At 60.9% G+C, this 56333-nt stretch carries 54 protein-coding genes (2 of these 54 running past the window's edge); 24 read left to right on the top strand and 30 right to left on the bottom strand.

Features of this window, described 5'->3' with window-relative positions:
* Window positions 1-1324 carry the 5' portion of a cytochrome ubiquinol oxidase subunit I gene (locus KGB25_RS07895; RefSeq protein WP_008040295.1) on the bottom strand. The gene continues 119 nt to the left of window position 1, outside the view, so only the first 1324 of its 1443 coding nucleotides appear in the window; it begins with the start codon at window positions 1322-1324; its stop codon lies beyond the left edge, outside the window.
* 481 nt (window positions 1325-1805) lie between these two features.
* Between KGB25_RS07895 and KGB25_RS07890 the strand changes: the two genes are divergently transcribed.
* From KGB25_RS07890 to KGB25_RS07880, 3 genes are all read left to right on the top strand, one after another.
* Window positions 1806-3044, top strand: a complete 1239-nt coding sequence (locus KGB25_RS07890; RefSeq protein ID WP_192228016.1) for an MFS transporter — start codon at window positions 1806-1808, stop codon at window positions 3042-3044.
* Between the two features lie 86 nt (window positions 3045-3130).
* Complete coding sequence (locus KGB25_RS07885; protein WP_192228017.1) at window positions 3131-3409, top strand: type II toxin-antitoxin system RelE/ParE family toxin; 279 nt, start codon at window positions 3131-3133, stop codon at window positions 3407-3409.
* A gap of 13 nt (window positions 3410-3422) precedes the next feature.
* Window positions 3423-3710: a HigA family addiction module antitoxin gene (locus tag KGB25_RS07880; protein WP_192228018.1), complete on the top strand. Its 288-nt coding sequence runs from the start codon at window positions 3423-3425 to the stop codon at window positions 3708-3710.
* 6 nt (window positions 3711-3716) lie between these two features.
* On the opposite strand, the gene KGB25_RS07875 is transcribed toward KGB25_RS07880, so the two are convergent.
* Entirely contained in the window at window positions 3717-4268 is a 552-nt protein-coding gene (locus tag KGB25_RS07875) for a DJ-1 family glyoxalase III (RefSeq protein ID WP_008028906.1), read from the bottom strand.
* 66 nt (window positions 4269-4334) lie between these two features.
* A complete protein-coding gene (locus KGB25_RS07870; protein WP_008040293.1) occupies window positions 4335-4781 on the bottom strand; it encodes a DUF4879 domain-containing protein in 447 nt (148 codons plus the stop codon).
* Window positions 4782-5003: 222 nt separating this feature from the next.
* On the opposite strand from KGB25_RS07870, the gene KGB25_RS07865 reads away from it, so the two are divergent.
* Window positions 5004-6299: an NCS2 family permease gene (locus KGB25_RS07865; RefSeq protein ID WP_008028910.1), complete on the top strand. Its 1296-nt coding sequence runs from the start codon at window positions 5004-5006 to the stop codon at window positions 6297-6299.
* Window positions 6296-7375: a tRNA (uridine(54)-C5)-methyltransferase TrmA gene (trmA, locus tag KGB25_RS07860; protein ID WP_008028912.1), complete on the top strand. Its 1080-nt coding sequence runs from the start codon at window positions 6296-6298 to the stop codon at window positions 7373-7375. Before KGB25_RS07865 ends, trmA begins: the two co-directional genes overlap by 4 nt.
* Before the next feature lie 54 nt (window positions 7376-7429).
* On the opposite strand, the gene KGB25_RS07855 is transcribed toward trmA, so the two are convergent.
* Together KGB25_RS07855 and KGB25_RS07850 are read right to left on the bottom strand one after the other, a co-directional pair.
* Window positions 7430-7876, bottom strand: coding sequence for a DUF2442 domain-containing protein (locus KGB25_RS07855; RefSeq protein ID WP_223434740.1), 447 nt, complete (start codon window positions 7874-7876; stop codon window positions 7430-7432).
* On the bottom strand, window positions 7873-8301 hold the full coding sequence (locus tag KGB25_RS07850; RefSeq protein WP_192418910.1) for a DUF4160 domain-containing protein: 429 nt from the start codon (window positions 8299-8301) through the stop codon (window positions 7873-7875). The genes KGB25_RS07855 and KGB25_RS07850 overlap by 4 nt, the downstream gene beginning before the upstream one ends.
* 215 nt (window positions 8302-8516) lie before the next feature.
* Between KGB25_RS07850 and KGB25_RS07845 the strand changes: the two genes are divergently transcribed.
* The 3 genes from KGB25_RS07845 to KGB25_RS07835 all read left to right on the top strand — a co-directional run bounded on the left by KGB25_RS07845 (window position 8517) and on the right by KGB25_RS07835 (window position 10869).
* Complete coding sequence (locus KGB25_RS07845) at window positions 8517-9428, top strand: LysR family transcriptional regulator (protein WP_223434739.1); 912 nt, start codon at window positions 8517-8519, stop codon at window positions 9426-9428.
* A gap of 140 nt (window positions 9429-9568) precedes the next feature.
* Window positions 9569-10009, top strand: a complete 441-nt coding sequence (aroQ, locus tag KGB25_RS07840) for a type II 3-dehydroquinate dehydratase (RefSeq protein ID WP_008028918.1) — start codon at window positions 9569-9571, stop codon at window positions 10007-10009.
* Between the two features lie 5 nt (window positions 10010-10014).
* A complete protein-coding gene (locus KGB25_RS07835; protein ID WP_008040289.1) occupies window positions 10015-10869 on the top strand; it encodes a shikimate dehydrogenase in 855 nt (284 codons plus the stop codon).
* A 95-nt stretch (window positions 10870-10964) separates the two neighbouring features.
* Here KGB25_RS07835 and KGB25_RS07830 read toward each other — a convergent pair whose 3' ends face one another.
* Together KGB25_RS07830 and quiC are read right to left on the bottom strand one after the other, a co-directional pair.
* On the bottom strand, window positions 10965-11642 hold the full coding sequence (locus KGB25_RS07830; RefSeq protein WP_008028922.1) for a TetR family transcriptional regulator: 678 nt from the start codon (window positions 11640-11642) through the stop codon (window positions 10965-10967).
* 102 nt (window positions 11643-11744) lie between these two features.
* Window positions 11745-13646, bottom strand: a complete 1902-nt coding sequence (gene quiC, locus KGB25_RS07825) for a 3-dehydroshikimate dehydratase QuiC (protein ID WP_223434738.1) — start codon at window positions 13644-13646, stop codon at window positions 11745-11747.
* A gap of 433 nt (window positions 13647-14079) precedes the next feature.
* On the opposite strand from quiC, the gene KGB25_RS07820 reads away from it, so the two are divergent.
* The gene (locus KGB25_RS07820; protein WP_223414472.1) at window positions 14080-15336 is read left to right on the top strand and encodes an MFS transporter; all 1257 of its coding nucleotides are present in this window, start codon (window positions 14080-14082) and stop codon (window positions 15334-15336) included.
* 95 nt (window positions 15337-15431) lie between these two features.
* A complete protein-coding gene (locus tag KGB25_RS07815; protein WP_223434737.1) occupies window positions 15432-17054 on the top strand; it encodes a methyl-accepting chemotaxis protein in 1623 nt (540 codons plus the stop codon).
* Window positions 17055-17060: 6 nt separating this feature from the next.
* Here the strand turns inward: KGB25_RS07815 and KGB25_RS07810 are convergent, their stop codons facing one another.
* The 4 genes from KGB25_RS07810 to KGB25_RS07795 form a co-directional block, all read right to left on the bottom strand.
* A complete protein-coding gene (locus tag KGB25_RS07810; protein WP_192228025.1) occupies window positions 17061-17939 on the bottom strand; it encodes a DMT family transporter in 879 nt (292 codons plus the stop codon).
* Between the two features lie 116 nt (window positions 17940-18055).
* Window positions 18056-18871, bottom strand: a complete 816-nt coding sequence (locus KGB25_RS07805) for a sugar phosphate isomerase/epimerase family protein (protein WP_223434736.1) — start codon at window positions 18869-18871, stop codon at window positions 18056-18058.
* Window positions 18872-18873: 2 nt separating this feature from the next.
* Window positions 18874-19929 carry a Gfo/Idh/MocA family protein gene (locus KGB25_RS07800; RefSeq protein ID WP_223434735.1) on the bottom strand — a complete coding sequence of 352 codons (1056 nt, stop codon included), beginning with the start codon at window positions 19927-19929 and terminating at the stop codon, window positions 18874-18876.
* 237 nt (window positions 19930-20166) lie between these two features.
* Window positions 20167-20943: an IclR family transcriptional regulator gene (locus KGB25_RS07795; RefSeq protein WP_008041922.1), complete on the bottom strand. Its 777-nt coding sequence runs from the start codon at window positions 20941-20943 to the stop codon at window positions 20167-20169.
* Window positions 20944-21116: 173 nt separating this feature from the next.
* Between KGB25_RS07795 and KGB25_RS07790 the strand changes: the two genes are divergently transcribed.
* From KGB25_RS07790 to KGB25_RS07775, 4 genes are all read left to right on the top strand, one after another.
* Window positions 21117-22865 (top strand): FAD-dependent oxidoreductase, encoded by a 1749-nt coding sequence (locus tag KGB25_RS07790; protein WP_223434734.1) that lies wholly within the window; start codon window positions 21117-21119, stop codon window positions 22863-22865.
* Entirely contained in the window at window positions 22849-23682 is an 834-nt protein-coding gene (locus KGB25_RS07785) for an aldo/keto reductase (RefSeq protein WP_223434733.1), read from the top strand. Before KGB25_RS07790 ends, KGB25_RS07785 begins: the two co-directional genes overlap by 17 nt.
* 260 nt (window positions 23683-23942) lie before the next feature.
* Window positions 23943-24839, top strand: coding sequence for a neutral zinc metallopeptidase (locus KGB25_RS07780; RefSeq protein WP_223434732.1), 897 nt, complete (start codon window positions 23943-23945; stop codon window positions 24837-24839).
* The gene (locus KGB25_RS07775; RefSeq protein ID WP_223434731.1) at window positions 24840-25799 is read left to right on the top strand and encodes an alpha/beta hydrolase; all 960 of its coding nucleotides are present in this window, start codon (window positions 24840-24842) and stop codon (window positions 25797-25799) included.
* Window positions 25800-25879: 80 nt separating this feature from the next.
* On the opposite strand, the gene KGB25_RS07770 is transcribed toward KGB25_RS07775, so the two are convergent.
* The 3 genes from KGB25_RS07770 to KGB25_RS07760 all read right to left on the bottom strand — a co-directional run bounded on the left by KGB25_RS07770 (window position 25880) and on the right by KGB25_RS07760 (window position 28015).
* On the bottom strand, window positions 25880-26473 hold the full coding sequence (locus KGB25_RS07770) for an HAD family hydrolase (RefSeq protein ID WP_008041913.1): 594 nt from the start codon (window positions 26471-26473) through the stop codon (window positions 25880-25882).
* Entirely contained in the window at window positions 26470-27339 is an 870-nt protein-coding gene (tesB, locus tag KGB25_RS07765) for an acyl-CoA thioesterase II (RefSeq protein ID WP_008031730.1), read from the bottom strand. Before tesB ends, KGB25_RS07770 begins: the two co-directional genes overlap by 4 nt.
* Window positions 27340-27445: 106 nt before the next feature.
* Entirely contained in the window at window positions 27446-28015 is a 570-nt protein-coding gene (locus tag KGB25_RS07760; RefSeq protein ID WP_008041912.1) for a GNAT family N-acetyltransferase, read from the bottom strand.
* Window positions 28016-28102: 87 nt separating this feature from the next.
* On the opposite strand from KGB25_RS07760, the gene KGB25_RS07755 reads away from it, so the two are divergent.
* Both KGB25_RS07755 and KGB25_RS07750 read left to right on the top strand, forming a co-directional pair.
* Window positions 28103-29023 carry a histone deacetylase gene (locus KGB25_RS07755; RefSeq protein ID WP_223434730.1) on the top strand — a complete coding sequence of 307 codons (921 nt, stop codon included), beginning with the start codon at window positions 28103-28105 and terminating at the stop codon, window positions 29021-29023.
* A gap of 281 nt (window positions 29024-29304) precedes the next feature.
* A complete protein-coding gene (locus tag KGB25_RS07750; RefSeq protein WP_223434729.1) occupies window positions 29305-30546 on the top strand; it encodes a TIGR03862 family flavoprotein in 1242 nt (413 codons plus the stop codon).
* 120 nt (window positions 30547-30666) lie between these two features.
* On the opposite strand, the gene KGB25_RS07745 is transcribed toward KGB25_RS07750, so the two are convergent.
* Both KGB25_RS07745 and yedA read right to left on the bottom strand, forming a co-directional pair.
* A complete protein-coding gene (locus tag KGB25_RS07745) occupies window positions 30667-32001 on the bottom strand; it encodes a DEAD/DEAH box helicase (protein WP_008031738.1) in 1335 nt (444 codons plus the stop codon).
* 65 nt (window positions 32002-32066) lie between these two features.
* Window positions 32067-32993, bottom strand: coding sequence for a drug/metabolite exporter YedA (gene yedA, locus KGB25_RS07740; protein WP_192228035.1), 927 nt, complete (start codon window positions 32991-32993; stop codon window positions 32067-32069).
* A gap of 166 nt (window positions 32994-33159) precedes the next feature.
* On the opposite strand from yedA, the gene KGB25_RS07735 reads away from it, so the two are divergent.
* A complete protein-coding gene (locus tag KGB25_RS07735; RefSeq protein ID WP_192228036.1) occupies window positions 33160-33612 on the top strand; it encodes an Lrp/AsnC family transcriptional regulator in 453 nt (150 codons plus the stop codon).
* Window positions 33613-33739: 127 nt separating this feature from the next.
* On the opposite strand, the gene KGB25_RS07730 is transcribed toward KGB25_RS07735, so the two are convergent.
* From KGB25_RS07730 to KGB25_RS07720, 3 genes are all read right to left on the bottom strand, one after another.
* On the bottom strand, window positions 33740-34351 hold the full coding sequence (locus KGB25_RS07730; RefSeq protein WP_008041272.1) for a PolC-type DNA polymerase III: 612 nt from the start codon (window positions 34349-34351) through the stop codon (window positions 33740-33742).
* Window positions 34352-34373: 22 nt separating this feature from the next.
* The gene (locus KGB25_RS07725; protein WP_008031749.1) at window positions 34374-34853 is read right to left on the bottom strand and encodes an NYN domain-containing protein; all 480 of its coding nucleotides are present in this window, start codon (window positions 34851-34853) and stop codon (window positions 34374-34376) included.
* Window positions 34854-34980: 127 nt separating this feature from the next.
* Window positions 34981-35724: a DUF2076 domain-containing protein gene (locus tag KGB25_RS07720; protein WP_223434728.1), complete on the bottom strand. Its 744-nt coding sequence runs from the start codon at window positions 35722-35724 to the stop codon at window positions 34981-34983.
* A gap of 179 nt (window positions 35725-35903) precedes the next feature.
* On the opposite strand from KGB25_RS07720, the gene KGB25_RS07715 reads away from it, so the two are divergent.
* Window positions 35904-36578 (top strand): YciC family protein, encoded by a 675-nt coding sequence (locus KGB25_RS07715; protein ID WP_032828940.1) that lies wholly within the window; start codon window positions 35904-35906, stop codon window positions 36576-36578.
* A gap of 66 nt (window positions 36579-36644) precedes the next feature.
* On the top strand, window positions 36645-37724 hold the full coding sequence (locus tag KGB25_RS07710) for an endonuclease/exonuclease/phosphatase family protein (RefSeq protein ID WP_223434727.1): 1080 nt from the start codon (window positions 36645-36647) through the stop codon (window positions 37722-37724).
* 125 nt (window positions 37725-37849) lie between these two features.
* On the opposite strand, the gene KGB25_RS07705 is transcribed toward KGB25_RS07710, so the two are convergent.
* The 5 genes from KGB25_RS07705 to KGB25_RS07685 form a co-directional block, all read right to left on the bottom strand.
* Window positions 37850-38686 carry an ABC transporter ATP-binding protein gene (locus KGB25_RS07705; protein WP_192228039.1) on the bottom strand — a complete coding sequence of 279 codons (837 nt, stop codon included), beginning with the start codon at window positions 38684-38686 and terminating at the stop codon, window positions 37850-37852.
* Complete coding sequence (locus KGB25_RS07700) at window positions 38674-39477, bottom strand: ABC transporter permease (RefSeq protein WP_008031757.1); 804 nt, start codon at window positions 39475-39477, stop codon at window positions 38674-38676. The genes KGB25_RS07705 and KGB25_RS07700 overlap by 13 nt, the downstream gene beginning before the upstream one ends.
* Before the next feature lie 9 nt (window positions 39478-39486).
* On the bottom strand, window positions 39487-40473 hold the full coding sequence (locus tag KGB25_RS07695; protein WP_223434726.1) for an ABC transporter substrate-binding protein: 987 nt from the start codon (window positions 40471-40473) through the stop codon (window positions 39487-39489).
* A gap of 398 nt (window positions 40474-40871) precedes the next feature.
* Complete coding sequence (locus tag KGB25_RS07690; protein WP_008041264.1) at window positions 40872-42242, bottom strand: aspartate aminotransferase family protein; 1371 nt, start codon at window positions 42240-42242, stop codon at window positions 40872-40874.
* A 21-nt stretch (window positions 42243-42263) separates the two neighbouring features.
* Window positions 42264-43754, bottom strand: coding sequence for an aldehyde dehydrogenase (locus KGB25_RS07685; protein WP_223434755.1), 1491 nt, complete (start codon window positions 43752-43754; stop codon window positions 42264-42266).
* A 225-nt stretch (window positions 43755-43979) separates the two neighbouring features.
* On the opposite strand from KGB25_RS07685, the gene KGB25_RS07680 reads away from it, so the two are divergent.
* Window positions 43980-44909 (top strand): LysR substrate-binding domain-containing protein, encoded by a 930-nt coding sequence (locus tag KGB25_RS07680; RefSeq protein WP_008041256.1) that lies wholly within the window; start codon window positions 43980-43982, stop codon window positions 44907-44909.
* 237 nt (window positions 44910-45146) lie between these two features.
* On the opposite strand, the gene hrpB is transcribed toward KGB25_RS07680, so the two are convergent.
* A complete protein-coding gene (gene hrpB / locus KGB25_RS07675; protein ID WP_223434725.1) occupies window positions 45147-47663 on the bottom strand; it encodes an ATP-dependent helicase HrpB in 2517 nt (838 codons plus the stop codon).
* A 109-nt stretch (window positions 47664-47772) separates the two neighbouring features.
* Here hrpB and KGB25_RS07670 point away from each other — a divergent pair, with 109 nt between their 5' ends.
* Together KGB25_RS07670 and KGB25_RS07665 are read left to right on the top strand one after the other, a co-directional pair.
* Window positions 47773-48192 carry a hypothetical protein gene (locus KGB25_RS07670; protein ID WP_008035153.1) on the top strand — a complete coding sequence of 140 codons (420 nt, stop codon included), beginning with the start codon at window positions 47773-47775 and terminating at the stop codon, window positions 48190-48192.
* A gap of 29 nt (window positions 48193-48221) precedes the next feature.
* Window positions 48222-49130 carry a cation diffusion facilitator family transporter gene (locus KGB25_RS07665; protein WP_207285489.1) on the top strand — a complete coding sequence of 303 codons (909 nt, stop codon included), beginning with the start codon at window positions 48222-48224 and terminating at the stop codon, window positions 49128-49130.
* Here KGB25_RS07665 and KGB25_RS07660 read toward each other — a convergent pair.
* Window positions 49115-50143 (bottom strand): DUF6515 family protein, encoded by a 1029-nt coding sequence (locus KGB25_RS07660; RefSeq protein WP_223434724.1) that lies wholly within the window; start codon window positions 50141-50143, stop codon window positions 49115-49117. The two genes, KGB25_RS07665 and KGB25_RS07660, sit on opposite strands and share 16 nt — an antisense overlap.
* A gap of 435 nt (window positions 50144-50578) precedes the next feature.
* Between KGB25_RS07660 and KGB25_RS07655 the strand changes: the two genes are divergently transcribed.
* Both KGB25_RS07655 and KGB25_RS07650 read left to right on the top strand, forming a co-directional pair.
* The gene (locus KGB25_RS07655) at window positions 50579-51058 is read left to right on the top strand and encodes an Lrp/AsnC family transcriptional regulator (RefSeq protein WP_007894448.1); all 480 of its coding nucleotides are present in this window, start codon (window positions 50579-50581) and stop codon (window positions 51056-51058) included.
* Window positions 51059-51247: 189 nt separating this feature from the next.
* Window positions 51248-51457 (top strand): DUF2788 domain-containing protein, encoded by a 210-nt coding sequence (locus tag KGB25_RS07650; protein WP_007937369.1) that lies wholly within the window; start codon window positions 51248-51250, stop codon window positions 51455-51457.
* Here KGB25_RS07650 and KGB25_RS07645 read toward each other — a convergent pair.
* The 4 genes from KGB25_RS07645 to KGB25_RS07630 form a co-directional block, all read right to left on the bottom strand.
* Window positions 51452-52087, bottom strand: coding sequence for a pseudouridine synthase (locus KGB25_RS07645; RefSeq protein ID WP_008035145.1), 636 nt, complete (start codon window positions 52085-52087; stop codon window positions 51452-51454). The two genes, KGB25_RS07650 and KGB25_RS07645, sit on opposite strands and share 6 nt — an antisense overlap.
* 75 nt (window positions 52088-52162) lie before the next feature.
* The gene (gene amn / locus KGB25_RS07640) at window positions 52163-53662 is read right to left on the bottom strand and encodes an AMP nucleosidase (protein WP_177318196.1); all 1500 of its coding nucleotides are present in this window, start codon (window positions 53660-53662) and stop codon (window positions 52163-52165) included.
* Window positions 53663-53852: 190 nt separating this feature from the next.
* The gene (locus tag KGB25_RS07635; protein ID WP_223434723.1) at window positions 53853-55502 is read right to left on the bottom strand and encodes an acyl-CoA dehydrogenase family protein; all 1650 of its coding nucleotides are present in this window, start codon (window positions 55500-55502) and stop codon (window positions 53853-53855) included.
* A 73-nt stretch (window positions 55503-55575) separates the two neighbouring features.
* Window positions 55576-56333: the final stretch of a hybrid sensor histidine kinase/response regulator gene (locus tag KGB25_RS07630; protein WP_223434722.1), read on the bottom strand. 1627 nt of this gene lie beyond the right edge of the window; only the last 758 of its 2385 coding nucleotides appear in the window; the start codon falls outside the window, past its right edge; the stop codon is at window positions 55576-55578.

Below are 56333 nucleotides of genomic sequence, written 5' to 3'. Positions count from 1 at the left end.
CTTCGTCGATCTTCGGCCCTTTGCGCACCAGGCGCATCATGTAGCCCAGACCGGCACCGAACAGCGCGAAATAGACCACGACGAACAGGATCAGCGTGATGCTCATCTGCATGAAGCTGTGATTGGAGGACGCATCCGCCGTGCGCATCAGGCCGTAGACGACCCAAGGCTGACGACCGATTTCAGTGGTAAACCAACCGGCGAGGATCGCGATCAGGCCGGACGGCCCCATCCACAATGCCAGGTACAGGAACGGTCGCGAGGTGTACAGCTTGTCGCTTTTGCGCAGCCACAGGCTCCACAGACCGGTAAAGATCATCAGCATGCCCAAGCCGACCATGATCCGGAACGACCAGAACACGATGGTCGAATTCGGCCGGTCTTCCGGCGGGAACTCCTTGAGCGCCGGCACCTGTTTGTCCAGCGAGTGCGTGAGGATCAGGCTGCCCAGGTACGGAATCTCGACGGCGAACTTGGTCCTCTCTTCTTTCATGTCCGGCCAGCCGAACAGGATCAGCGGGGTCGGTTCATCACCGTGGTTTTCCCAGTGGCCTTCGATCGCGGCGATTTTCGCCGGTTGATGCTTCAACGTATTGAGACCGTGGAAGTCACCGATGACCGCCTGAATCGGCGCGACGATCAAGGCCATCCACATGGCCATCGAGAGCATGGTACGGATCGCCGGGTTGTCCTTGCCGCGCAGTAAATGCCAGGCCGCCGAGGAACCGACGAAGAATGCGGTCGCGACAAACGCGGCCGTCGCCATGTGCATCAGGCGGTACGGGAACGACGGGTTGAAGATCACCGCCAGCCAGTCGGTTGGAATGACCTGGCCGTTGACGATTTCGAAGCCCTGCGGGGTCTGCATCCAGCTGTTGGACGCAAGAATCCAGAAAGTCGAGATCAGCGTGCCGATGGCGACCATGACCGTGGCGAAGAAGTGCAGATTGCGCCCGACCTTGTTCCAGCCGAACAGCATGACCCCAAGGAAACCGGCTTCAAGGAAGAACGCGGTCAGTACTTCGTACGTCAGCAACGGCCCGGTGACGGAACCGGCGAAGTCCGAAAAGCGGCTCCAGTTGGTGCCGAACTGATAGGCCATGACCAGCCCGGAGACCACGCCCATGCCGAAGTTGACGGCAAAGATCTTCGACCAGAAGTGGTACAGATCGCGGTAGGTGTCGTTATTGGTTTTCAGCCACAGGCCTTCGAGTACCGCCAGGTAACTCGCCAGACCAATGGTGATGGCCGGGAACAGGATGTGGAACGAGATGGTGAACGCGAACTGAATTCGGGCGAGATCAAGCGCCTCCAAACCGAACATAAGTCTTCCTCTGTCAGGTAATACCGGCTGAAGGCTTGCGGCCTACACCCACGGCCCCCACGAATAGGAGTGTGGCGAATTTGAATTCGTTCTTCTTTTTACAAACATCACACGTAGGGAATTCGGCCATCTGGCCACCAGATCAATTCCGCAAAGGCCTTGATCTGGATCAAGCATGGGTAAAAGAGTAGTCCGGTTTTTGGCGATGGACGGTGTGGTCTTTTGCCGCGTGACAGGTTGCCTCATAGCCACAGTCATAGCTGGCAACACATTCCTGTGGGAGCGGGCTTGCTCGCGAAGGCGGCATACCTGCCGATATCCATGTCGCGTGACACACCGCCTTCGCGAGCAAGCCCGCTCCCACAGGGGATTTCAGGTTTTTCGGGATCGGTGTCTAGCTAACTAAATTTCCCGCCTCTGCAACTTTTGGTTACAGGTTGGTGATAATCTCGGGCCTCCCCTCGCTCAAGATCTGCCTCCGATGCCCAGCCAAGCGCCTTTGCTGTTACGTCATCACCGCCCTTTCATCGCGTTCTGGCTGGCCCGGGTGTTTACCGCCAGCGGCTTTCAGATGCTCACCGTGGCCATCGGCTGGAACCTCTATCAACTGACCGGCAACGTGCTGGATCTGGGCCTGGTCGGTCTGGTGGAGTTTGCCCCGCGCGTGCTGTTCATGTTGCACACCGGGCATGTCGCCGACCGCTACGACCGGCGTAAAGTCGCGGCGATCTGTCAGTCGCTGCAAGCCTTGATTGCCTTGACCCTGGCGATTGGCGGCGCCACCGGCCATGTCACCCGGGAAATGATCTTCATCCTCGCGTTTCTGCTCGGCGCCGCGCGCTCCTTCGAGATGCCGACCACCCAGGCGCTGCTGCCAAGTATCGTTCCCTCCGCGCTGTTCCCCCGCGCCGTAGCCGCTGCACAGTCCGCCCAACAATCGGCGACCATCGTCGCGCCGGCCCTCGGCGGCTTGCTGTATGCCTTTGGCAGCGTCTGGGTCTACGGCCCGACCGTGATTCTCTATGTGATCGCCTGCCTGCTGATGCTCAACCTGCCTGCGCGGCAAACGCCATTGAACAAAGGCAAGGCCACCCTGGATTCGCTGCTGGCGGGTATTCGCTTCATTCGCAGCCGACCGGATATTCTCGGGGCGATTTCTCTGGATCTGTTTGCCGTGCTGCTCGGCGGCGCAACGGCGTTGCTGCCGGTGTTTGCCAAGGACATTCTGCTGACCGGGCCATGGGGCCTGGGCTTGTTGCGTTCGGCTCCGGCAGTGGGCGCGTTGCTGATGTCGCTATGGCTGGCGCGGTTCTCCGTGGATCGCAAGGTCGGTCGGGTGATGTTTACCGCTGTCGGTGTATTCGGCGTCGCGACCATTGCGTTCGGCCTGTCCACTTCATTCTGGTTCTCGCTGGCGGTGCTGGTCGTGTTGGGCGCAGCAGACATGATCAGCATGGTGATCCGCGCGTCCTTCGTGCAACTGGAAACCCCGGATGAAATGCGTGGCCGGGTCAGCGCCGTCAACGGCCTGTTTATCGGCGCTTCGAACCAGCTGGGCGAATTCGAATCCGGTCTCACCGCCCATTGGTTCGGCACCGTGCCGGCGGTGGTCATGGGCGGCATCGGCACGCTGGTGGTGACCGGGGTCTGGATCAAACTGTTTCCGACCCTGGCCAACCGGGATCGCATGCATGTGCCGGCGGAAGAAGCCAAGGTTTGAAATACTGAGGCAGAGCACAAATTTGCCGACCAGGTGCAATACATAGATAGTGCATTGAGTGTAATGTAACGCCTTACACTCAACCCATGATCAAATCCTTTCAGCACAAAGGCCTTCGCGGTTTCTATGAAACAGGTTCGACGCGTGGAATCCGGGCAGACCATGCAAAGCGTCTGTCTCGGATGCTGCAATTCATGGACCGCGCAATGGCACCGGGTGACCTCGATCTACCGGGATGGCGATTACACCCGCTCAGGGGCGAATTGGCCGAGTTCTGGGCACTGAGCGTTTCAGGAAACTGGCGGGTTATTTTTCGTTTTATCGGTTCGGATATCGAGTTGGTCGACTATCTGGACTACCACTGACAGGAGGCAGGACATGCCCTTGCACAACCCGCCACACCCTGGCGAAACACTGTTGATGGACGTCCTGCCCGAACTGGGCATCAGCGTGACGGAACTTGCCCGGCATTTGGGGTTTGCACGCCCTCACCTTTCGCGGGTGCTGCATGGCCATGCGCCGATCAGTCCAGACCTGGCAGTCCGCCTGGAGCGGGCCGGAATTGGTAAGGCGCGAATGTGGCTAGGGGTTCAGACCGACTACGATCTCTGGCAAGCAGAGCAGCGGGAGCAACCGGTCATCAAACCCCTCGCCGTTCACGCCTGACACGTTCTAAACCACCAACTCCCCCGCCACCGTCGCACGCATGGCCTTGCCGCAAAGTTGTTCCACCAGTGTCAGGGCAAACTCCAGTGCGCCCCCGGAACCTTGAGCGGTCACGCAGTTGCCGTCGACCACCACCGGTTGATCGACGAAGTTGCAACCCGACAGTTGATGGCTGGCAGTCGGCAGGCACGTCATCCGCCGTTGACGCAGGACGCCAAAGGCCTGAAGTGCCAGGGCCGGGGCTTCGGCGATGCCGGCGAACAGACGGCCGGCTGCCGCCTGATCCTTGATCAATTGCTGCAAAGGTTGATGGCCGGCCAGATGTTGCGCGCCGACGGCACCGCCAGGCAGCGCGACCAGGTCGAACGGCTGGGCCAGCAAATCCACCAGCATTGCATCGGCCGTCACGCGGGTGCCGCGGGCACAGGTGAGCATGCGCCGGCCCTCGATGCTGGCCACCACCACTTCAACCTTGGCGCGGCGCAGCACATCGATCAGCGTCACGGTTTGCAGGTCATCGATGCCCTCGGCGAGGGTAATCAGGGCTCTAAAGGTCATGGGCGCAATCCACAGAATGATCTTTAAAGCGTAGTCAGCTTTCCTGACCCTTGTTCGAGCCGGCCGTTACTTGATGTAAAGCTGCGTCGACAGCGTGTTGCCCGGCGCATTGATGGACGTGTTGCTGAAGGTGAACGTGCCTTCTTGCTTGCCGGCCAGATCGAAGACATACAGATAGCCCACGGTTTTTCTACCGACGGTGCAATCGGTAAGGTTGCCGTTATCAAAGGCGCAGATCGGGGTCCGGGTGCCGTCCACATCGAAACCGTCCAGCCCGACTTGCGCCTTGCGGCCATAGCCGACTTCCAGCACGTAGATCTTGATGTTCGGCCCGCTGTGATCGCAGCGTGTGGTCTCCTGCCCCTCGCCAATGTCCTCAAACCCACAAGCCGGCGACTCGACCTTGAGCACCTTGACCTGGCTCAACGGTGCCGCCGAGGCAGCCGAAGCGGTTTGCGCCCCCAGCATCAAGGCAATCAATACTCCAAATACGTTAACCAGACGCTTTTTCATGCAATCCCCATGTCCCCCAAAACCAGCGCGCAGTATGGCGCACTTGGCTTTAACGCAAAACATCGACGACGATCACCACCATAAGCAGCCACAACCCCACGCGGCTGGTATGATGCGCGGCTTTTTCCGACCCACAGAAAATTACCAGGCGCCTGCAGCGGTCTGTGCTTTGCTGTTGAGGTCGATACATTCACGGCGCCGGGCGCGCCACGGGGAGCAGACATGCTGGAAAGGCTGTTTCAACTCAAGGCACACAACACCAACGTGCGGACCGAGATTCTTGCGGGCGTCACGACCTTCCTGGCCATGGCCTACATTCTGTTCGTCAACCCGAGCATCCTCGGCGAGACCGGCATGGACAAAGGTGCGGTGTTTGTCGCCACCTGTCTGGCAGCCGCCATCGGCTCCACGACCATGGGCCTGATCGCCAACTACCCGATCGCCCTCGCACCGGGCATGGGCCTGAACGCCTTCTTTACCTACACCGTGGTCCTGCACATGGGCCACACCTGGCAAGTGGCACTGGGCGCGGTGTTCATCTCGGCAGTGTGCTTCTTCCTGCTGTCGATCTTCCGCATCCGGGAATGGATCATCAACAGCATCCCGCTGCCGCTGCGTTCGGCGATTGCTGCCGGTATCGGCCTGTTCCTGGCGCTGATCGCCCTGCACAACGCCGGCATCGTGGTCAGCAATCCGGCGACCATGGTCGGCCTCGGTGACCTGAAACAACCGGCACCGATCCTCGCCACCCTGGGTTTTGCCCTGATCGTTGCCCTTGAAGCCCTCGCCGTGCGCGGTGCGGTGCTGATCGGGATTCTGGTCGTGACCATTGCGTCGATTGCCCTCGGTTTCACCCCGTTCGGCGGCGTGATGTCGATGCCGCCATCGCTGGCGCCGACCTTCCTGCAACTGGACATCAAGGGTGCACTGGACATCGGTCTGGTCAGCGTCATCTTCGCCTTCCTGTTCGTCGACCTGTTCGACAACTCCGGCACTCTGATCGGCGTCGCCAAACGCGCCGGCCTGATGGGCAAGGACGGCCACATGCCGAAAATGGGCCGCGCGCTGATCGCGGACAGCACCGCGGCCATGGCCGGTTCGTTGCTGGGTACGTCGACCACCACCAGCTACATCGAATCCGCAGCGGGCGTGAGCGCCGGCGGCCGCACCGGTCTGACGGCCATTGTGGTGGCGATCCTGTTCCTGCTGGCGCTGTTCTTCTCGCCACTGGCCGCCAGTGTTCCGGCATTTGCCACGGCGCCGGCACTGCTGTTCGTCGCAGTCCTGATGACTTCCGGCCTGGCCGAAATAGACTGGGACGACATCACCGTTGCCGCACCGGTCGTGGTCACTGCGCTGGCCATGCCATTCACTTACTCCATCGCCAACGGCATCGCCTTCGGTTTCATTTCCTGGACCGCCATCAAGCTGCTGTCCGGTCGCGGCCGTGAGCTGAACCCGGCGCTGGTGATTCTGTCGATTCTGTTTGTGATCAAGTTGGGTTGGTTCAACGCATGACTTTTGATTCCCAGGCTTACACCGTTCAGCTCGAAGAAAAGGTCTCGCGCCTGCGCGACCTGCTGGCCCCGTTCGATGCACCGGAGCCGGCAGTGTTCGATTCGCCGCTGAAGAACTTCCGCCTGCGTGCCGAATTCCGCCTGTGGCGCGAAGCCGGCGAGCGTCACTACGCGATGTTTTCCCAGGAAGACAAACGCACGCCGATCCTGATCGAAGAGTTCCCGATTGCCAGCCTGCGCATCAATCAACTGATGCCGCAGCTCAAGGCCGCGTGGAAAGCCAGTGCGGCCCTGAGCCACAAGCTGTTTCAGGTGGAGTTCCTGACCACCCTGGCCGGCGATGCAATGATCACGTTGTGCTACCACCGTCCACTGGACGAACACTGGCACGCGGCGGCATCGAAGCTGGCAGCCGACTTGAACGTCAGCGTGATCGGTCGCTCGAAAGGCAAACGCGAAGTCATCGGCCACGATTACGTCGTCGAAAAACTGGAAGTCGGTGGCCGCACGTTCAGCTACCGCCAGCCGGAAGGCGCGTTCACCCAGCCCAATGGCACCGTGAACCAGAAGATGTTGAACTGGGCTTACGACGCACTCGGCGATCGTCCCGACGATCTGCTGGAACTGTATTGCGGTAACGGCAACTTCACGCTGCCGCTCGCGACCCGCGTACGCAAAGTGCTGGCCACCGAGATCAGCAAGACCTCAGTCAACGCAGCGCTGAGCAACCTCAGCGAAAATGCGGTGGATAACGTCACGCTGGTGCGCCTGTCCGCTGAAGAGCTGACCGAAGCCCTGAACGAAGTTCGCCCGTTCCGTCGCCTGCACGGCATCGACCTCAAGAGCTACGAGTTCGGCAGCGTCTTCGTCGACCCGCCTCGCGCCGGCATGGACCCGGACACCTGCGAGTTGACCCGACGCTTCGACAATATCCTGTACATCTCCTGCAACCCGGAAACCCTCGCGGCCAACATTGCCCAGTTGCACGACACCCACCGCATTACTCAATGCGCAATGTTCGACCAGTTCCCGTGGACTCATCACATGGAATCCGGGGTGTTGTTGACCCGGCGTTGATTGCAGCCGTTCGATACAAAACAGCCGTCATTTCGACGGCTTTTTTGTGCGTGCTCATTCGGTGATTTCTGGTTTGCGCGGACGTCCGCCCTTGCGACCATTGGCTCGCGCCGCCTCCGCTTTGGCGGCGCTGCTTTGGCGACCATTGCGAGAAGCGATGACCGAGGCGGCCATGTCCATCAGCGGCTTGCTCGCCGAGATCATGCCAGCGATGGATACATGCAAATCCTTGCCCTCATGGCAGAGGGCGGCTCCGGAAAAACCGACTTTCAGGTCGGCGAAATCCTCGACCTCGAATCCATCGAACTCCGGATAGTGCTGCACCGGCAGCAGCACGCCACTGCCATCAACGAAACTGACCGCCAGACACGGCTCCACAAAGGTCACGGCCGTCACCTGAAAACCACCTTTGTGACGCGCTTGCCCACGACGGATGGCCGTATCCAGCGCGGCTTCTGTCACAGGCCGATCCGCCAGTGTTTTCGCCTCTATAGATTTCATAACTTGATCTCCACACCCTCCGATACGCCAAACAGCGCCAGCAAGGTCTTGTTCGTCTCGGGCTCATAGCAAGCCGAATAAATCATGTTGGTCGCACTGGCAATCCTTTTCACCACGGCGACTTCGCTGGTCTGCCAGTCCCATATCTGATGATTGAGGCAGACCGTGTGCAGCTTTTCCCACCAGATCTTACGGGCACGACGCAAATGAGCAGGCTGTCGGAGTGCGTGACGCAAGCCTTCCAGCACGGCGGCAGGTGGCCGGTTGGAATGAGGCACCACATCCCACAGCTCTACGCCGTTGTGCCAAAAGCAGAACTTGAAGCGTGCGCTCCAGGCTCCGGCGTCTACATGCGTATGCGGTGGGCAGTGTTCATCGCGCAACATGATCACCATTGAAAGCCCTTTGTAGCTGAACAATTTCATGCTAACCCATCCGTTAGGTTAATGAGCCCAATGACCCGTCATTCCCTTGAAAATCCGATAACCGGTGCAAGCCTTCACGTTATCGCCCGAACTTGAGGCTAGCGTTCCAACTCGCATCGGGCGTGGCGATACGCTGCAAAAATGGTAAGCAATCCTTTCCGCAATTTGATAAACACTGCATCAAGTCCTTCATTTGATCCCCGGTGTAATCAATCATGCAGCGAACATTCGACGATCTTCAGCTCGGCAGCATCGAACTGTTTTGCCTCGCCGCTGAAGCTGGCAGTTTTACCGCCGCCGCGCTGGTCGCTGGCGTGACGCCGGCAGCGGTGAGTCGGTCCGTGTCGCGCATGGAGGAACGCTTGGGTGTGCGGCTGTTCGCGCGCACCACTCGCAGCGTCAAACTGACGGATAGCGGGCGCCGCTATTACGAAGAATGTCGTCAGGCGCTGGCGCAATTGGTCGAGGCCCAACGCGAGGTGATGGGCCAGCAGCAAGAGCCTTCCGGCACCTTGCGCATCAGTATCCCCACGACGTATGCGCATCACCGGATCCTGCCGTTGCTGCCGGCGTTTCGGGAGCGTTTTCCGCAGGTGAAAGTCGAGTCGCACATCAGCAATCGCAACATCGATTTCGTCGCTGAAGGCTATGACCTGGCCATCCGCGTGCGGGCGATTCCGGATTCCGGGCTGATCGCCCGGCAACTGGAGGACGCGCAATTGGTGATGATCGCCAGCCCCGATTACCTGAAGCGCGCGGGCACGCCGCAAACCCTGGACGACCTGAAAAATCATGAATGCATCCAGTACGATTTGCCCAGCAACGGTCGGCGGATTGCCTGGCTGTTCAACGACGATGGCGTGCAGCGCGAAATCCTCGCCGAGGGCGATCTCAGTTGTTCCGACGACGTGCTGGGCGGCGTGACCCTGGCCAAACATGGGGCGGGTCTCTTCCAGACTTATCGTTTTATCGTCGAAAAGGAGTTGGCCGATGGCTCGCTGGTGGAAATCCTCAAACCTTACGGCGGACGGTCACGACCATTCACCCTGCTTTACCCGCAAAGCCGCCATGTGCCTCTGCGATTACGGGCGTTTATTGATTTTCTGATCGAGCATTTGCCGCGTTGAGATGCCGAAACCGTCCGATCACCGCACACAAACCTCCGTCTCGGCGCCTGTTCAATTGACCAAATTAACCATCTAGTACAATTTATCTCCACAGGCTGGAACAACAGCCCATGCCAAAAATAATATGTGGAGAGACCCTGATGAACCCTATCGTTCTGGTGCTCAACGGCCCGAACCTGAACCTGCTCGGCACCCGTGAACCGGCAACTTACGGCCACGAAACCCTGGCGGATATCGCAGCGTTGTGCGGCCGGGCCGCCGAAGAGTTCGGCCTGGCGGTGGAGTTTCGCCAGACCAACCATGAAGGCGAACTGCTCGACTGGATTCACGCCGCCCGCGGTCGTTGCGCCGGGATCGTCATAAACCCCGCCGCCTGGACCCACACCTCGGTCGCCATTCGTGACGCCCTGGTCGCCAGCGAATTGCCGGTGATCGAAGTCCACCTGTCCAACGTCCATGCTCGTGAACCTTTCCGCCACCACTCCTTTGTTTCAGCCATTGCCACCGCAGTAATGGCCGGTTTCGGCAGCCACGGCTATCGCCTGGCGCTGGAGCATTTCAGCCTGCGCTTGAAAGGGTGAACGCCGTGACTCAGAACAACGCGGTACTGGCCGGGCTGATCGGCGCCGGCATTCAGGCGTCCCGTACGCCCGCACTGCATGAACATGAAGGCGACGCCCAGGGTTTGCGTTACCTCTACCGCCTGATCGATCTCGATCAGCTGAAACTCGACAGCAGCGCCCTGCCCGACCTGTTGATGGCGGCGGAACGTATGAACTTCACCGGTCTGAACATCACCTTTCCGTGCAAGCAGTCGATCATCCCCCTGCTCGACGAATTGTCGCCGGAAGCCCGCGGTATCGGCGCGGTGAACACGGTGGTGTTGAAGGACGGTAAACGCATCGGCCATAACACCGATTGCCTGGGTTTTGCCGAAGGTTTTCGCCGTGGCTTGCAGGGCGTTGCCCTTGAGCGTGTCGTCCAGATGGGCGCCGGTGGTGCCGGTGCGGCGGTGGCCCACGCGCTATTGAGCGAAGGCGTACAGCGGTTGAGCATTTTCGATGTGGAAATCAGTCGCGCGCAGAGTCTGGCGGACAATCTCAATCAGCATTTCGGCGCTGGCCGAGCCGTGGCGGGTCATGATTTGCCGAACACGCTGGCTCAGGCTGACGGCCTGGTAAACACCACGCCCATGGGCATGAAAAAACTGCCTGGCATGCCGGTCCCGGTGGAGTTGCTAAGGCCACAGTTGTGGGTGGCAGAGATCGTGTACTTCCCGCTGGAAACCGAACTGCTGCGCAACGCCCGCGCCTTGGGGTGCCGCACGCTGGATGGCGGCAACATGGCGGTGTTTCAGGCGGTGAAGGCGTTTGAATTGTTCAGCGGCGTGGTGCCGGATGCACAGCGAATGCTGGCGCATTTTCAAAGCATGAATGGTTAACGCAAATTGTAGGAGCCGGCTTGCTGCGGGCGGCGTTCCGACGATGGCGCCCTTGAGTACGCCATCGCCGGCAAGCCGGCTCCTACAAATACGCGTCAGGCCTGCAGGTATCGCAACACCGACTCGCAAATCATCTCCCGATGACGCTGCTTGATGCTTTCGTCCGGCAGGTCGATCTGAAAAATCTCACCAAACGTATGGCGGTTCGACACGCGATAGAAGCAGAACGAACTGATCAACAGATGCACATCCAGCGGCTCAAGCCCCGCCCGGAACACACCCTCTTCAGCCCCGCGACGCAATATCACGCCCAGTGAATCAAGAATGGTGTTGTTCATCGCCTTGATCGCATCGGAGCGCTTCACGAATTCGGCATTGTGAATGTTCTCGATGCTGACGATGCGCACGAAATCGACATTGCGATCATGGTGATCGAAGGTGAATTCCACCAACCGCCGAATCGCCTCCACCGGCGCCAATTCGGCCAGGTGCAGGCGGTTTTCGGTGCTGCGGATATCGCCGTAGAGCTTCTCCAGCACCTCGATGTAGAGCTGTTCCTTACTGCCGAAGTAGTAATAGATCATGCGTTTTGAGGTGTGAATGCGCTCGGCGATCGCATCGACGCGAGCGCCGGAAAGCCCCTGCTGGACGAACTCTACAATGGCCTCTTGAAGAATGTTCTCGCGGGTCTTTTCCGGGTTGTTCTTGCGACTCTTGCGTGGCTCGGCCAAGGGTTCGTCGGGCGCTACGGAGAGTTCTGATGTCATTGTCATTGCGGGCTCACGGCCATCACTGCACAGGCTGGCGATTATGAGCCGCACGGCACAGTGAAGGAAGCCGCGCGGCAGCGGTTTAACCTCGCGTTTACGAAATTGCTACAACTTCGCCTGACGAACGGCGCCGCTGCGGGACTTGGCCATCGCCGCCAGCCGCACCGCCACATTCGCCGCACCGTAACCGGCATAGCCGTTTTTACGCTGGATGATTTCAAAGAAGAACCGCCCTTCGAACGGCTCGGTGTAAACGTGGAACAGCTCACCGCCCTGGGCATCACGGTCGTAGAGCACGTTGTAATAAGCCAGTTCGCTGAGGAATTCGTCGTCGAAATCGAACCGCGCCGCCAGGTCATCGTAATAGTTGAGCGGGATATCCAGCAGCGGTACGCCCGCCTCCTTGGCCCGACGGACTTCGGCAAAGATATCGTCGCAGTCAAACGCGATGTGATGCACACCGGAGCCGCGATAACTCGACAGCGCGTGTGAGATCGCGGTGTTGCGGTTCTCGGAAATGTTCAGCGGCAAGCGGATCGAACTGTCGCGGCTGCGCAGCGCCCGGCTCTTCACCAGACCATACGGATCGGGCAGCACCACCTCGTCATCGGCTTCGAAATCCAGCAGGCTTTTGTAGAACAGCACCCAACTGTCGAGGCTGTCGGCCGGCAACGCCATGGCCATGTGGTCGATGCGCTTGAGGCCACCGCTGGCCGTTTCCGTCGGTTGCAGATTGAAGTCGGTGCCGTAGACGTCGGCGTCCTGGTCCACCAGGTAAATCAGGCTGCCATCCGGCGCGCGCACCGCAGCCAGTTCCAGCTCATTGGGGCCGACCAGTCCGCGATAAGGCTGACCTTTGTAAGCCACGGCCCGGGCCAGCGCGCTGGCGCTGTCATTGACCCGCACCGCAGTGGCGCAAAGCGACGGGCCATGCGCTTCGAAAAAGCTGTGGGCAAACGAGTAGGGCTCGGAGTTGAGAATCAGGTTGATGTCGCCCTGACGCATCAGGCTCACGCTTTTTGAACGGTGTTGACCGGCCTTGACGAAGCCCAGCCGCTCCAGCCAATGAGAAAGCCTGGCGCCGAGGCTTTCGTCCACGGCGAACTCAAGAAATTCGATGCCGTTGTATTCACTGGCCTTCGGCGTCTCGAACAGAATGTCCGGGCTGGCCGCAGGTTTGGTTTCCTGCGCCAGTCGCTCGCGGGTCTTCTCTTCCAGGTACAGCAACGAACGCAAACCATCGGCGGCGTTGGCCCGTGGCGGTGCGGCGCGGAAGCCGTCGTTGAAGATCTCGAGCGACAACGGCCCGGTGTAGCCACTTTTGATGATCGGCGCGAGGAACCCTGGCAAATCGAATTCGCCCTGGCCCGGGAAGCAGCGAAAATGCCGGCTCCACTCCAGCACGTCCATGGCCAGGATCGGCGCGTCGGCCATTTGCACGAAGAAGATTTTGTCGCCGGGAATGTCGGCGATGGCACTCGGATCGCCCTTGAGCGACAACGTGTGGAAACTGTCCAGCAACACGCCCAGACTTGGGTGGTCCGCCTGGCGAACGATGTTCCACACCTGCTGCCAGGTATTGACGTGCCGGCCCCAGGCCAACGCCTCGTAACCGATTCGCAGGCCACGCGCACCGGCGTGTTCGGCCAACAGGCGCAAGTCGTCGATGAGGATTTGCTCATCACCCACGGAATCGGCGGAAGCGTTGCTGCACACCAGCACCAGGTCAGTGCCCAGTTCCTGCATCAGGTCGAACTTGCGCTCGGCCCGTTCCAGATTTCGCGGCAGGCGATCGCGGCGGCAGCCTTCGAAATCGCGGAACGGTTGAAACAGCGTGATGGCGATCCCGAGATCGGCGCACATCTGTTTAATTTCCCGAGGACTGCCGTCGTAATAGAGCAGGTCGTTCTCGAAAATCTCCACCCCGTCGAAACCGGCGGCGGCAATGGCTTCGAGTTTTTCCGGCAGGGTACCGCTCAAGGACACGGTGGCAATGGAACGCTGCATGTTTCGACTCCCGGTGGTGGAGACTGTCTTGTTAGAGGTTTTGTAGGAGCCGGCTTGCTGCGGGCGGCGTTCCGGCGATGGCGATTTCGCGGACGCCATCGCCGGCAAGCCGGCTCCTACAGGGACCGCGTTTTTCATGGAGTAAATTATTGGCCGTAGTATCGAGCACAGCAATTCAAAGTGTACTATCCGGTTAGTTTTCCGTGCGATTATCGAACACAATGGCCTTTGGCGAATTGACGATTTTTCGTCCACTGCCCACCATCCACTACACATTGAGTCCGGTCACAACCATCGGTCTCGGTGACCCAAGACTCAGAACACCACATAAAAATAATCGGTGGCCTACATGACTCCTTCTCAAAGCTCTCCCGTGGAGCGTTCCTCCACGACTCCTGCCGTCGGTGGCATCGGCGACAAGATCCGCGGCGCCATGGCCGTCGGCAAGACCCGTTGGGGCATGCTGGCGCTGGTGTTTTTCGCCACCACCCTGAACTACATCGACCGTGCCGCACTGGGCGTGATGCAGCCGATCCTGGCCAAGGAAATGAGCTGGACGGCGATGGATTACGCCAACATCAACTTCTGGTTCCAGGTCGGCTACGCCATCGGTTTCGTGCTGCAAGGCCGGCTGATCGACCGGGTCGGCGTGAAGCGCGTGTTCTTCTGCGCGGTGCTGCTCTGGAGCCTGGCGACCGGCGCCCACGGCCTGGCCACGTCAGCGGTCGGCTTCATGGTTTGCCGCTTTATCCTCGGGCTGACCGAAGCCGCCAACTACCCGGCTTGCGTGAAAACCACGCGGTTGTGGTTCCCGGCCGGCGAACGCGCCGTGGCCACCGGCATCTTCAACGCCGGCACCAACGTCGGTGCGATGTTCACCCCGATGCTGCTGCCGCTGATCCTGCATGTGTGGGGCTGGCAGGCCGCGTTCCTGTGCATGGCGTCGCTGGGCGGTATCTGGCTGCTGTTCTGGGGCCTGAAGTACTTCAACCCGGAAGATCACCCAAGCGTTAAACAATCGGAACTGGACTACATCCAGAAGGAAGTCGAACCGGAACAATCCCGCGTACCGTTCTCCAAAATCCTGCGCATGCGTGGCACCTGGGCCTTCGCCCTCGCCTACTCGATCACCGCGCCGGTGTTCTGGTTCTACCTGTACTGGCTGCCGCCGTTCCTCAATCAGCAATACAACCTGGGGATCAACGTGACCCAGATGGGTATCCCGCTGATCATCATCTACCTCACCGCTGACTTCGGCAGCGTTGGCGGCGGCATCCTGTCCTCGTTCCTGATCGGCCGCGGGATCAACCCGATCAAGGCGCGCCTGATGTCGATGTTCCTGTTCGCCTGCTGCATCATCGGCGTGGTCATGGCCGCCGGTTCGAGCAGCCTGTGGGTGGCGGTGTTTGCGATCTCCCTGGCCATCGGTGCACACCAGGCCTGGACCGCGAACATCTGGAGCCTGGTGATGGACTACACGCCTAAACACATGATGAGTACAGTGTTCGGCTTCGGCGGCATGTGCGCCGCGATCGGCGGGATGTTCATGACCCAGTTGGTCGGCCACATCCTGACCATCACCAACAACAACTACACCGTGCTGTTCACCATCATTCCGGCGATGTACTTCATCGCGCTGACCTGGATGTACTTCATGGCGCCGCGCAAGATTCCTACAGTCGAAAACTGATACACCCCAAACGCAGGCCTGATCCCGGGCCTGCGTTTTTTTATGCGCAGGATTTATGAATGTCCCCTTTTTTCTCAACACCACAGAGACCCACCATGTCCCCAGGTCACTTGAGCATTGCCAAACGCGCCGTGATCAGCTTCGGCGTTATCGCCCTGCTGGTTCTGTTGCAGGGATTGTTCGCCCTCAAACAGGTTGCGCAGGTCCGCGCCACCGGTCAGCACACGGAAAACATCTCCCTGCCGAGCGTTCGCTACCTGGGTGAAATCCGCGACTACGTCCTGAGCATTCGCGTACTCAGCCTGCGCATGGCCCTCAACCGCGACCCCAAAGTGCTCGATGCTACCGTCACACGCCTGCATCAAGTACAAGGCTGGCTGGGCGAGACGCTGGAAAAATTCACCCCGCTGGTCGGTGATTACAACCGGGAGCCGTACGAAAAGTTCGTTGCCACCGTCACCCGTTACCGTCAGGCGTTGGCGCAATACGAAGCGCTGTCGCGGGAGAACCGCAGCGAAGACATGACCGCGCTGCTCAACGGCAAAATCCAGGAATACTCGACCCAGACCGGTGACCAGTTCGCCGAATTGATGGCCCTTGCCGCCAATGAAGTCAGCCTGTCGGCCAACCAGGCCGACTCGCTTTACAACCAGGTGAAGTTCACCGTGATCGGTGCGCTGATCGCCGTTGCGCTCCTGACTTTGTGCCTGGCCTGGCTGCTGATTCGCAGCATCGTCGTCCCGATCCGTCAGGCTGTCGCCGTGGCCGAGCAAGTCGCCGCCGGGGACTTGAGTAAACCGATCCACAGCCACGGCAGCGATGAAACCGCACGTTTGCTCAAGGCCTTGTCGGCCATGCAAACCAGCCTGCGCGAAACCCTGCAACTGATCAGCGGCACCTCGACGCAATTGGCGGCGGCTGCGCTGCAGATGAATCAGAACACTCGGCAGGATTCCGCTCGACTGCAACAGCAACACAATGAAATCGAACAAGCCGCCACGGCCGTCAACGAGATGACGGTCGCGGTGGAAGAAGTCGCACGTAACGCGGTGTCGACTTCCGACAGCACTCGCCTGTCCACGCAGCAAGCCAACCAGGGCCAGACGCGGGTCATTGAGACACTGGATTCGATTCAGGCGATGAGCGGCAATGCCGGCCTCGCTCTGCAACAGGTGCAAACGCTGGCCGAGCAATCCCGGGAAATCGGCAAGGTGCTGGACGTGATCCGCGCCATCGCCGAACAGACCAACCTGCTCGCGCTCAATGCCGCCATCGAGGCCGCCCGCGCCGGGGAAGCCGGGCGTGGGTTTGCAGTGGTGGCCGATGAAGTACGGGCGCTGGCTCATCGCACCCAGCAATCGACCCGCGAAATCGAGCAGATGATTGGCCGGGTGCGGGGCGATACCGACAGCGTGGTGCTGTCGATGCACGACAACAGTCAGCGCGTCGCCGACACCTTGTCGATTGCCGAACAGGCTGGTCTGGCACTGGCAGAAATCACCCGGGCCATGGAGCAGATCCATGAACGTAATCTGGTGATCGCCAGCGCGTCAGAGGAACAGGCGCAAGTGGCCCGCGAGGTGGATCGCAATTTGCTGAACATCCGCGACTTGTCGCTGGAAAGTGCCGACGCCTCGACCCGGACCAGCGCCACCAGCCAGGAACTGTCGCAACTGGCGACCGGCCTGCAAAACCTGGTGGTGCGCTTCAGATTCTGACCCTGTTCAGCGACGGCTTTGCTGCCAGGCCGCCGCCAAACCGCTGCAGCAAATCACCGCGATCCCGACCACCGTGGTCAGGGTCGGCGTGTGGGAAAACAGCAACCAGCCGAGCAAACCAGCGAAGACAATCTGGCAATAGCCGAATGGCGCCAACAGCGCCGGAGCGGCGTAGCGGAATGCCTGAGTCAGAAACAAGTGCGCCGTCATCCCGCACGCACCCAGCGCAACCATCATCAATCCATGCCCAAGGCTCGGTACTTGCCAGAAGAACGGCACCAGCGCGCTCATCACCAGGGTGTTGCACAACCCGGCGAAAAAGTTGCTGGTGGTCGGGCTGTCGACGCTGCTGAGCTTGCGGGTGAGCAATTGATAGAAGCAGAAAAACAGCGCCGAACAGAGCGGCAGCAGCACCGCTGGCGTGAACAGATCACCGCCGGGGTGGACGATGATCAATACGCCGACAAATCCGCAAATCACCGCGATCCATTGGCCACGGGTGACGCGCTCACGCAGCAGCGGCACCGACAGCGCAGTCACCAGGACCGGCGCAAGAAAGTTGACCGCGGTGGCTTCGGCCAACGGGATGTACTGCAAGCCGGTGGTGAAAAACAGACTGGTGCCCAACAGGCACAACGCCCTCAGCAACTGCAGCAACGGCCGTTTGGTGCGTAGGACTCGCAGCCCGGATTGCGGCAGAAAAATCCCTGCCATCAACAAGGTGTGAACCACATACCGGGCCCACACCACCATGACAATCGGGTAGAACCCCGAAAGGTATTTCGACAAGGCGTCATGGCTGGAGAAGAGAAAGGTGGCGAAGACGATCAGCAAAATCCCTTTGAAGGGTTGGTTTACGCCGGAGAGCGGGGTGCTGACGGTCATTGGGGATCCTTTTTTACATCGAAAGTCAAAAGCTTCGCGGGCGAGCCTCGCTCCTACAGGGTTATCCATTTTCCTTGTAGGAGCGTGGCTTGCCCGCGATAGGTGCGTAGCACCGCTTAAAGCCGCGCCAACAATTCCCGGGCCTTATCCAGCGCCATCTGTGCCCGTTGCAACCCACTCACGCCCTGCTCCAACAACTTCACCGTTGGAATCTCCAGGCTTAGCGGAATATCGGCCGGCAAACACTGCAACAACCCCGCCAGATCACAATCGCCATCCCCTGGAAAACGTCGCTCGTTGCGGGCCTGACGCAAAATCTCCGCCATGTCCGTCGGCCGCGGCCCCGCCACATCGCACAACTGCGCATACCGTAACCGTGACGGGGCGACTTTGACCAGATCTTCCAGCCGAGAACCCGAGCGGTCGAAATGGAAAGCATCAACCAATACCGCGCCGTTTTCACGATCAGCGTTTTCGACAATGCGCACCGCTTGTTCAAGATTGCGCGCATCAGTCCAGGGCATGAACTCCAGGTGCGGGTGCAGTCCGTAAGGCGCCGCCAGATCACAGAGCCGGGCGAAGTTTTCCGTCAGCCGCTGCTCGTCAGAATCGTTACCCGCCACCAGCAATTCACTGGCACCAAACTCCGCACCGACTGCCAGAATTTTCTCGAAATCGACGACGACGGTGTCCGGTTTAAGACGCAGGATTTCAACATCCAGCACACGAATACCGGTGTCGCGCAGCCGCGCCAGCGTCTCACGCCGCAAACCGACATCGGCTACCAGCGCAAAGTGATGTTCTTCGGGTGTCGCCGGCTCAAGGCGTAGTCCCACGTGGCTGTACCCGGCACGTGCCGCGACGTCCACCATCTGCGGCGGTGACAACTCCAGTACCGTCAGACTGGCCAGGGAAAAGATCCGTTCATTCATGTTCATTCCTCGATCACCACGGGGGTGCAGGCGCGACCGGTTTCGGCGGCTTCGCGGATGGCTTCGATCAACGCCAGTGTGCGTGCCGCATCGGCAGCGCTGACCAACGGCTCGACTTCCCGACGCACCACGCGCACGAAATGCTGCAACTGCAAACCCAGGGCTTCATCGGCGCTGACGCTTTCCTGCATCGACAACAAGGGTTGATGCCATCCCCCATCAGCGTCGGCGTAATGCCAGCGCTTGAGTTGCGGAATGCTCAACGCACCGCCGGTACCAGCCAACAAGTAACACGGCTGATCCGCCTGACGCGGATACACCGGGTTCTCCCCGGAATCCAGCTCCCAACTCCAGGGCGCCGCCACCGCGTCGGAACCGGTCAGGCTGCCCAGTGCGCCGTTGTCGAATTGCAGCAACACCGCCGCACAATCCTCGTTGGCAAACCCGCGCACGGCATTACTGGTGATCGCTTGAACCTGCCGCACTTCGCCGCACAGATGGCGCAGCAGATCGAGGTCATGGATCAGGTTGGTCAGCAACATTCCCGCGCCTGGCTCGCGGCGCCACGGCGTTTCGAAATAACTGTCGGGTTTGCGCAATTGCCAGAGCGCCGTCACCGTCGTCAGCCGCCCCAAAGCACCGCTTTGCACCAGTTCGCGGGCGCGGACGATCAGTGGATTGTGCCGACGATGATGGCCGACCAGCACCGGGACGCCGGTGGCTTTCGAGGCAGCCACCAACTCGCGCGCCTCATCCAGGTGCACGCCGACCGGTTTTTCCAGCAGGACCGGCACGCCGGCAGCCAGGCAATCGAGCGCGGTGCTGACGTGCAGCATGTTCGGGTTGGCCACGATGACCGCGTCCGGCTTCACCTGCTCCAGCATCTGACGGTGATCGGCGAAATACCCCACGCCCCATTCGGCGGCGAGGACTGCCGCTTGCGGGCCAGGGTCGGCTACCGCGCACAGGGTCGCGTCCTTCAGGGTGTGCAGATGCCGGTAATGCTGCTGGCCCATGTTGCCGGCACCGATCAGAGCGATGCGAACGGGCGAAGTCATGGTGCGGTCCTCTTGTGATTATTGTTGATTGACCCTCAACAATTTAGAACCTGGTTCCAGATTCTTACACAAGCGATTCACGAAAGCGTGCGAACAACGCACAACTTTCCGGCGAACAAAGATCCATGTGGGAGCGGGCTTGCTCGCGAATGCGGTGTGTCAGTCGCAGCATTTATGCGCTGATAGACCGCATTCGCGAGCAAGCCCGCTCCCACAGGGTTTTCTGTGCGGCGGTGGTTAACTGAAGAATTCCGACGCGAGACTCGCCGCCGACAACTCTTCGGCAAATCTCAACAACAGCGGCGCCAACTCATGCAGCCGCACCCCCGGCATCCGCGCGCTCGGCCCGGCAATGCTCAGCACCCCAATCACTCGCCCATCGCTCGGGTGACGAACCACCGCCGCAATCGCCGAAGTGCCCACCGCCGAACTCTCTTCAACCCAGGCGTAGCCCTGCTCCCGCGCCAGACGCAGGCGCTCGAGCAATTCAATGTTGGAGCGCGGCGCATTCGGCCCGAGGTCTTTTGGCCGCTCGCCGCCCTGGCGTTCCACCAGCGACAACGCTTCAGCGTCACTCATGCACGCCAGCCACGCATGGCCCGACGCCGTGTAAAACAGCGGCGCATCACGGCCCATGTCCGGGTCGTAACGCAGACCGGAGCGGGCGCCCTGGGACTTGGCGATCCAGGTTTGACGCTCGCCCTCGATGACCCCGAGGCGCACCAGTTCGCCGGTTTCCTGGGCGAGGCGATCAAGCACTGGCTGCACGATATCGGCGCCGCTTCCCGACAGATAACGGAACCCCATGGCCACCAGTTTGGTCGACAAGTGATAGCGCAGGTTATCCGGATTCTGCCGCACGTAACCCAGCCGAATCAGCTCGGCGAGCAAGCGATGAGTCGCGCTTTTAGGGATGTCCAGTTGCTCTGCCAGCGTCTGCATCGGCAGGCCGCGAGGGTCACTGGTGAGGCTTTCCAGCACGCTGAAAACACGTTCGATCTGACTGCCGGCCATGGAAGGTTCCGCCTGAAATTTGCCCGATTCTAGAAGACAAACCGCCTAATGCGAAATCTGGAACTGCTTGTTCGGTAACCGCCCGTTTTATCGGCTGAGTGGTTGCCGAGCGGATTCACGTCGCTATATTTTCTGGAATTCAATTCTAAAAATACGCACCGGAGTTTTAAACAATGCCTGCCGAATCCCACAGCTCACCAGACATCGACTGCGATGTTTTGGTCGTCGGCTCCGGTGCAGCCGGGTTATCGGCAGCGGTCACCGCTGCATGGCACGGATTGAAAGTCATCGTGGTGGAGAAAGACCCGGTATTCGGCGGAGCCACGGCGTGGTCCGGCGGCTGGGCCTGGGTGCCGTGCAATCCTCTGGCCCGCCGCGCCGGCATCGTCGAAGACGTCGAGTTGCCGCGCACCTATCTCAAGCATGAACTCGGTGAGCGCTACGAACCGGCAATGATCGATGCGTTCCTTGAGGCGGGCCCACGGATGGTCGCCTTTTTCGAACAGCACACCTCCCTGCAATTCGCCGATGGCAATGCCATCGCCGACATACATGGCGATACACCCGGTGCCGGTACGGGCGGACGTTCGGTGATCGCTGCGCCCTATGACGGGCGAAAAGTCGGCAAGCTGCTGAAGCGTCTTCGCAAAACCATGCGGGAAACTTCGTTCATGGGCATGCCGATCATGGCGGGGGCGGATCTGGCCGCATTTCTCAACCTGACCCGTTCGGTGCCCGCCGCGTGGCACGTCACCCGGCGCTTCACCCGGCACCTGCTCGACCTGATTGTGCATGGCCGGGCGATGCAGCTGGTCAACGGCGTGGCGCTGGTCGCTCGCCTGGCAAAATCTGCCGAAGACCTTGGCGTGCAGCTCTGGGAATCAGCGCCTGTCAGCGAGTTGCTTCGCGAAGGCGATCAGGTCCGGGGCGCGCTGGTGAGCACCGCCAAAGGCAAGGTCCGCATCCATGCGCGCAAGGCTGTGGTGCTCGCGGCCGGTGGGTTTGCCAATGACATCGAGCGGCGCAAGGCACTGTTCCCGCGCACACCGACCGGCAACGAACACTGGGCGCTGCCCCCCCTCGGCGTGGCCGGTGACGGTTTGCGCCTGGGCGAAAACGCCGGGGCCCGGGTCAACACCGACATGGCCTCTCCCGTAGCGTGGGCGCCGGTCTCGCAAGTGCCACACAGGGATGGCAGCATCGGTCACTTCCCGCACATCATCGAGCGGGGCAAACCGGGGATCATCGGCGTACTGAGCAACGGCCAGCGCTTCGTCAATGAAGCGAACGGCTACTACGACTATGTAACGGCCATGGTCGCCGCTGCGCCTGCCGGCGAAGAGGTTGCCTCCTGGCTGATTTGCACCCATGGTTTTCAACGCCGATATGGGCTGGGCATCTCTCGGCCGTTTCCGGTTCCGTTGTCATCCTTTATCCGCAGCGGCTATCTGAAAACCGGCAACACGATCGAGGAATTGGCCCACGCCTGCGGCATCGACCCGAACGGCTTGCGCAGCACTGTGGCGGACTACAACCAGCATGCGCGCAACGGTGAAGACCCCTTGTTTGGCCGCGGTTCGACGCCTTACAACCGCAAACAGGGTGACGCCTTGCAGCAACCCAACCCGTGCGTCGCCCCCATCGAGCAAGGGCCGTTTTACGCGGTGAAGGTCCAGCCCGGCTGCTTCGGCACCTTTGCCGGACTCAAGGTCAATCAACACGCCCAGGTCCTCGGCGAATCCGGCCAGGCCATCACCGGGCTGTACGCTGCGGGCGGCGACATGGCCAGCATCATGGGCGGGCATTACCCCGCCGGTGGCATTAATCTCGGCCCGGCGCTGACGTTCGGCTACATCGCCGCGCGACATATCGCCGGCATCACTGCTTACGAACAGGAGATCGACCATGCAGCGCATCGTTAATGCACAGGGTTTGAACATGCCCAAACTCGGCCTCGGCACCTGGCCGATGCTCGGCGAAGAATGCACACGCGCCGTTGAACAGGCGTTGAAGTTGGGTTATCAGCATATCGACACCGCTGCCGCCTACAACAACGAAAAAGCCGTCGGTCAGGCGTTGGTGAACAGTCCTACGCCTCGCGAGCAGATCCACGTCACCACCAAAGTCTGGTGGGATCAACTGCAACCCGATGCCATGCGCCACTCCATGGATCGCAGTCTCAAGGCCTTGCGCAGCGATTACGTTGACCTGTTCATGATCCACTGGCCGACCACCGATTGGGACCTGCCACGCACGATCGAAACCCTGGTGTCATTCAAGGAGCAAGGCCTGGCGCGCAATATCGGCGTGGCGAATTTTCCGCTGCCGCTGCTGCGCAAAGTCGTCGAAGAACTGGGCGCACCGCTGTCAGCCATTCAGGTCGAATACCACGTGTTGCTCGGACAAAACGCGCTGCTGGACTACGCCCGTCAACATGACCTGGCACTGACGGCCTACTCGCCACTGGCCCGCAACAAGGTCTCGGACATCCCGCAAATCCAGCAGATCGCCGCCAGACACGGGGTTCTGCCGACACAAGTGGCGCTCAAATGGCTGCTTGATCAACCGAACGTTGCGGCGATCCCCAAGGCCAGCAGCGAGGCTAATCAACTGGCCAACCTGGCCTCGCTGGACGTCCAGCTCGATGACGAAGACCGGGCGTTGATTGCCGGTTTGTCGAAACGCGAACGACTGGTCAGCCCTGACTTCGCGCCGGTGTGGGATGCGTTCGACCGGTAAGCACCGGACTGCTTTTCGTAGGAGCCGGCTTGCCGGCGATAGCGATCTTACGGGCGCCATCGCCGGCAAGCCGGCTCCTACAAGTCATAGGGCGTTTGCCCTGACGTCATAAAAAACCCATCACCTGACGGAATTCGATGGGCTATCCACGTTCAATACACTCAGTAATGTTCCCGCCCGCATAAAAGCCGGACGACCGGACTGGCGCCGCTCCCACTCACCAGCAACACTCATCCCCACGATAATCAGAGGATTCCCACATGCTATGGAAAAAAGGCCGACGCAGCGACAACGTGGTCGATGCCCGTGGTGATGATGTCGGCGGTGGTGGCGGCGGCGGGATGCGTTTTGGTGGCGGCAAGGGCCTGAGCCTGACCGCGATCATTCTGATTGTCGGGATCGGCTGGATCACCGGCCAGGACCCGTTGCAGATCCTCGGCCAACTCACCGGGCAGATGACCGAGCAATCGGCACCGGCCTCGACACAAACCCGCAAGGCACCGCCAGCCAATGATGAAGGGGCGGAATTCGTCCGTTCGATCCTCGGTGACACCGAAGACACCTGGGGCCAGATTTTCCAGCAGGCCGGCCGGCAGTATAAAGATCCTACGCTGGTGCTGTTCAGCAACCGGGTGAACTCGGCGTGCGGCCTGGCCACCTCGGCGACCGGGCCGTTCTATTGCCCAGCAGACCAGAAGGTTTACCTGGACATGAGTTTCTTCCAGGAAATGTCGCAACGCTTTGCCGCTGCGGGTGATTTCGCTCAGGCCTACGTGATCGCTCACGAAGTCGGACACCATGTTCAGACCTTGCTTGGTGTTTCCGCGAAAATTCAGGCAGCCCGTCAGCAAGGCCGGCAAATGGAAGGTGACGGTGGCTTGTTGGTGCGTCAGGAGCTGCAAGCGGACTGCCTCGCGGGTGTCTGGGCCAACAATGCACAGCAACGCCTGAACTGGCTGGAGCCGGGCGACATCGAAGAAGCCTTGAACGCCGCCAACGCCATCGGCGACGACCGCTTGCAGCAGCAAGGCCAGGGTCGCGTGGTGCCGGACTCGTTTACCCATGGCACGTCGGCGCAAAGGGTGCGCTGGTTCAAAACCGGATTTGCGCAAGGCCAGGTGGGCCAGTGCGATACCTTTGCGGCGAAAAATCTGTAAATGAAAAAGTGGTTGTTGATGTTGTTGTTTACTTGCACCTGTACCCAGGCTGACGAGCATGGGGTCAAGGAGATCAGCCCCGGCCGACTCTTGTTGAAAGAAGGTGAGATGGCGGTGGGCATCGGCCCGGCGCCGGCGAAAATCGAGCGCGTGCTGATCATCATCCATGGTCGGTTGCGCAATGCTGAAACCTACCGCCAGAGTGCCGAGCGGGCGGCAGAGCAAGCCGGGCAAAGCGCCAATACGTTGGTGATCGCTCCGCAATTTCTCAATGAAACTGACGTAGCACTCCATCCAGTCGCCGACACCGTGTTGCGTTGGCAAGGCAATGACTGGATGGCCGGCGGTTTATCCACCGCTCCGTTTGCGCTGAGTTCCTACGCGGCGCTCGACCAGATCATCGCCCGGCTCGGCGATCGTCGACAGTTTCCGGACGTGAAGGATGTCGTCATCGCGGGCCACTCGGGCGGCGCTCAGGTGGTTCAGCGTTATGCGTTGTTGAGTCACGATCAACCGGAGCTCAAGGCGGCTGGCGTGCACGTGCGCTACGTCATCGCCAACCCGTCTTCCTACGCGTATTTCGATGAGCGGCGGCCAGTGGCGTTCAGTCACGCCGGCTGCCCGGCGTTCAATCGCTGGAAGTACGGTCTGTCAGATTTGCCCGCTTACGCCGAAGGACAAACGCCCGCGCAACTGGAGGAAAACTACGTCCAGCGTGACATCGTTTATCTACTGGGGCAGCAGGACATTGATCCGAACCATCCGGCACTGGATAAAAGTTGTGAGGCGAAAGCCCAGGGCGCTAATCGATTGATTCGCGGGCGCAATTATTTTGAGTTTTTGAAGCGTAGCCATCCGCAAGGATTGAACCAGCAATTGATCGAAGTGCCCGGGGTTGGGCATAACGGGGATGGGATGATTACGTCGCCGGAGGGACAGAAGGTTTTGTTCGGACAGTGATGACGCCTTCGCGGGCAAGCCTCGCTCCTACAGGGGAATGCGGTCAACTGTAGGAGCGAGGCTTGCCCGCGAAGGGTCCCTCAAGCCAACAACATTTCCCGCAACGCCACGCAATCCGCCGCATGCCAATCGGTCAGTTCCGGCCACGGGTTATCCGGCAAATTCACCAACACCGTTCGCGCCCCCGCCGCTCTTCCGCAATCCAGATCAAACCGGTAATCACCGACCATCACCATCTCGCTCGCCGGCACGTTCCAGGCCTCGGCCAATTTCAACAAACCACCGGGGTGCGGCTTGGGCGGCGCTTCATCACGCCCCAGCACATCCTCCACCGCGAAGCAGTCCGCCAGGCCAATGGCCTCCAGCGTCACATGCGCCAACTCCCGAGCATTGCGCGTAAGAATGCCCAGGCGATAACCGCGCCCCGCCAACTCGCGCACCAGTTCCACAGCTCCCGGCGCCGGTTTCGAACCCAGCGCCAGATCCCGTTCATGCTCCAGCAACCATGCATGTTTGGCCGCGGCTTCAGCAGCCGGCAGCGCGGCGAGGTGGGTCAGGATGTCGTCTTCGGCCGGGATCGCCAGCGCCACGCGAATCGCCGCGAAGTCATGCACGGCCACCGTCAGGGTGCCGTCCATGTCGAACACCCAGTGCCGCACCTCAGCCAGGCTCATGCCCAATCCTTGCGGTGACGGATCAGGCCTTCCTGAGTGACCGACGCCACCAGTTGCCCGGCGCGATTGAACACGCTGCCACGGCTGAACCCACGGGAATTGCCGGCCCACGGGCTGTCCATCGCGTACAGCAACCAGTCATCGGCGCGCAGGTCCGCATGGAACCACAGCGCGTGATCGAGGCTGGCGACCTGCATGTCTTTCTGCCAGACCGACTTGCCATGGGGCAACATCGAGGTGGTCAGCAGATTGAAGTCCGACGCGTAGGCCAGCAGGTATTTGTGCAGCGCCGGGGAGTCGGCCAACGCGCCGTCGGCGCGAAACCAGACGTACTTGACCGGATCGGATGGCTGCGGGTTGTAGGGATCTTTCTCGGTGACCGGGCGGAATTCGATCGGCTTCGGGCACAGCAGTTTTTCACGCATGTGCTCGGGGATCAGGTGCGCGCGCTGATGGGTCAGCTCCAGTTCCGAGGGCAGGTTTTCCGGCCCGACCACCGTCGGCATCTGGCCCTGATGCTCGAAGCCTTTTTCGTCATATTGGAACGACGCGCTGCACGTGAAGATCGGGTTGCCCTTCTGGATCGCCGTGACCCGACGCGTGCTGAAACTGCCGCCGTCGCGAACCCGATCAACCTGATACACCACGGGCAACGTGGAATCGCCCGGACGCAGGAAATAACCGTGCATCGAATGCACATGACGCGCGACTTCGACCGTCTGGCTGGCCGCCGACAGGGACTGACCGATCACTTGGCCGCCGAACAACTGACGAAAGCCCAGGTCCTGGCTGCGGCCACGGAACAGGTTTTCTTCGATCGGTTCCAGGGTCAGCAAATCGACCAGATCATCCAACACTTGGCTCATTCAGACTCTCCTCACACATCGCAATGCCGCGCAGTCTTGGCTGCGGCGGTCGATTCAGTTTCCGGCCAGGGCCATCATTGGCGCCATTGTAAACGTCCGGGCCGTCTTATCCATGCAAGGTTTGCAGCCATTGTTCACGGGTGATGCGGTACAGCACATGGTGACGCAGAGGATGATCGACCGCGAGTTTCGGGTGGTCGAAGTCACCGGCTGAATCATGGTGCATACCGATGGCCTGCATGACTTTCTGCGATGGCGTGTTGGTTTCCGTGGTGAAGGACACGACCTCTTGCAGCGCCACCCGGTCAAACCCGCAGCGCAGAGCGGTCCACGCCGCCTCACTGGCGTAACCCAAGCCCCAGTGTTCGCGGGCCAGGCGCCAGCCGATCTCGATGGCCGGCGTGAAAGGCGCGTCGAAACCGACCACGCCGAGCCCGGTAAAACCGATGAATGCACCGGTATCCTTGCGCTCCAGCGCCCAGAGACCAAAACCATGCTCGGCGAAATGCCCACGAATCCGCCCGATCAGCGAAGCACTTTCCAGTCGACTCAAGGGCGCCGGGAAATAACGCATCACCTGTGGATCGGCGCACATCGCCGCAAACGCCGGCAAATCCTCGTCACGCCACTGCCGCAACAGCAGTCGCGCGCTCTCGAGTTCCAGTATCGGCTCCATCGTGTCCCTCCGTTTCCATGCCGCAAGTCTACATCGCTGGTAGGATCGTTCACTCATTCCTACACGCCGTACTCATAAAAGCCCGTCATGCCGCTGCCATTGATTTACCACGAAGACTACAGCCCCGAGTTCCCGGCGGAACACCGCTTCCCCATGGACAAGTTTCGCCTGCTGCGCGATCACCTGGTGGACAGCGGGCTGACCCGGGACGCCGACCTGCTGCGCCCGGAACTCTGCCCGCCGGAAATTCTCGCCCTCGCACATGACGCTGCCTATATCGAACGCTACATGAGCGGCGAGTTGTCCCGCGAAGACCAGCGGCGTCTTGGCCTGCCGTGGAACGAAGCCCTGGCCCGGCGCACGGTGCGGGCGGTCGGCGGTTCGCTACTGGCGGCGGAACAGGCGCTGGAACATGGATTGGCCTGTCACTTGGCCGGCGGCACGCATCACGCGCATTACGACTACCCGGCGGGGTTCTGCATCTTTAACGACCTGGCGGTGATCAGCCATTACCTGCTGGAAAGCGGTCGTGTGAATCGGGTGCTGATCTTCGATTGCGACGTGCATCAGGGCGACGGGACTGCACGGATTCTGCACAACACTCCGGACGCGGTGACCGTTTCCCTGCACTGCGAGAAGAACTTTCCTGCACGCAAGGCCGAAAGTGACTGGGACATCCCGCTGCCCAAGGGCATGGGCGATGCCGAATACCTGAAGGTCGTCGACGACGCGCTGAATTATTTGCTGCCGCTCTATCAACCGGACCTGGTGCTGTATGACGCCGGTGTCGATGTGCATAAGGACGACGCGCTCGGTTACCTGAAGCTGACAGACGAAGGCGTGGCCGCTCGGGATGAAAGCGTGATGCGCCATTGCCTCGGGCGAGATATTCCGGTGGTCGGGGTGATTGGCGGCGGCTACAGCAAGGACCGCAAGGCGTTGGCGCGGCGGCACGGCATCCTGCATCACAGCGCGCAGCGGGTGTGGGCGTCATCAGGTTGTCATTGAGGTGTGCGCCTTTACCCACAATGCCTGTGGAACTGCCTGTGGATAACCTGAGCGAAAGGGCCTGCAGGCCATGCTGCATATAGCCTGCAAAGGGGTGGTTGTTTTTTAACCAGATCTTGAGCCCACCACAAATCCCTTGTGGGAGCGGGCTTGCTCGCGAAGGCGATTTAATATTCAACATAGATGTCGACTGGCCCACCGCTTTCGCGAGCAAGCCCGCTCCCACATTGGATCTGTGCGGTAGAATGCCCGGCTTATTCCGCCGAACCGCAGCGCACACCATGACCCAATCTTCCGCCGCCCTCCCCCCTAAAGTCGCCATCATCGGCGGCGGCCCCGCCGGCCTGATGGCGGCCGAAGTGTTGAGCCAGGCAGGGATCAAGGTCGATCTGTACGACGGCATGCCTTCGGTAGGCAGGAAATTTCTCCTCGCTGGCGTGGGCGGCATGAACATCACCCATTCCGAAGCCTATCCGGCATTCCTCTCACGCTACGCCGAGCGCGCACCGCATATCGCACCGCTGCTGCGAGCCTTTGGTGCCGAGGCGCTGTGCCAGTGGATTCATGACCTGGGCATCGAAACCTTTGTCGGCAGCTCCGGCCGGGTCTTTCCGACCGACATGAAAGCCGCACCGCTGTTGCGCGCCTGGCTCAAACGCCTGCGAGAGGCCGGCGTAGTTATCCACACCCGCCATCGTTGGCTCGGCTGGGATAACAACGGTGGATTGCGTGTTGAAAGTCCTGAGGGTGAAAAAAACCTGAAGCCCGAAGCAACGCTGCTCGCCCTCGGTGGCGGCAGTTGGTCGCGCCTGGGTTCGGACGGCACGTGGATGCTGCCACTGGAGCAGCACGGCGTAGGACTGGCGCCGCTGCAGCCGAGTAATTGCGGCTTCGAGGTGCAGGCCTGGAGCGAATTGATGGTCAGCAAATTCGCCGGCGCGCCGCTGAAAAATATCGCGATCGGTCTCAATGACGACATCCCTCGGCTCGGGGAATGTGTAATTACGGCCACCGGGATTGAAGGCAGTTTGATCTACGCCCTGTCGGCGCCCATCCGCGAAGCGATCAATCAGCATGGCTCGGCGACCATTCACCTCGACCTGTTGCCGGGCCGGCCTGTGGATAAAGTTCAGGCGGCGCTGAGCAAACCGCGCGGGTCTCGTTCAATGTCCAAACATCTGCACAGTCAGCTCGGGATAGATGGCGTGAAAGCGGCGCTGCTGCGCGAATTGACGCCGGCAGAATGCTTCACCGATCCGGCGCTGCTGGCTAAAGCGATCAAGGCGTTGCCGCTGACATTGGTGAAAACCCGTCCACTGGACGAAGCCATCAGCACTGCCGGTGGCGTGATGTTCGAGGCGATGGATGAACGTTTGATGCTCAAGCAGTTGCCTGGCGTGTTCTGCGCGGGGGAAATGCTGGATTGGGAAGCGCCGACCGGCGGCTATCTGCTGACCGCGTGTTTCGCCAGTGGGCGAGCGGCGGGGTTGGGGATGGTGGAGTGGCTCAAGCGCAAGGCTTGAGACCGAGTTGCGCCCTTCGCGGGCAAGTCGGGTCGCCGCACCGCTCGCTCCTACAGGACACCACTAATCTGTAGGAGCGAGGCTTGCCCGCGAAGGCGGCCTAACAGCCGCCGCAACCAATCAAGGCTTACGCTTACGCGGCCCAGTATTAAACACCGGCACCTTACGCACAGGCTTGATCGAAGGCTCCGGCGCCGAAGCATCCCCGCTCTCGACCCATTTACCCAAATTGCGCTTACCGCCGCTGGACGTCTTCGGCTTCTTCGGTTTTTTCGGTTTCTTCACCACCTGGCCGCTGGCATCGGTGTCCGGCACGCGGTGCTCAGGTTCGAAATCGTGTTCCATCTGCCGAGGCAACGTCTGACGCGTCAACGTCTCAATGGCCGACAGCAAATTCACTTCATCGGCGCAGACCAACGAAATGGCCTGCCCGGTGGCACCCGCACGGCCGGTACGACCGATGCGGTGGATGTAGTCCTCTGCCACGATCGGCAGGTCGAAATTGACCACCAATGGCAAATCTTCAATGTCCAGACCACGGGCCGCGACATCGGTGGCCACCAGGATCTGTACTTCGCTGGCCTTGAAACGGTCCAGCGCACGTTGACGCGTAGCCTGAGGTTTGTCGCCATGGATGCCGTCGGCGTTGATGCCCAGGCCCTGGAGTTTTTCCACCAGCGCGTCCACGCCATTACGGGTCTTGGCGAATACCAGCACCTGCTTCCACTTGCCCTTGCGCAGCAGGTGGATGAACAGCTCCGGCTTGCGCTTCTTGTCCACCGTCACCACCCACTGTTTAACGGTGTTGGCGGCAACGTTACGCGGGCTGACTTCGATGCTCAGCGGATCATTGAGCATTTGCCCGGCCAGCAGGCGAATCGCATCGGAGAAGGTCGCGGAGAACAGCAGCGTCTGACGTTTCTTCGGCAGCACGCGGTAAATGTTCCCCAGCTCCTCGGAAAAGCCCAGGTCGAGCATGCGGTCGGCTTCGTCCAGGACCAGGGTTTGCAACTGGTTGAACTTCAGCGCGTTCTGGCGGAACAGATCGAGCAGACGGCCCGGTGTTGCCACCAACAGGTCGACACCTTTGCGCAGCTTCATCATTTGCGGGTTGATGCTGACGCCGCCGTACACCGCGTAAGTGCTCAGCGGCAGGTTCTCGGCGTACTGACGCACGGCTTCGTGAACCTGCTCGGCCAGTTCGCGGGTCGGCACCAGAATCAATGCGCGCACCGAGTTGGCGGTGACTTTCGGCCCTTCCATGGCCAGCAATTGCAGCAGCGGCAGCGCGAAACCGGCGGTCTTGCCGGTGCCGGTCTGGGCGGCGGCCATCAGGTCGCGACCGGCCAGCACCGCCGGAATGGCTTGCGCCTGAACCGGCGTCGGGGTCTGGTAGCCGAGCGTCTCGAGAGAGCGCAGCAAGGGTTCGATCAGGCCAAGGGTGGCGAAAGTCATGGGATTACCGTAGGAAAATTCAGCGCGGTTGTGCGAAACAAGTGTGCAATGGCGCGCAGTTTACCCTAATTCACACTCGATTCTGTCTGCACCACCGCAGCAGGTCGTTCCGGCGCCCGGCGCCACTGCGGCAAACCGATCAACACCACGGCACTGATGATCACCAGCATGGCCAGGGCTTCTTCGATACCGATGGTCTCGCCAACAAACACGATCCCCAGCAACACCGCCACCGCCGGGTTGACGTAGGCATAACTGGTGGCCGCTGCCGGACGTACGTTTTTCAACAGGTACATGTAGGCATTGAAGGCGATGATCGAACCGAAGAAGGTCAGGTAGGCCAACGCCGCCCATCCTTCAATCGGTGGCATGGCTTCCAGATGTTCGCCGCTCATCGCACTGCCGATCAGCAGCGCCACGCCGCCCACCAGCATTTCCACGGCACTGGCCATCGCGCCCTGGGGCAACGGCAAGTGTTTGCTCCAGACTGAACCGAACGCCCAGGCCGCCGCCGCAAAGATCAGCAACATCGCACCCAGCGGGCTCGATTGCAGGTTGGAACCGAGGTTGAGCATGGCGATGCCAATCAGCCCGAGCACAATCCCCGCCCATTCAAGACGAGTATTACGCGCGCCCCAGAAATAGCCGCAGAGCAAGGTAAACAACGGCACCGTCGCCACCGCCAATGCCGCGACGCCGGAAGCGACGCCCATGTGTTCCGCCACACTGACCCCGCCGTTACCGCACGCCAACAGCAAAATCCCGATGATCCCCGCCGCTTTCCACTGCGCCCACGTCGGTGCCGGCGCCCCGCGCCAGCGCAGGAAGGCGTACATCAACGTGCCAGCAATGACGAAGCGAATACCGGCGAGCAACAAGGGCGGCCAATACTCCACGCCGATGCGGATCACCAGGTAAGTCGAGCCCCAAATCACGTACAAGGCGAAAAAGGCAGCGATCAACGGCAAGGGAAAACGACGGAGGCCAGGCATGGGGGGCAGCTCGCAGGCAAGGACAAATGAACAGCTATTCTAGAAAGGCGAACAGCAGAAAATAAGTTACAAAACCTGTTTATAGCGCCGGTACACTTTTCAAATCACGGAGATCAGCGCTATATACCGTGTTTTCGAAAGCCAGCCATTTTTCAGGAATTCGCTCATGGACAAATACGACCGCATGCTCCTCAGCGCCCTACTGGAAAACGGTCGTGCGTCCTACGCCGACCTCGCACGCAAGGTCAACCTGTCCGCCCCGGCCGTGGCCGAGCGCGTGGCCAAACTTGAGGCCAGCGGGGTGATTACCGGTTATCAGGCGAAAGTCGACATGGCCAAGCTGGGGCTGCCGATTCAATGCGTGATCGAACTGCGCCTGAACCAACACGGTAATCAGAAAGCCTACGACGACCTGATCAAAATCCCACAGCTGACCGAATGCCACCGGGTGACGGGTGATCCATGCGTGATCATGCAAGCAGCGGTGGGCTCGATGCCGGAGCTGGAAGAGCTGATCAACCGCATTGCCACGTTCGGGTTCAGCAAGACGTCGATTGTGTTGTCGAGCGCGATAGAGAAGCGCGTGCCGTTGGGACAGTTGGAAGGGAAACCGGTCTAAAGTTGCAGGTGATCAAATGTGGGAGCGAGCCTGCTCGCGATGGCGGAGTGTCAGGCAACATAGATGTTGAATGATAAATCGCTATCGCGAGCAGGCTCGCTCCCACAGGGGGTCAGCGGTGTTTCTGTCAGAACCCGCGATGGCGCTTGAGGTGTTCGTTGATTTTGGCCGCCGGGACTTTCTGCAAACTGACCAACAGATCATGGGACAACTCGCGCAACCCGTGCTTCTGCCGCAATTCCTGCGCCAGATGCGCCGTCAGGTTGGCCGCCATCTCGGCGTCAGCCATCGCCCGGTGAGCTTTACCGGTGTCAGGCAGTTGGGCGAAGGTGGTGAGGGTGCCGAGCTTGTGATTCGGCGCAGCCGGCATCAGCCGACGGGCCAGTAGCAGCGAACAAGCAAAGTTCTGCAACCGCGTACGCTTGATCCGCCCCAGTTCAAAGTCCCAGAACTTCTGGTCGAACGCGGCGTTGTGCGCCAGCAGCGGCGTGGTGCCGACAAATTCGTTGACCTCGTTCATCACCTGTTCCGCCGATGGCGCGGTGCGCAGCATGGCGTTGCTGATGCCGGTCAGTTGTTCGATGAAGGCCGGGACGCGTACGCCGGCGTTCATCAGGCTTTGGTAACGCTCGACGATGCGCCCCTGTTCAAGGATCACCACGGCAATTTCCGTGGCCCGGCAGCTGCTGCTCGGGGAGATCCCGGTGGTTTCAAAGTCGATGACTGCTATGCGTTCCAAACCTGTTTCAACTCCGTAAAAATCAATTCTTGAGCAGCAACGCGCCTTCGATCGGCACGTAGCGGCTGGCGGCGCGGATCAGCGAGTTGGCCGTCAGGCCCGGTACGCCGTAGGCCACCGCTTGCACGCCATGCTTGGCGATGATGCGCTCCAGCAACATGTCGAAATCACCGTCGCCGGAGGCCAGCACCACTTCGTCGACATGATCGGCGGCGTCCATGATGTCGAGGGTGATGCCCACGTCCCAGTCGCCCTTGGCCGAGCCGTCGCTGCGCTGGATGTAGGGTTTGAGCTTCACGGTGAAACCGAGGTTGCGCAGGATCTGCTGGAACTGCTGCTGTTTGCTGTCGCCGCGATCGATCGCGTAGGCATAGGCTTCGACGATATCGCCCTGCTTGCTGATGTCAGCCCACAGCGCGGCGTAGTTGAAGTGGCAACCATAGGCCTGACGCACGGTGTAGTAGAGGTTCTGGACATCGGCGAACACTGCAATTTTTTTCACCGTGCATCCTCTTTCGCGCAGGCGGGATCAGGCACCGGGCCCGAAAAGTTGCCCAGTATGCCAGCCTGGAGGATTGTTCCGCGAATAATCGGCCCGGAGCGCCGCAGCGCTCCGGACGAATGGCGTGTCAGACGAAGGAATCGTCGTCGCCGCCGAAGAACGATGAACTGTCATCGTTGTAGTCGGTGTCGGCATAGTCTTGGGAGTTGTCAGCCACGCGCTGGTCATCGCCCCAGCCGTTGTCACCGCTTTGATCGTTGACCTGAGCCGGCTCTTCCTTGATCACTTCCACCACTTCCGGCTGCTGGTTGTGATGGAACAGGCTGCTGATGCCTTGTGCAAGCATCACGCCACCCGCCACACCCGCTGCAGTTTTCAGCGCGCCGCCGAGGAAACCGCTGCCAACCGCTGGCGCCGGCTGTTGCGGCGCGTAGTTCTGCTGCGGTGGCGGCGCAGCGAAATTCTGCTGTGGCGGCTGCGCGTTGAACGACGGCCGTCCCGGCTCACGCCAGCCGCCGCTGGAGGGCGGTGCACTTGGCGCAGGCGTTTCACGGGAACTGCCACCGAAAATGCTCGACAGGAACCCACCGCTGCTCGGCGCCGGAGCAGGTGCCTGGGACTTGGCCGATTGCAGTTCGGCCTGCAATTGCTGGATTTGCTCGGTGAGTTGCTTGTTCTGTGCGTCGAGGCTCTTGATCGCTGCCTCTTGCACCAGAATCGCCTGGGTCATGAAGTAGCCCGCCGCGGGTTGGCGAGCCAGATGTTCCTTGATCCGCGCCTCGGCCAGGGCATCGCGCGGGGCTGCGTCCGTTTCGGCCTGTTGCAGCCGGGAAAACAGTCCATCGATCAGGGTTTGTTCTTCAGTGTTCATGGCGACCTCGTAGATTGCCGGGGAAAATCGTTGACCTTCTCGAAGGAGGATACGGCGCTCGACCTTAATGGAGGCTGAAACAAGTTGTTTCAATGACCTTTACCGAACGTTTACGTTTGCGCCCCGACGCGCTGCATCGGTTAAAGTGGGCCACTGCTTTCAACCTGCGATACCGACTGATGAATCCGTTCGATGTACTGCGTGACTCGTTGTATTTCTTTAAGCGCAATCTGAGCCAGATCGTGCGGCTGTGCCTGCCGCTGGTGATTTTCGAAGCGCTGCTGCAACAAGTGGTCGACCACAACACCGTGCCGGACAGCTTTCCCGGCGTCAGCGTGATCGTCGGCCTGCTGGTGTACCCGCTGTACACCGCCGCGCTGATCCTGTTTCTCGACGCGCGCAGCCGTGGCGAATCGCCGCGCAACCGTGACCTGCTGGCGAGGTCCGCGTACCTGTGGCCGCGCTTCGCCCTGCTCACGGCGCTCAATACATTGATGATCCTGCTCGGCCTGTCGTTGTACTTCCTGCCGGGCATCTGGCTGATGGTGACGTTGGCGTTCAGCGAATACCTGCTGGTGCTGCGCGGTCTGGCGCCGCTGGCGGCAATGAAGGAAAGCCTGCGCCTGACCCGCGGTCATTTCCTGCGCATTCTGGTGTGCATCCTGTGTGTGATGGGCCCGTTGTGGGTGCTCAAGGGTGTGACGCTCAATGTGTATCCGGAACCGCAGAACCCGGTGATTTCCCTGCTGATCGACAGCGCCCACAGCTTCCTGCAACTGTTCACCAGCGTGGTGTTGTTCCGTTTGTTCATGCTGATCAGCGACGTTCCCGAGAAAATCGACCGGCCGCTCTGATCGTGGGCTTCGGCCCGGCTCTCGGTTATGCTCGGATCCATCTTTTGTAACGCTATAAGCCGAGCCATGACCCGACTACTGCGCTACACCCTGCTGGGCCTGTTGATAGCAATCGGCCTGATTGCCTTGCTGATCTACAGCCTGACCTGGCGCCCCGAAGCCAAGGAAGTTTTGCCCGTCAGTTGCAACGCTCAAGCACCGACACTGGTGCCCGGCCAGGCGTTGAAAGTGATGACCTGGAACGTTCAGTACCTGGCGGGTAAGCGCTATGTGTTCTGGAATGACCTGGCCGCCGGCGACGACGAAAAACCGACGCCTGAAGACATGGCCTTCAGCCTCGATGAAGTGGCGCGGGTGATTCGCGACGAACAACCGGACCTCGTGTTGCTGCAAGAGCTCGATGACGGCGCCAAGGCCAGCGATTACCAGAACCAGTTCAAACTGCTTCAGGAACGCCTCGCCGATCTCTATCCGTGCAGCGCCCATGCCTTCGACTGGAAAGCCGACTTCGTGCCGCAACCGCACATCTTCGGCAGTGTCGGCCGGCAACTGGCAACCCTCAGCCGCTACCGGATCGAACACGCCGAACGCCTGCAACTGCCGGTCGCGCCGACTAACTTCATCAGCCGTCAGTTCCAGCCGAAAAATGCCTTGCTGGTCACTTACCTGCCGTTGAGTGACGGCGGGCAGTTGGCCGTCCTCAACACCCATCTGGACCGCGCCACCCAACCTGACGAAACGCTACAGACCCAGGTGACGGCGGTGGCCAAAGTCCTCGACAAATACGAAAGCCATAGCACCCCGTGGCTGATCGGCGGCGACTTCAACCTGTTGCCGCTGGGGCAATATCGACGCCTGCCCGCCGAACAACGCACGCCCTACTCCGCCGACAGCGCGTTGCACTTGTTGTGGGACAAGTACCCGATGATCCCGACCAACAATGAAGCCAGCGGCATCGATCGGGCGCGTTGGCTGACGCACTACCCGAATGATCCAGGCCTGAACGGCCCGGACCGCACCGTCGATTACCTGTTTTACAGCCCTCGGATCAAACGGGTCGAGGCGACGGTGCGACAGGACGATACGTTGCGGATCTCCGATCACCTGCCGGTGATTGCGCGGTTCCTCCTGCCGGCTGCGCCGTAACCCCTGCCAAACACAAAACCCTGTAGGAGCCAGCTTGCTGGCGATAGCGGTGGGTCAGTCAACGAAGATGTTGGATGTGATGGCCTCATCGCCGGCAAGCCGGCTCCTACAAGGGGTCGCGTTGTTCAATGGACTTCCTCCAGGTCGTCATGCAGCAGCCCGAAAATATCGCGTTTCATCTCGATGAATGAGCGCTCCATGACCATGTCCAGGGTCCGGGGGCGTTCGATCGGCACGTCCAGAATCTGCTTGATCCGCCCAGGCCTGGCGCCCATCACGTAGACGCGATCACCCAGCAGAATCGCCTCGTCGATGTCGTGAGTCACGAACAGCACGGTTTTCTTGCTGTTGCCCCAAACGCGCAACAACAGCTGCTGCATTTGCAGGCGCGTCTGGCTGTCGAGGGCGCCGAAGGGTTCGTCCATCAGCAGGATTTGCGGGTCGTTGGCCAAAGCGCGGGCAATCGCCACACGCTGCATCATGCCGCCGGACAACTGCTTGGCGTAGTTGTCAGCGAACCCGCTGAGACCGACTTCGTTGACGTAGTAATCGACGATGTCCTTGCGCTGCGCCGCCGCCATGCCGCGACGCTTGAGGCCGAACTCGACGTTCTGCCGCACGGTCAGCCACGGAAACAGCGTGTAGCTCTGGAACACCATGCCGCGGTCCGCGCCCGGCCCTTGAACTTGCTGGCCGCCGACGTAGATCTCGCCTTCCGTGGGCTCGTTCAAACCGGCGGTGAGGTACAGCAAACTCGACTTGCCACAGCCCGACGGCCCGACCAGCACGGCGAATTGCTGATCCGGCACTTCGAACGAAACCTGATCCAGCGCGGTGAACATGCCACCATCGGGCTTCTGGTAACGCAGGCTGACTTTGTCCACTTGCAAACGAGGCGCGGCGTAGGCCGGGGCAGCCATCGGTGTGACGATACGCGGGTTGACGGCGGTTACTGAGCCCATGCGGCAATCCTCAGACGAAGGAAACGGAACAGTTGATCGGTGACCAGGCCCAACAGGCCGATGATCGCGATGGCGAGGAAGATCACATCCACCTGAAAGCCGCGCATGGCTTTAAGACTCAAGTAACCCAGGCCACTGGAAGCGGCGACCAGTTCGGCGACCACCAGGTACGTCCAGGCCCAGCCCATGGTCACGCGCAAGGTGTCGAGCACACCCGGCAACGAGGCCGGTGCGATCACATGCAACACCGCATCGCGGCGGTTAGAACCGAGTGTGTAAGAGGCGTTGATCAGGTCTTTGGAGATGCCTTTGGACACGTCCGCGATCATCACCAGTTGCTGGAAAAACACACCAAAGATGATTACCGAGACACGCTGCTCCAGACCGATACCGATCCACAGAATGAACAGCGGCACGAACGAAGTCACCGGCAGGTAGCGGATGAAATTGACCATCGGTTCGAGGAACGCCTGAACGATGCGGAAGCTGCCCATCAGCAACCCCAGCGGCACCGCCACCAGCGACGAAACAACGAAACCGACCACCACCACTTCAAGACTGGCCCACACGTGCAAACCGAGCGTGCCGTCGCGGCTCAGGCGCACGGCGGCTTCGACCACCGCGCCCGGCGTCGGCAAGAACATGCCCGGCACCACACCGCCGTAAGACAACCCGGCCCACAGGCCGACCAACAACACCCAGGCCAGGCCGCTCGCGCTCCAGATCACCGAAACCGGCAAGCCGGTCTTGGGCGTGATGCAACGGCTCAGCCATGAATTGCGCTTGAACATGCGAACCTCCTACAGCGGGCTGACGAAACGGTTGTCGATCAGGTCGTCATTGCTGACGCTGTAGGGTTTGCCCTGCAATTCACTGGCGGTTTCGTTGGCCAGTTTGATCAACGGTTCGCTGTCGCCCGGATTGCCCGGCGAGCCCAGGAGTTTTTCGCTCATGGCCTGATCGTAGAAGCGCACGCCTTGCGCGGCGGCTTCCAGTTCCTTCGGATCGGCAAGGTAACCGCCAACACCCTTGGCCATGATTTTGTAGGCTTCCTGCGGATGGTCCTTGGTGTACTGCACCGCTTTGTACAGACCCGCGACCAACGCCTTGACGTCTTCCGGCTGCTTCTCGATGACCGTGCAGTTGAGCGCGACCACATCGACAATCACGCCAGGCGTGCTGCTGCTGTCGATCAAGACTTTGCCTTGTTTCTTGTCTCGCACCATCGACAGGTGCGGTTCCCAGGTCACGGCGGCGGGCACACGACCGGCGATGAACGCGGTGGCGGCGTCGTCAGCCGTCATGTTCTGCACGGTGATGTCGCTCATGCTCATGCCGTGTTTTTTCAGCAAGTACGAGAGCCAGAATTGCGAAGTCGAGCCTTCGTTCACCGCCACGGCTTTGCCTTTGAGCTCCTGCAGGCTCTTGATGTCCTTGCCCACCAGAACACCGTCGCCACCATGGCTGTCATCGAGTGCGGCCACGGCCTTGAAGCAGAATTGCGGACGGTATTTCAGTACTTCGTCGATGGTCGACGCCGAGCCGGACAATTCGCCCGAGGCTTGCGCGGCCATGTACATCGAAGCCTCTTCGACGACGGGCAACTCGACGGTCAAACCGCCTTCCTTGAAGTAGCCCAGGTCCTGGGCGAGGTAGAGCGTGCCGTAACCGACCCATGTGGTATGGCCGATGGACAGAGTGCCGGCCTGGGCGCTGGTGGCGACCGTGGCGGCGATGGCGGTGACCGCCAGTGGATGAGCGACGCGGGTTAGCAAGGACTTGATCATGGAGCACTCCCAAAGCTGTTGATTTAGTTTTGTCATGGGCAGTACGGCCAGCAGCCTTTGGAGAAGAGCTGCCACGGGTGGTCTCTGATGGACCTTTGGGTGGGCAGTGTTCGGCTGACTGGCGAGGTCGATGTTGGACCAAGGTGGGGAGAAGGAAAATTAGGAAATATGTCGGTGGGAGTGATGAAAAAACTGGGTAGCGTGCGCGGTAAAAGGGCGGGGTTGGTGGGGGCGCACGGGCTTTGTGCAAAAGGTGAGAGGTGGGGTGAATCGGTAAAAGCTTTCGCGGGCAAGCCTCGCTCCTACAGGTTATGTGTCAGGCCTAAAATCCGAGGCCGACAATAAACCTGTAGGAGCGAGGCTTGCCCGCGAAAAGGTCCGCAGGACCTTCGGCTACATCAGAGCCGGCCGTATTCCTGCGCCGTACGATCGACCGCTTTCAACGTCTTGCCAACCAACTCATCAACCTCTTCCCGACTGGCAATCAACGCCGGCGCCATGATCATCCGCCCCAGCGTCGAACGAATAATCACCCCCTCCTCAAACCCAATCGTGCGGCAACGCCAGGCAATATCGTTCTCGTTGGCAAAGCGCTTTCGACTGGTTTTATCTTCAGCCAACTGCAACGCCGCTACCATCCCGACACCCTGGATATCCCCCACCAACGGGTGATTGCCGAACACTTCGCGCAGGCACTGTTGCAGGTACGGCCCGATGTCGTCCTTGACCCGCGTCACCACCCCCTCATCGCGCAACGCCTTGAGGTTGGCGATGGCCACCGCTGCCGCCACTGGGTGTCCGGAATAGGTCAGGCCGTGGGCAAACACCCCGCCCTGCTCCACCAATACCTGCGCCATTTTCTTCGACAGGATCAGCCCGCCCATGGGGATGTAGCCGGAGGTCAAACCCTTGGCAATCGACAGCGTGTCCGGCTCGAAACCGAAGTGCTCATGGGCGAACCATTCGCCAGTGCGACCGAAGCCGCCGATCACTTCGTCGGCGCACAACAGCACGTCGTACTTGCGGCAAATCCGCTGAATCTCCGGCCAGTAACTTTCTGGCGGGAAGATCATCCCGCCCGCGCCCTGGAACGGTTCGGCGATAAACCCGGCGACTTTGTCCGCGCCCAGTTCGAGAATCTTCGCTTCCAGTTGTTGCGCCGCCCGCAGGCCGAATTCAGCCGGGGTCAGGTTGCCTTCATGGGCGAAGAAGTACGGCTCGTCGATGTGTTCGATGTCCGGCAGCATGCCGCCCATTTCGTGCATGAACTTCATGCCGCCGAGCGCCGTCGCCGCCAGTGTCGAACCGTGGTAACCGTTCCAGCGACCGATCATGACTTTCTTCTCGGGCTTGCCGAGGATGGTCCAGTAACGGCGCACGGTGCGGATCAGCACCTCGTTCGCTTCGGAGCCGGAGTTGGTGTAGATCGCGTGGCTGTAGTGCCCCGGCAACAGGCTGAACAGCAGCTCCGAAAGCTCGATCACCTGCGGGTGAGTGGTGTGGAAAAACATGTTGTAGTACGGCAATTGCTCAAGCTGTTGAGCCGCTGCCGCCGCCAGGTCCTTGCGGCCGTAACCGAGGTTGGTGCACCACAGCCCGGACATGCCGTCGAGGTAGCGCCGACCATCGTTGTCCCACAGGTGCAGACGCTCGCCACGGACCATCACCCGCGGTCCTTCATCGTTGAGCGCTTTCTGATCGACGAATGCGTGGATGTGGTGCGCAGCGTCGGCGGCCTGGTAGTCGCGGGTTTCACGTGGTGTGGTCATCGCCAGTTCTCCGTTTTGTTATTAGCGCAGTTGAAACCAGGTGGTCTTCAACTGGGTGTATTTATCGAATGAGTGCAGCGACAGGTCACGGCCGAAACCGGACTGCTTGCCGCCGCCGAACGGCACCGTCACGTCGAGTGCGTCGACGCTGTTCACCGACACCGTGCCGGCGCGCAATTGCCGCGCCACACGGTGGGCGCGATTGAGGTCGTCGGTCCACAGCGAAGCGGCCAGGCCGTAGACGCTGTCGTTGGCCAGTTGCAAGGCGTGTGCCTCGTCATCGAACGCGGTGATCGCCAGCACCGGGCCGAACACCTCGTCACGAAACAGCGACATGTCCGGGCTCACGTGAGTGAAAATCGTCGGCTGGATGAAGTTGTCGGAGCCGTTGAAAATCGACTGCCGACCGCCGCACACCTTGGTCGCCCCCTGGCGCTGGGCTTGCTCGATGAACTTCATGATGCGCGCGGTCTGGCGGCTGTCTACGATCGCCCCGGCGCTGCTCGACGGGTCCAGCGGATCGCCCGGCAGCCAGCGTTCGGCCTGCGCCTTGAGGCGCTCGACGAACTCGTCATGGATCGAACGCTGCACCAGCAATCGCGAGTTGGCGGAGCAGACTTCGCCCTGATTGAAGAAGATGCCGAACGCAGCTTTTTCGGCCGCCAGATCCAGGTCCTGACAATCGGCGAACACCAGGTTGGCGCTCTTGCCGCCGCACTCCAGCCAGACCTGTTTCAGGTTCGATTGCGCGGAATACTGCATGAAAAATTTGCCGACTTCGGTGGAGCCGGTGAACACCAGGCAATCGACGTCCGGGTGCAAACCGAGGGCTTTGCCCGTTTGTTCACCGAGGCCTGGCAGCACGTTGAGCACGCCTGCTGGCAAGCCGGCTTCAAGCGCCAACTCGGCCAGACGCAGGGCAGAAAACGGTGATTGCTCGGCGGGTTTGAGGATCACCGAGTTGCCTGCCGCCAGCGCGGGCGCGAGTTTCCATGCAGCCATGTCCAGCGGGAAATTCCATGGCACCACGGCGGCGACCACGCCCAGCGCTTCGCGGGTGATGGTCGCCAGTACGTTCTGCGCGCTCGGAGCGATCTGGTCGTAGAGTTTGTCGAGGCTTTCGGCGTACCAGCGAAACACCCCGGCGGCGCCCGGCACGTCGATGTTGTAGGCGTCCATCACTGGCTTGCCCATGTTCAGCGAATCCAGCAGCGCCAGTTCTTCGCGGTGGGTCATGATCAGATCAGCCAGGCGCAGCAGCACTTGCTTGCGCTCGTTTGGCGAACGCGCCGACCAGGTGCCGGCCTCGAACACCTGCCGCGCATTTTTGACGGCGGCGTTCACTTCTTCATCACCGCACGCTGTCACGTTGGCCAGGCGCTGGCCGGTGGCCGGGTTGATCGCGGCGAAGGTTTGTCCCGACTTCGCCGAACGGGGTTTGCCATCAATCAGGGCCTGGTCGGGAAACGCCAGCGCAGCGGCCTTGTTTTGCCAGTAGGTAAGCTCGAACACGTTCAGATGCTCCATGGGCTTTTCTTGTGAATTGGATGGTGGCCCAGGCCCGTGTCGAGGAAAAATAGTAAAAATGTCTTCGCAGACCATGAAAAAACTGGGCAGCCCATCTCCCCGGTCGTGCGGTATGTGGTTATTGTTCAGGCACAACAACACCGTCGTCAGAACGGACGCAGTCGGCGCAAAAATTGCTGGATGTCGAGTCCATCCACCCCGAGGTTTGCCGTGGCTGCCTACAACCTGCGTCAATTGAAGTACTTCATCACCACCGTCGAATGCGGCAGCGTTGCCGAGGCGTCGCGCAAGCTGTACATCGCCCAGCCGGCCATTTCCACGGCGATCAAAGGCCTGGAAGACAGCTTCGGCGTGCAATTGCTGATCCGTCATCACGCACAAGGCGTGTCCCTGACGCCCAGCGGCGCACGCTTCTACCGCAAGGCCCAGGAACTGTTGCGCATGGCCAAGGAGTTCGAACAGAACGCCCTGGCCGACAATGACGTGGTGGCCGGACAAATCGACATCGGCTGCTTCGAAACCGTCGCGCCGCTGTACCTGCCGCAATTGATTGCCGGGTTCTCGGCGCTGTATCCCGGCGTGAAAATCCGCATCCGTGACGGCGAACAGCAGGAGTTGGTGCAAGGCCTGACCTCGGGCACCTTCGACCTGGCGATCCTCTATGAACACGACCTCGACGCCACCATCGAAACTGAACCCCTGATGCCGGCGCAGCGGCCTTATGCATTGCTGCCGGCGGATCATCGCTTTGCCCAACTCAAGCAAGTGTCCCTGCGCGATCTGTGCCTGGAGCCGATGATTCTGCTGGACGTGCAACCGAGCCGGACCTACTTCGTCAGCCTGTTCGAAGAACTGGGCCTGTCGCCGAACATTGCGTTCAGCTCACCGTCGATCGAGATGGTTCGGGGCATGGTCGGCCAAGGGTTCGGCTTCTCGATCCTGGTCACCCGCCCGCACTCGGAGTGCACCTACGACGGGCAGAAAGTGGTGTGCGTGGACATCGTCGAAGACGTCACCGGCTCGGGGTTGGTGGCGGCGTGGCTGAAGCGCGGGCAGTTGACCAAACCGGCGCAGTTGTTTGCCGATTACTGCCGCGAACAGCTCACCGCCAAGGCCGAAAGATCACACCCGACCTTGTAGGAGCCCGGCTTGCTGGCGATGGCGTCCGAAAGACCGATGCAACATCCAAGGGCCCCATCGCCGGCAAGCCGGCTCCTACAAGGTGCGTGGATGTATGAGGGATCAAGGCAAACGCAAACCTGTAGGAGCCGGCTTGCTGCGGGCGGCGTTCCGACGATAGCGGTGGGTCAGCCGCTGATTTATTGACTGGACGGACGCCATCGCCAGCAAGCCGGCTCCTACAGGGTGGGGGGCACCTCACTTCCGGGGTTTGATTCGGGCGGTCGCTTCAGCCACCAACGGATCATCCGGCCAGTAATGCTTCGGATACCGCCCCTTCAAATCCTTTTTCACCTCGGCATACGTACTGCGCCAGAAGTTCGCCAGGTCCTGTGTCACCTGCACCGGCCGCCGCGCCGGGGACAACAGATGCAACTTCACCACCTGCCGCCCGCCAGCGATGCGCGGGGTTTCGGCCAAACCGAACAACTCCTGCAACCGCACCGCCAGAATCGGCGGCTGCTCGCTGTAATCCAGACGAATCGACGACCCCGACGGCACGCTCAAATGATGCGGTGCCAGCTCATCGAGCCGTTGCGGCAGCGGCCACGGCAATAGGTTATGAACAATGCTTGAGAGATCCAGATTGGCAAAATGACTGAGCCGCGAAACCTTCCCCAGATACGGCATCAACCAGTGCTCAAGGCTTTTGAGCAGCGCAGCATCACTGACATCCGGCCACTCACTCTGATCCTTGCTGGCGAGGTCCAACTGCCGCAACAACGCCACCCGCGCCTGCCACTGACGCAACTCCGGCGTCCACGGCAACAGCTCCAGCCCCTTGCGCCGCACCAGATTCACCAGCGCCTGACTGCGCGCGGTTTCATCGAGCCCGGTCAACGGTTCACGGCTGAGGATCAACTCGCCAACCTTGCGCTGACGCTCGGCGCGTAACACGCCTTCGCGCTCGTCCCAATCCAGCTGATCGACCACCCGCACCTGTTCGGCGAGCACCGAATCGAACAACGCCGGATCGAAATCCGCCGCCAGATAAATCCGTTCCTCGCGCTGCCCCTGACGGCTGCCGAGATCGGCGATTACCAGCCACGGTTGTTTCATCAAGCTGTCGGCTTCGGCGAACAACGCGGCACGGCCGTTGGCCAGGCGATATTCCGCACCACCCGCTCGACGTTGTTGCGCAACACGGTCGGGATAGGCCAGCGCCAGCAAGGCGCCGAGCCAGCGCGGATGCTCCGGATCGCTGACCGGTTCCGACGCCTTGCCACGCAGATAACCACGGTATTGACGCGCCAGTTGCCGCGCTCGCTGAACACCGCCCTGAGCACCGCGTGCGGCACGCTCTTCGCCGGACAACAGCACCAGTCGACTGTGCAGATCGGCGCCGGCACCGCGCAAGATATCCCGCTCACCGAGCAACGCCGCGACATCGCACGCCATGTCCGCCAAGCCCAGCGCCTGACCGCGCAGCAGCAAATGGGCGATGCGCGGATGCGCCGGCAGTTCGGCCATGGCCTGACCGTGGCGGGTCAGCGCTTCGCCATCCAGTGCGCCGAGGCGATCAAGCAAGTCCTGAGCCTGGGCATACGCGGCGGCGGGCGGCACGTCGAGCCACACCAGTTGCGTCGGTGTCACGCCCCAGCGGCCGAGCTGCAACGCCAGACCGGCAAGGTCCGCCGAAAGAATTTCCGCACTGGCATACGCCGCCAGTTGCTCGTGTTGATCCTGCGACCACAAGCGATAACACACGCCCGGCTCCAGCCGCCCTGCCCGCCCCGCACGTTGCGTGGCACTGGCGCGAGAGATGCGCTGCGTGTCGAGGCGGGTCATGCCGCTGCCCGGATCGAAACGCGGCACTCGTGCCAACCCGGCATCGATCACCACACGCACGCCGTCGATGGTCAGGCTGGTCTCGGCGATGTTGGTCGCCAGCACCACTTTGCGCTTGCCCGCCGGGGCTGGATCAATCGCGGCGCGTTGCGCGGCGAGGTCCAGTTCACCGTGCAACGGGCAGAGCAACACCTGCGTGTTTTCGCCCAGCGCATCGGCCAGTTGTTGATGCACCCGGCGGATTTCCGCTTGCCCCGGCAGGAACACCAGGAGGCTGCCGGTTTCATCGTTCAAGGCTTCGAGGATGGTTTGCACCAGGCGCGGCTCGATGAATTCACCGGGCTGGAACGGTCGCCCCCAGCGCATCGCCACCGGGTACATGCGCCCTTCACTGCGCAGGATCGGCGCGTCATCGAGCAACCCGGCCAGGCGTTCGCCTTCAAGGGTGGCCGACATCAAAAGAATTTTCAGCGGTTGATCATCGCGGAACAGTTCCCGGCCATTCAGGCTGAGGGCCAAGGCCAGATCGGCATCAAGGCTGCGTTCATGAAATTCGTCGAAGATCAGCAAGCCCACGCCTTCCAGCGCCGGATCATCCTGCAAGCGCCGGGTGAGGATGCCTTCGGTGACCACTTCAATCCGCGTCCTGGGCCCGACTTTGCTGTCCAGCCGAATGCGATAGCCGACGGTTTCACCGACCTTCTCGCCCAGCTCACTGGCCAAGCGCTCCGCCGCCGCACGTGCAGCCAACCGACGCGGTTCGAGCATCAGAATGGTCTGCCCGGCCAGCCATGGCTCGTTGAGCAGGGCCAATGGAACACGGGTGGTTTTACCGGCACCGGGCGGTGCTTCGAGCACGGCTTCGTGGCGTGTCGCCAAGGCTTCACGCAGGGCGGGTAAAACTTCATCAATCGGCAAAGAAATCATGCTGGCTCCCAAACAGAGGGCCGAGTATAACGGCGAACTGCTCGGCGTTTATCAGGGTCCTAATTCATAGAGACGCCCTTTCGTTTTGAAATTACCCAGGAGATTTCATATGCGTGTTCCCTTTCGCCTGATTGGCGGTGTATTGGTTGCCACCTTGCTGACCCAGGTAACCGCTTGCGGCTCGATCTTCTACCCTGATCGCCGCGGGCAGATCGAAGGCAAGATTGACCCGGCCATCGCCGCGCTGGATGCCGTGGGCCTGCTGTTCTACATCATCCCCGGCCTGATCGCGTTTGCCGTGGACTTCGCCACCGGCGCGATTTACTACGCACCGGGCGAGACCGCGCAGGTGGCGCCGGAAAAACTCAAGGAAGCGATCGGTGCCGACGGCAAGGTCGATACCCACAAATTGCAGACTATTCTTGAAACCGAACTGGGCCGCAGCTTCCCGCTGGACGACCCACGTTTGATTCAACACAAGGGCAGCACTCAGCAACTGGCCTTGCTCGGCCTGCAACCTGCCGCGTAATCCGTGCACATAAAGGAATAGCCGCACTTATGATTTCCAGCTCCGAACACGCCCGCCTGCTGCGGCTGGCGACCCGTGCCTCGGTGGCGGTGGCGTGCACGTTGATCGTCGCCAAAGCCATCGCGTGGTGGTTGAGCGGTTCGGTGAGCATGCTCGCCGGGTTGACCGACTCGGCCCTCGACGGTATCGCCTCGCTGCTCAACCTGCTGGCAGTGCATTACGCCTTGCGCCCCGCCGATGAAGATCACCGTTACGGGCACGGCAAGGCCGAATCGCTGGCGGGCATGGCGCAGGCGTTGTTCATTGGTGGCAGTGCGGTGCTGATTGCGTTGCAGGCGTTTGATCGGCTCAAGCATCCGGAACCGGTGGGTGCTCCGTGGATCAGCATCGGCGTGATCGTGTTTTCCCTGGCGCTGACATTGGTCCTGCTGATGTTGCAGCATCGGGTCGTCAAGGCCACCGGCTCCAACGCGGTGCGCGCCGATTCCCTGCATTACCGTTCGGACTTGCTGCTCAATGGCAGCATTCTGGTTGCGCTGGTGCTGGCCGGGGTTGGCTGGCATCAGATGGACGCGTGGTTTGGCCTGGGGATCGCCGCCTACATCTTCTGGAGCGCCATTCAAATCGCCCGGGAAAGTTTTAAGGTGCTGATGGACGAGGAATTGCCGCCAGACGTCAGCCAACACATGCTCGAACTGGCCTGCAGCGTACCGGGGGTGCTGGGCGCGCATGACCTGCGCACACGGGTGTCCGGCAACCAGTGGTTCGTGCAATTGCACCTGGAATTGCCGGGGGAGCTGACCCTGTCAGTCGCTCACGGCATCAGCGATCAGGCGGCCGATGCAATTCACGCGGCGTACCCGCGAGCCGAGGTGCTGGTGCACGCCGACCCGCAGGAAGTGGTGAAGGCCGCCAGGGCAAATCAGAAACTCACCTGATACCCGCGACTGCTCAGGCAGTTGCCCTGGGCCTGGCGGTAGGCTTGCACCACCGACGGATCCGGCTGGTAGGTGGCCGTGCGCGGATCGAAGCCACTCTGCTGCACCGCGTATTGATAACACTCGTAGCCGTCCTGATTGACCTGCTGCGGCGACTGCCCGTTGGCGGGATACGCCACCACGTCATAGCCATTGCCGGTCGGTTGCGGTTGCACGGGCGGCTCGACCACCACGTAATCCTGAGTGCTTTCCTGATAGGCGTAGTACGAGCCCGCCGCCAGGAACAACAGCGCGCCGCCGATCCACACTTCACGGGCGTAATCAGGCAGGTAGCTGACGCGAATCCCGCGCGGCGGCTGCACCACGACATAACGCGGGCCGAGCGGGCGATACCAGTAGCCGCCGGAGAAGAAATAATCCTGCCCACGATACGGCACGCGATAGTCGCGGTCCGGGAAGCGGTCGATCACATGCCCGGGACGGTACTGCGGGCCTGGGCCCCAACCGTTACCGTGGCCATTCGGGCGACCGGCCCAATGATGATCGTCGGGACGTGAACCCGGCCCGCCGGTCTGCCATTGCTGGTTGTAACCATTGTTTCGCGGGATGTCCTGATAGTAACCACGTTGCGGCTGCTGGGTCTGGCGCACGGTGTCGGGCCGGCCCTGGATCGGCAAGTCGTTGGCCGGCAATTGCGGCGGCGGCGGTGGTGGCCGGACGGGACTGTTGAAGTCGCGCGGCGGGTTGTCTCGCGGCTGATTGTTTTGCCACTGCCCGCCATTGCGCGACTGGCCGTTGTTCTCGAACTGACGACTGTTGTCGCCACGAATGATGTCGTTTTTTTGCGGACGCGGCTGATTGTTGCCGCCACGGCCCTGATTGTTGCCCTGATGACCGTCACCGCGTTGTCCATTGTCGGGACCCCGGTTCTGCGGCTCATCGGCCAGCGATTGCGCAGTGACACTGACACACAGCAAACCAACACCGGCCAAACGCCAGATGCGCGACTTCATGCTTTTCCTCACTGCGGGTTAGGGCCTGTACGTAAGACTGGGAAAGCACAGGCCGGTTCTGCAACAGGTTATCAGTCGTGCAACTTATTTATTGAGGGCGGGTGAAAAATTGCGGGCAAAAGAAAAGGGAGACCCGTCGGCCTCCCTTTGAGAACTTCGTCCGTGCTCGACGCTTATGACGTCGGCTCACCTCACGCCGTCTTCTGGACAGTGTGCAGCTCGGGGGCCGGCACATCCCCGGTGGGGGTGGCGGCCGCGACTGGCCTGATTGGGCGAGTCGCTGTGGACTGTTTGTCCGAGCAGTGATTCTGGTGATAAGAATAGGCCTGGGGCGCCGGCAGAGGATTGCGAAGATTGCTCAAATAAACATGACTTGCGCAATTTTTAACCCTGGATAGATAATCTGCCGCAATCGATATGACAAAGGCCTGATTGATGAGCAAACTCGACCGATACGACCTGAGCATTTTGGCGGAATTGCAGCGCGACGCGCGCATCTCCAACCAGGAGCTGGCCGAACGCATCGGCCTGTCACCTTCACCGTGCTCGCGCCGGGTCAAGCAACTGGAAGACGACGGCTACATCACCCGCCAGGTGGCCCTGCTGGATCGCAAAATGCTTGGCCTGAGCCTGACGGCTTACGTGCTGATCGGCATGGACCGACATACGCCGGAGCGATTCGAGAATTTCGAAGCGGCGATTCGCACCTTGCCGCAAGTGCTTGAATGCAGCCTGGTGACGGGGATGGATGCGGACTATCAGCTCAAGGTGGTGGTGCCGGACATGGACCATTACCAGAAACTGCTGCTGGGGCACCTGACAAGGATTGAAGGGGTGACGAGTGTGCGGTCGAGTTTTGTGTTGAATCAGGTGCTCAACAGCACCGAACTGCCGCTGACTCATCTGCGTAGCTGAGGACGCCTTCGCGGGCAAGCCTCGCTCCTACAGGTTTTGCGCGAGCCTTTGTAGGAGCGAGGCTTGCTCGCGAAGGGGCCGGAACAGGCGACGAATAGCTGCGACACGCTGCCGCAGGTCAATGCCGCACCAATCCCCCATGCCGTATACTCCAGCGCCTTTTAGCCCCGCCCCCGCTGGAGATGTCCGATGGATCCTGCAGTATTCGAAGAGTGGATGATGACCGGGCTGGTCAGCATTCTGATCATTTTCATGGGTTTCATCGTCTGGGATCTGGCAAAGAAATCCAAGGCCGGGCGCTTTGGCTCGTTCATCCTGTTCTTCGTGCTCGGTCTGGGCGTGGCCGCGTTCGTGATCAAAAGCGTGGTGATCGGCCTGATCGAATCCGGCACGTTATAAGCGCGCCGGCACTTCTTTCCACTGGCCCTGATCGAGCCCTTCGATCGACCAGTCGCCGATCCTGACTCGCACCAGGCGCAACGTCGGCAAGCCGACCGCTGCGGTCATGCGCCGGACCTGACGGTTACGCCCCTCGCGAATCACCAGTTCCAGCCAACTGGTCGGCACGCTTTTGCGAAAGCGCACCGGCGGGTTGCGCGGCCACAGTTGCGGCTCATCCAGTTGCCGCGCTTGCGCGGGCAAGGTCATGCCGTCATTCAGCTCGACGCCATCGCGCAAACGCTGTAACTGCTCGGCACTCGGCTCGCCCTCCACTTGCACCCAATACGTCTTGGCCAGTTTGTGCTTGGGGTCGGCAATCCGCGCCTGGAGCTGGCCGTCGTTGGTCAGCAGCAGCAACCCTTCGCTGTCACGATCCAGACGGCCTGCCGGGTAAATCCCGGGAATCTCGATGAAATCCTTGAGCGTCGCCCGCCCTTCACCGTCGCTGAATTGCGTCAGCACATCGAACGGTTTGTTGAACAGGATCAGCTTCGGCTCGGCCGGCGGCGCTTTGGCGACACGGCGCGGGGCTGATGACGGGGTGTTCGCGCCAGGGCGGCGGGACACGGGGCGTTGGGGACGGGACATGGCGAAGAGAACATCTAACGGTCAGGGCTGCTAATGCTAGTGCCCTGACCGCCAAATGACCATGACAACTCTCAATCAGCGGAACGGCGGCTCGTCGAAGCTGCGCAGTTTGCGCGAGTGCAACGAGTTGAGTTCGGTGCGCAACAAGTCCACCGCCTCGATACCGATCTTCAAGTGCTGGCTGACCGCGCGCTCGTAAAAGGCGTTGGCCGAACCCGGCAACTTGATTTCGCTGTGCAGCGGTTTGTCCGAGACGCAAAGCAATGTGCCGTACGGCACCCGCAAGCGATAACCTTGCGCGGCGATGGTGCCGCTTTCCATGTCCACCGCCACGGCGCGGGACAGGTTGATCAACGGACGTTCCTGGGCCCAGCGCAATTCCCAGTTACGGTCGTCGTAAGTCAGCACGGTGCCGGTGCGCAGGCGTTTCTTCAGCTCGTCGCCCTTCTCACCGGTGATGTTGGCCGCCGCTTGCTGCAACGCCATCTGCACCTCGGCCAGGGCCGGAATCGGAATGTTCGGCGGCACGACCCGGTCGAGAATCCCGTCGCGGCGCATGTAGGCGTGAGCCAACACATAATCGCCAATGGTCTGCGACTGACGCAGACCGCCGCAGTGACCGATCATCAGCCAGCAATGCGGACGCAATACCGCCAAATGGTCGGTGATGTTCTTGGCGTTGGACGGGCCGACGCCGATGTTCACCAGGGTCACGCCATGACCGTCGCTGGCGATCAGGTGATAGGCCGGCATTTGATAGCGATGCCAGACCACGCCGGCCGCAATCGCCGACGCTTCGCCGTGATCCATGCTCTTTTCGATGATCACGTTGCCCGGCAGCACCATGCGCACGAAACGCGGATCGCTGCGCAACTGCTCGAGGCCATGAACAATGAACTGGTCAACGTAGCGGTGGTAGTTGGTCAGCAGAATCCACGGCTGCACATGGCGCCAGTCGCTGCCGGTGTAATGCACGAGGCGGCGCAGGGAGAAATCCACCCGCGCGGCGTCGAACAGGGCCAGCGGCAGCGGGTCGGTGTTTTCCCAATCGTACAAACCGTCGGCGATGCCATCGGTGGCGGCCGACAGGTCGGTACTCGGGAACACCCGCGCCAGCACGGCCGCGGTCACGCCGGAGCCGGCCAGTTCATCGCCCTGCTCGACCACATACGGATAAGGAATGTTCTGCTGGCTGATGCCGACTTCCACGGTCACGGTGAAGTCGTGCATCAGCGGCACGAGCTGTTCCAGCAAGTATTTACGGAAAGCCGCCGGATGGGTGACTGTGACGCTGTAGGTCCCCGGCAACTGCACCTTGGCGTAGGCGCGGGTGGTTTGCGGGACTTCGCCCTGGCAGTGGTAGGTCAGACGCAGTTCAGGATAACGAAACATCGCACGCTGTTCGGCGTCCGGTTCAACTCGATCCTTGAGGTAACGCTTGAGCGCCTGGCTCAGTGCGGTGGTTGCGCGATTGTGCAAGTGAGCAAGCCGGTCCACGGCTTGCTCGGCGGTTTGAACGATAATAAAAGCTTCGGTCACGATCAGCATCCTGTGTTCTGACTTGCAGGCCTTCATCTTGCCTGCATCGTCGCTTCACGGGAACAGTGGCGTGTTGGTTGCGCACCAATTCTGAGGCGCCACTGAACCTGTGGGAGCGGGCTTGCCCGCGATTACGGATTGACATTCAACAGAGATGTTGTCTGACAGACCGCTATCGCGGGCAAGCCCGCTCCCACAGGTTTCCTTAGTGTTCATTTAGTCGTGATCAAAACCCTAGCGGGGTCGAGCGGGCGACGATCGCTTCGACATCCAGCCCTCGCGGCAACGCACCGTATACCCGACCGGCGTCGCCGAGGCGGCTGGCGATGAACGCATCGCTGACCGCCGAATTGCCGGCCTCCAGCAACAACTTGGCTTGCAGCCCCAACGCGATGTCTTCGGTGAGCTGTCGCGCACGATACTGAATGTCGCTGGTGTCCTTGAACGCCGACTGCAATTGGCTGATGTGTGCGGCCAGCCGTTTGTCGCCGTGACCATCACCCAACTCGCTGAACAGCACATCGAGCACTCCCGGTTCTTTCGACAGCGCCCGCAACACATCCAGGCATTGCACGTTGCCGGAGCCTTCCCACGTCGAATTGACCGGTGCCTCGCGGTACAAGCGCGGCAGGATGCTGTCTTCGACATACCCGGCACCGCCCATGCATTCGGCGGCTTCGTTGATCATCGCGGGTGCGCGCTTGCAGATCCAGTACTTGCCCACTGCGGTCACCAGGCGCGCGAATTTGGCTTCGTGCCCGTCATCCAGATGATCCAGCGCCTTGCCCATGCGCAGGCTCAACGCCAACGCGGCTTCGCTCTCCAAGGCCAGATCGGCGAGGACGTTCTGCATCAACGGTTGTTCGCTGAGCAGCTTGCCGCCGACGCTGCGATGAGCGCAGTGATGACTGGCCTGGGTCAGCGCCTGACGCATCAAGGCGCTGGAACCGACCATACAATCGAAGCGGGTCATGGCAACCATTTCGATGATGGTCGGAACGCCGCGCCCCTCTTCTCCGACCATCCACGCCAGCGCACCGCGAAACTCGACTTCGCTGGAGGCGTTGGAGCAATTGCCGAGTTTGTTTTTCAGGCGCTGGATGTAGAACTGATTGCGCGTGTCGTCGGGGCGATGGCGTGGCAACAGGAAGCAGGTCAAACCTTTGTCAGTCTGGGCCAGTGTGAGGAAGGCATCGCACATCGGCGCAGAACAGAACCATTTATGGCCCACCAGTTCGTAGGCCTGGCCCGGCCCGCTGGCACCCACCGGATACGCCTTGGTGGTGTTGGCCCGCACATCGGTGCCGCCCTGTTTCTCGGTCATCGCCATGCCAATGGTGACACCGGCCTTGTGGGCCATGCCGACATTGCGCGGGTCGTATTCGGTGGCGAGGATTTTCGGCAGCCATTGCCGGGCGAGATCGGGTTGCAAGCGCATCGCCGGCACACTGGCGAAGGTCATGGTCAGCGGGCAACCGCTGCCGGCTTCGGCCTGGCTGTGCAGGTAGGTCATGGAAGCGCGGGCGACATGGGCGCCGTCCTGTGGATGCGCCCAGGGCAGCGAGGTCAAACCGTGCTCGATCGCCGTGCGCATCAGCTCGTGATACGCCGGGTGAAATTCCACCAGATCGATGCGATGACCGTAACGGTCGTGGCTGCTGAACACCGGTTTGTTCTCGTTGGCCAGGAACCCCGCTTCCATCAGCGGCCCGCCGGCCAGCGCGCCGTAAGCGTCGATCCGCGACTCGGCCCAACCGGCCCCGAAACGCCGCGACCACTCCTGCAAAGGCAGGTCGATGCGATACAGGTTGGCGCCGTCCAGCGACGGCGGCTGGTTGGTGACTTCGTGGGTTTCGGCGAACTGATGCAGGTTCATGACGGGGCTCCTTTGGTCAGCCAAGGAGTTCAGTTAAGCACTGCCCCGAGGCCGAACAAAGTGGCATATCCGCCTAACTGTCGGCGCTTTCGCCTTGTTTTGGACAAAGCACCCGTCGATACAACGCGGCCTGCAAATCTTCGAATTTCACCGGTTTGCTCAGGTAATCGATCAAGGCACCGGTTGGGCAGCGCTCCCGATCAGCACTCAAGGCAATCATGAACACCGGCAATTCGGCACACCCCGGCAAGTCCCGGATCTGGCAGCAGACAGACTCCCCGTCGAGGGGCGGTAGCTGACAATCGAGGAGTACAGCGTCGAAGGTTTCACGCTGCAGGACTTCCAGCGCGGCCACCCCGTTATCCGCCGTACGGACCCGAAACCCGAGCTTGAGCAACATGCCGCGCATCACCAATTGATTGATGCTGTTGTCGTCCACCAGCAGCACCGTGCAGTCCTGAGGCAAGCGCAGACGCGGGAATTCCCGGGTCATCAATGGCGTTGTCACGCGCTCGACCACCGGCAATTCAAACTCGACGTCAAGCTGGAAGCGGCTGCCGCGACCAGGCTCGGAGCGGTGCGTGAGGTTCCCGCCGAGCAGGTCGACCAGTTGTCGACAGATCGCCAGGCCGACACCGAGGCCGCCATATTCACGGGTCATCGAGCCGTCGAGCTGGAAGAACCGCTGATACAGCGTCGCCTCGCCCAGATCGGTGAAACCGATGCCGGTGTCGATCACCGCAAAGGACAATGCCAGCTTGCCGGGCTCCGCGTTTTTACCCGAGACCCGCAGCGCCACCCCGCCCACTCGCGTGAACTTGATCGCGTTAT

Source organism: Pseudomonas sp. BF-RE-21 (assembly GCF_019947305.1).
GTDB classification, from domain to species: domain Bacteria; phylum Pseudomonadota; class Gammaproteobacteria; order Pseudomonadales; family Pseudomonadaceae; genus Aquipseudomonas; species Aquipseudomonas migulae.
This window is presented reverse-complemented; position numbering and strand designations above follow the sequence as displayed.

What these genes read in the sequence shown, in the direction of transcription:
- aroQ (WP_008028918.1), top strand. Translation starts at nt 9,569, where the DNA reads ATGAACCCTATCGTTCTGGTGCTCAACGGCCCGAACCTGAACCTGCTC.
- KGB25_RS07735 (WP_192228036.1), top strand. Translation starts at nt 33,160, where the DNA reads ATGGACAAATACGACCGCATGCTCCTCAGCGCCCTACTGGAAAACGGT.
- hrpB (WP_223434725.1), bottom strand. Translation starts at nt 47,663, where the DNA reads ATGATTTCTTTGCCGATTGATGAAGTTTTACCCGCCCTGCGTGAAGCC.
- KGB25_RS07820 (WP_223414472.1), top strand. Translation starts at nt 14,080, where the DNA reads ATGGCCGTCGGCAAGACCCGTTGGGGCATGCTGGCGCTGGTGTTTTTC.
- KGB25_RS07865 (WP_008028910.1), top strand. Translation starts at nt 5,004, where the DNA reads ATGCTGGAAAGGCTGTTTCAACTCAAGGCACACAACACCAACGTGCGG.
- KGB25_RS07665 (WP_207285489.1), top strand. Translation starts at nt 48,222, where the DNA reads ATGATTTCCAGCTCCGAACACGCCCGCCTGCTGCGGCTGGCGACCCGT.
- KGB25_RS07710 (WP_223434727.1), top strand. Translation starts at nt 36,645, where the DNA reads ATGACCCGACTACTGCGCTACACCCTGCTGGGCCTGTTGATAGCAATC.
- KGB25_RS07885 (WP_192228017.1), top strand. Translation starts at nt 3,131, where the DNA reads ATGATCAAATCCTTTCAGCACAAAGGCCTTCGCGGTTTCTATGAAACA.
- KGB25_RS07755 (WP_223434730.1), top strand. Translation starts at nt 28,103, where the DNA reads ATGCCGCTGCCATTGATTTACCACGAAGACTACAGCCCCGAGTTCCCG.
- KGB25_RS07890 (WP_192228016.1), top strand. Translation starts at nt 1,806, where the DNA reads ATGCCCAGCCAAGCGCCTTTGCTGTTACGTCATCACCGCCCTTTCATC.
- KGB25_RS07880 (WP_192228018.1), top strand. Translation starts at nt 3,423, where the DNA reads ATGCCCTTGCACAACCCGCCACACCCTGGCGAAACACTGTTGATGGAC.
- KGB25_RS07770 (WP_008041913.1), bottom strand. Translation starts at nt 26,473, where the DNA reads ATGAGCCTGGCTGAGGTGCGGCACTGGGTGTTCGACATGGACGGCACC.
- KGB25_RS07655 (WP_007894448.1), top strand. Translation starts at nt 50,579, where the DNA reads ATGAGCAAACTCGACCGATACGACCTGAGCATTTTGGCGGAATTGCAG.
- tesB (WP_008031730.1), bottom strand. Translation starts at nt 27,339, where the DNA reads ATGAGCCAAGTGTTGGATGATCTGGTCGATTTGCTGACCCTGGAACCG.
- amn (WP_177318196.1), bottom strand. Translation starts at nt 53,662, where the DNA reads ATGAAGGCCTGCAAGTCAGAACACAGGATGCTGATCGTGACCGAAGCT.
- KGB25_RS07695 (WP_223434726.1), bottom strand. Translation starts at nt 40,473, where the DNA reads ATGATCAAGTCCTTGCTAACCCGCGTCGCTCATCCACTGGCGGTCACC.
- KGB25_RS07810 (WP_192228025.1), bottom strand. Translation starts at nt 17,939, where the DNA reads ATGACCGTCAGCACCCCGCTCTCCGGCGTAAACCAACCCTTCAAAGGG.
- KGB25_RS07715 (WP_032828940.1), top strand. Translation starts at nt 35,904, where the DNA reads ATGAATCCGTTCGATGTACTGCGTGACTCGTTGTATTTCTTTAAGCGC.
- KGB25_RS07780 (WP_223434732.1), top strand. Translation starts at nt 23,943, where the DNA reads ATGCTATGGAAAAAAGGCCGACGCAGCGACAACGTGGTCGATGCCCGT.
- KGB25_RS07670 (WP_008035153.1), top strand. Translation starts at nt 47,773, where the DNA reads ATGCGTGTTCCCTTTCGCCTGATTGGCGGTGTATTGGTTGCCACCTTG.
- KGB25_RS07790 (WP_223434734.1), top strand. Translation starts at nt 21,117, where the DNA reads ATGCCTGCCGAATCCCACAGCTCACCAGACATCGACTGCGATGTTTTG.
- KGB25_RS07660 (WP_223434724.1), bottom strand. Translation starts at nt 50,143, where the DNA reads ATGAAGTCGCGCATCTGGCGTTTGGCCGGTGTTGGTTTGCTGTGTGTC.
- KGB25_RS07760 (WP_008041912.1), bottom strand. Translation starts at nt 28,015, where the DNA reads ATGGAGCCGATACTGGAACTCGAGAGCGCGCGACTGCTGTTGCGGCAG.
- KGB25_RS07850 (WP_192418910.1), bottom strand. Translation starts at nt 8,301, where the DNA reads ATGAAATTGTTCAGCTACAAAGGGCTTTCAATGGTGATCATGTTGCGC.
- KGB25_RS07800 (WP_223434735.1), bottom strand. Translation starts at nt 19,929, where the DNA reads ATGACTTCGCCCGTTCGCATCGCTCTGATCGGTGCCGGCAACATGGGC.
- KGB25_RS07830 (WP_008028922.1), bottom strand. Translation starts at nt 11,642, where the DNA reads ATGACAATGACATCAGAACTCTCCGTAGCGCCCGACGAACCCTTGGCC.
- KGB25_RS07720 (WP_223434728.1), bottom strand. Translation starts at nt 35,724, where the DNA reads ATGAACACTGAAGAACAAACCCTGATCGATGGACTGTTTTCCCGGCTG.
- KGB25_RS07795 (WP_008041922.1), bottom strand. Translation starts at nt 20,943, where the DNA reads ATGGCCGGCAGTCAGATCGAACGTGTTTTCAGCGTGCTGGAAAGCCTC.
- KGB25_RS07870 (WP_008040293.1), bottom strand. Translation starts at nt 4,781, where the DNA reads ATGAAAAAGCGTCTGGTTAACGTATTTGGAGTATTGATTGCCTTGATG.
- KGB25_RS07785 (WP_223434733.1), top strand. Translation starts at nt 22,849, where the DNA reads ATGCAGCGCATCGTTAATGCACAGGGTTTGAACATGCCCAAACTCGGC.
- KGB25_RS07650 (WP_007937369.1), top strand. Translation starts at nt 51,248, where the DNA reads ATGGATCCTGCAGTATTCGAAGAGTGGATGATGACCGGGCTGGTCAGC.
- quiC (WP_223434738.1), bottom strand. Translation starts at nt 13,646, where the DNA reads ATGCAGCGTTCCATTGCCACCGTGTCCTTGAGCGGTACCCTGCCGGAA.
- KGB25_RS07745 (WP_008031738.1), bottom strand. Translation starts at nt 32,001, where the DNA reads ATGACTTTCGCCACCCTTGGCCTGATCGAACCCTTGCTGCGCTCTCTC.
- KGB25_RS07750 (WP_223434729.1), top strand. Translation starts at nt 29,305, where the DNA reads ATGACCCAATCTTCCGCCGCCCTCCCCCCTAAAGTCGCCATCATCGGC.
- KGB25_RS07805 (WP_223434736.1), bottom strand. Translation starts at nt 18,871, where the DNA reads ATGAATGAACGGATCTTTTCCCTGGCCAGTCTGACGGTACTGGAGTTG.
- KGB25_RS07635 (WP_223434723.1), bottom strand. Translation starts at nt 55,502, where the DNA reads ATGAACCTGCATCAGTTCGCCGAAACCCACGAAGTCACCAACCAGCCG.
- yedA (WP_192228035.1), bottom strand. Translation starts at nt 32,993, where the DNA reads ATGCCTGGCCTCCGTCGTTTTCCCTTGCCGTTGATCGCTGCCTTTTTC.
- KGB25_RS07645 (WP_008035145.1), bottom strand. Translation starts at nt 52,087, where the DNA reads ATGTCCCGTCCCCAACGCCCCGTGTCCCGCCGCCCTGGCGCGAACACC.
- KGB25_RS07815 (WP_223434737.1), top strand. Translation starts at nt 15,432, where the DNA reads ATGTCCCCAGGTCACTTGAGCATTGCCAAACGCGCCGTGATCAGCTTC.
- KGB25_RS07845 (WP_223434739.1), top strand. Translation starts at nt 8,517, where the DNA reads ATGCAGCGAACATTCGACGATCTTCAGCTCGGCAGCATCGAACTGTTT.
- KGB25_RS07690 (WP_008041264.1), bottom strand. Translation starts at nt 42,242, where the DNA reads ATGACCACACCACGTGAAACCCGCGACTACCAGGCCGCCGACGCTGCG.
- trmA (WP_008028912.1), top strand. Translation starts at nt 6,296, where the DNA reads ATGACTTTTGATTCCCAGGCTTACACCGTTCAGCTCGAAGAAAAGGTC.
- KGB25_RS07855 (WP_223434740.1), bottom strand. Translation starts at nt 7,876, where the DNA reads ATGAAATCTATAGAGGCGAAAACACTGGCGGATCGGCCTGTGACAGAA.
- KGB25_RS07705 (WP_192228039.1), bottom strand. Translation starts at nt 38,686, where the DNA reads ATGGGCTCAGTAACCGCCGTCAACCCGCGTATCGTCACACCGATGGCT.
- KGB25_RS07775 (WP_223434731.1), top strand. Translation starts at nt 24,840, where the DNA reads ATGAAAAAGTGGTTGTTGATGTTGTTGTTTACTTGCACCTGTACCCAG.
- KGB25_RS07875 (WP_008028906.1), bottom strand. Translation starts at nt 4,268, where the DNA reads ATGACCTTTAGAGCCCTGATTACCCTCGCCGAGGGCATCGATGACCTG.
- KGB25_RS07700 (WP_008031757.1), bottom strand. Translation starts at nt 39,477, where the DNA reads ATGTTCAAGCGCAATTCATGGCTGAGCCGTTGCATCACGCCCAAGACC.